The organism is Bacillus inaquosorum, assembly GCF_023238325.1.
In the GTDB taxonomy this organism is placed as follows: domain Bacteria; phylum Bacillota; class Bacilli; order Bacillales; family Bacillaceae; genus Bacillus; species Bacillus inaquosorum.
Window position 1 is genome coordinate 4,194,723 of the sequence record NZ_CP096592.1, and the last position, 47,408, is coordinate 4,242,130.

Sequence of the window (47,408 nt, forward strand, 5' to 3'; positions counted from 1 at the left end):
GAAGTTCCGAAACAAAAAGACCTTCACCAAATCAGATTTGGCAAAGGTCTCGCTAACAATTAGATTGCCAGCAAAGCCGAGGACGTCTTGTCCCGTAATGACGACTTTACTGTGAAAGCTACTCCCCTTTGGAGTGTTCATTTTTATTACTTTCATTCTAAAGCACAGGGCTTTTCCAGTCAAATTCCTGCTGTCCGTTTACGCAAAAGCACGCTGTGGTATTTAAAATTTGAATGGTATTTCCATCAGGAGATCATGCTATGACAGAGGAGGTTTTCATCATGAGTCAAGAGCGCGTGAAACGGCCTGGACATACCAGATGGTACATATCTTCGTTACTCAGCGGCATTATTATTCTTAATTATTTTGACCGAGTGGCCATCTCTGTAGCGGCCCCTGCGATACAAGATTCGTTTCACCTTACAGCAACCGAACTCGGCATCGTGTTTTCCATTTACACTTATTCCTATACACTGATGCAGCTGCCTGTCGGAAGCTTGCTGGACCGGTTTGGCGTGGCGTGGGTCACGAGGATTGGGATGACAATATGGAGCTTTTTAACGATTCTTCTTGCTTTTTTGCAAGGAAAATTGCTGTTGTATCTGTTCCGGTTTCTCATAGGGCTGACAAGCGCCTCTGCTTTCCCTGCCGCCTCTAAGGCAACCGCTCTATGGTTTCCTCCAAGTGAGCGGGGATTGGCAAACTCTCTGTTCGACTCGGCCGCCAAATTTTCAAACGTGATCGGCGCGCCATTGGTCGCCTTTCTTGTCACCACATTTGACTGGCGTGTCGCCTTTTTGACGATTGGATGCATCAATGTGCTGTTTACGATCTTTTTCTGGCAGTATTATGAGCAGCCTGAACGGCACAAACGCATTTCCAAAAGCGAATTAAACTATATTCAAAAACACAATACGATCACAACAGAGCAAATTCCTTACAAAACGGGTCCGCTTTTAAAAAAGCTTTTCGCCAACCGTAAAGTATGGGGCTTAATGATCGGATTTACAGGGTACGGCTATACATTTAACCTGCTGCTCACCTGGCTTCCGACTTTCTTTAAGCATACATACGGAATGGATCTCATGTCGTCCGGTTTATTTACAGCCGTGCCGTGGCTGATCTCAACCATCTCAGGAATCGTGGTCGGCGGATGGCTCGTCGATTACTTTATTAAGAAAGGCTATTCTAACACCAAGGTGTACCGAACCGTGATCATTGTCGGAATGAGCTTCGGCTTTTTCTTTTTAGGCTCGATTCTGACGAACAATATCACCATCGCAATTGTCTGTATTTCAATCGGCCTTGCCGGTATTTCTGCAACCGCTCCAGTCGGCTGGTCCATTTCCGCGGAACTGGCGCCGATCGGTTCCGTATCCATGCTGAGCTCCATGGTGAACCTGGCAAACAACCTGTTCGGAGGCATTATTGCTGCTTCACTAACGGGATATTTATTTGATGTGACAGGCTCCTTTACGCTCAGCTTTCTGGTGGCCGGATTTGTGCTGTTGCTGGGATTGGTTTTTTATGTGTTTGTATTAGGGGATGTTAAACGAATTAAGCTGGAATAAAGAGTGCTTGCTGAAAGCACTCTTTTTCTGCATCGAAAGAATACTTACGATAAGTCACTCCCAAAAATCGAAACAGTCTGGCGGTCAAATATAAACCTCTGCCCGTTCCATTTCAACACGGTTTGGACATATCCCAGCGAGTCAGCGTTATACCTCCCCGCGATCCGCTGATACGCCAGCAGTTCGTATGTGCCGTCTCTGTCAAAATCAACCGGATACAAGCCAGACAAGGGATTCACCCAGCCTTCTATCGGCATTTTTAACACACCCTGAGCAGTATAAATCTCATTCAAATATTCCCTGCCCTTGTAAGTAAGATCAAGGGTATACGTTTCGTTCTGATGGTGGCTGATGACATTTGCTTTATATTGATTTTGATAGCTCACACTGTATTTAAATTCATCATGAAACACATCCGAATTGAAAACTTGCCGGAACTGCCGGTTTAGATAGGCAAAAATATACGCATATATAGCGCCGCCGCTTCCCCCAGTATCCACCACCACTGCCACATCATCAATCTTGTCGCCTGTCATATCCCCAAGAAAAAGAGACGGATTGTATCCCATGTTGTTTTGGAGCTGGATTCGCTGTTCCTGATGGGTTCTGCCGTCACGGATCACCAATGTGATATTTCGCCATAAAGGGCTGCCGGGCATTTGGGTGCCAGTAAGAAAGACTTCGTCAATAACGCCGTCTCCCGTTACATCCCCGCGGGCTGATGTAATGATTGCGCGAGAGGAAACCGGCTGCCGAAATAAGTATGGATGTTGAACAAGTCCTCCGTGCCTGCCTGCATAAAACCAATAAGGAGCCATACTAAAGTCATACAGATTCAATGGAGTCACCTTCCCTAATCAGCTGAATGAATCATTATATGCAGGAATGGCACATCGAAGACATATCTGAACGCTAAACACCAATTAAAGCCGTACCATATGAATTATCAATTGCACAAAGCCACTCGCCTTGTGCATTCTTCTTAAACACATAGGTTGCCCTTCTTTCCATCGCATACTCGGAATCCTTTTTATCCGAATCAAGCAGTGTCTGAGAAAGGACCAGTGCAGTGTCTCCTGCTTCCAAAATGATCATTTCCCCTTGTGTCGGGACAATATGATGATTGAAATAGTCCGCGATTGCCATAAACGCTTTTTTGATTTCTTCTTTACCTCGCGCGATCATGCCGGGCTTCACAACTAAAACGGCATCTTCCGTGTAATAATTCATCAGTGTATCAAAATCTTCATTTTGGATTGCCAAATCACATGCAGATATGATGTCTTTTATTTGCTGTTCCAAGAGGATTCCCTCCCAATCATCATGATTGGATATATTATACATCGTTTGACCCGCCGAAGCCGTAAAAACAAAATGAAAAGTATCAATATTTCCTATATAATCAAATAGCATATATTTAACAAAGTTCCCAAGTGAAGGGGTGAACGATATTGTCTGCGGAATTATCGTTACATGACAATATACATCATGATTTAAGCGCGGATTGCCAGCATTGTTTTGGTCTGTGCTGTGTCGCCTTGCCTTATGCGAAATCAGCGGATTTTGCTTTTGATAAAGACGGGGGCACGCCTTGCCGCAACTTACAATCAAACTATCAATGTTCTATACATAAAGACCTCAGAGAAAAAGGGTTTCGAGGCTGTTCTGCTTATGAATGCTTTGGCGCCGGCCAGAAGGTATCTCAAATTACTTATGAGGGAAAGGATTGGCAAAACAACCCCGAAACAGCAAGCGAGATGTTTGACGTTTTTCCTATTATGCAGCAGCTGCACGAAATGCTCTGGTATATACATGAAGCTCTTTCTATAGAGACAGCCAAGCCGATTCATCGTGAGCTTCGGGCCTGTTTCGATAAGATAGACAAGCTCACCAGACTCAGCAAGGAAAACCTGCTGACACTGCAGGTGAACGAATATCGAGCCGAGGTTAATGAATGGCTGTTAAAAACGAGTGAGCTGGTGCGTGCCCAAGCCTGCAATCGAAAACTTCCGAAAAAAATCAGCCGGGGAAGTGTCCTGATCGGCGCAAAACTGAAAGGGCTTGATCTGCGAGGAGCAAACCTAAGAGGGGCGCTGCTCATAGCTGCCGACCTGAGAAATGCTGATTTGAGAATGACAGACTTTATCGGTGCAGATGTAAGAGACGCTGATCTCAGCGGCGCTGACCTAACCGGGAGCATCTTTCTGACGCAGGCACAGGTGAATGCCGCAAAAGGCGACTCGAACACAAAGCTGCCGCCGTCTCTACAAATCCCTGCCCATTGGAAATAAAAAAGAACCCGACTGCGGTCCTTTTTTTCTGCCATCAATCCAATCCTTTTTCGTTACTTTTATCCGACATTTTCACACTACTAGCCAAGTATCCCGACAGCCCCAACGCAACCAGCAGCATGAAGATGATCATGCCGACGACACCCAGCCAGTGAAAAGCAGACCAGAATAGCCCGCCGACCGTTCCGCAAATACTTGAACCGGCATAATAAAAGAACAAGTACAGCGATGAAGCCTGCGCTTTGTTGTGCAGGGCTCTCCTGCCTACCCAGCTGCTGGCGACTGAATGCCCGCCGAAGAAGCCGAATGTAAAGAGCGCAATCCCCAGAATTTTCACTGCTAACATACTGTTTATCGTTAATAAAGCACCTGCGATGACGATGAAGATATTCATCATCAGGATTTTCGGATAACCATATTGATCAACCATTCTTCCAATGAAAGATGAGCTGAAAATCCCTACAATCATCACAATAAAAATCCAGCTGACAAATGCTTTATTAAACGAATACGGCGGTTCCAACAGCACATACGCAATGTAGTTGAACAATGCAACATTGCTCCCGAGCAGTAAAAAACCAATGAGAAACAAGCTTAATAGTTTCCGATCCTTCAAGTGGCTGATTAAAGATATTCCCAATTGCCCGAGCTCCAATTTTCTCGGCGTGAAGTGCCTGGATGGAGGCAAATTCATAAAAAATATAATACTTGCGATCAAACTAATTACACCAATTGCCCCCATCGCCATATGCCAATTAAAAAACTCGCTCAGGAGCCCTGAAACGATCCTTCCAAAAACGGCGCCTATCGCGTTTCCGCTGATATACAGCCCCATCGCCGACCCAAGGCTTCCGGGTTCTATTTCTTCTCCGAGATAAGCCATCGCAATCGACGGAAGCCCAGCGAGCGCAACCCCTTGAATGGTTCTCAATACAAGCAGCGTATGAAAGTTCGGGCTGAAGGACGACGCCAGACAGAGAACGGATGCGGCCAGCATGGATACAGCCATAATCGGCTTGCGCCCCCACACCTCTGACAACGAACCAAAGACAAGCATACTCACAGCTAACAGCATTGTGGTAACAGATAAAGAAAGACTTGCCGCCGTAGGCGTTACATGAAATTCTCGCGTGAATTCCTCCATGAGCGGCTGTACGCAATAAAGTATCGCAAATGTATTAAAACCCGCGGCAAAGAAAGCAAACGTAATTTTCCGAAAAACCGGTGTGCCTTTTTGAATGTATGTCATCGAGACTTTATCGGCCCCTCCGCATGTTGTTGAGCACTGCCATTCATAAACAACCATCCTTTATTTTTTACGAATTCAAACATCCTCGAGTCTGTTTATACATTTATCTTAGCACCGTTAATATATGTTGTATAATGCATATAAAATATGCTTTTCATGCTTATATGTAATATGGGAGGGATGATGATTGGAATGGGAACAACTTGAATATTTTCAAACACTGGCCCGGATGCAGCACGTGACGAAGGCGGCAAAAAGCCTCTCCATCACTCAGCCTGCGCTTTCACGCTCTATCGCCAGACTGGAAAACCATTTAGGCGTCCCGCTATTCGACAGGCAAGGACGATCCATTACCTTAAATAAATATGGGCACATCTTTTTACGGAGGGTAGAGGCGATGATGAAGGAGTACACCGAGGGAAAACAGGAAATCCAAGCCTTATTAAAGCCTGACCAAGGTGAAGTATCTCTCGGCTTTTTGCATACTTTAGGGACAACGCTCGTGCCCGATCTCATCGGCTCCTTCCAGCAAGAATACCCCAACATTGCCTTCCAGTTGAAGCAAAACCATTCTTATTGGCTGCTTGAACGATTAAAATCCGGAGATCTGGACCTCTGCCTCCTCGCTTCGATCAAGCCTGAAAAACCGATCCAATGGATCAAGCTGTGGAGTGAAGAACTTTTTGTATTTGTGCCAAACGATCACCCATTAGCCAATCGTGAAAGCATTACCCTGAGTGAGATTGCCGGGGAGCGTTTTATTTTATTGAAAAAAGGCTACGCACTTCGGATGACAGTCGATGAACTGTTTGAGAAAGCCGATATACAGCCGAACATTATGTTTGAAGGGGAAGAAGCCGCCACTGCGGCAGGTTTTGTCGCTGCAGGACTCGGCATATCCATTCTGCCCGACCTGAAAGGCTTAGACCAAAGCAAAATTACAAAAATCCGCGTCAGCTGGCCGGAATGTCAGCGTGTTATAGGAATCGCCTGGATAGAAGGCCGGTTTTTATCGCCGGTTGCTGAGACCTTTAAACAATACGTCATCAGCCATTTTTCTGAGTAAGGGAGGATCACATCATGAATGTGAAAAGAATAACATCAGAGCATGATTTACATACAGCATTTGAAATCAGAAAAACTGTATTTGTAGAAGAACAAGGCTGTCCCGTTTCCGATGAATTCGATGAGTTCGATACACTCCGTGAAGATTGCCGGCACATCCTCGTTTATCATGAGAAGGAACCCGTTGGCACTGCCCGTGTCCGTATCGTTGATCAAGTGGGGAAACTGGAAAGAATCTGCATTCTGAAGCCCTATCGCAAATTCGGGTTGGGCAAAGTAATCGTCGATGCGTTAGAACGCATTGTGAAAGAACAGGGCATTTCTGCATTCAAACTGCACGGCCAGACACAAGCGGCAGGCTTTTATGAAAAGCTCGGCTATCAGACAGCTTCAGAAGAATTTATACTGGACGGCATTCCGCATGTACTGATGACAAAAAAAGATGATTCTTGCCTATGAATTGTTCACAAATTTGTCACTTATGAGCATGAGTGGTTCATTGGTATACTAATCACCGATTATGGAGAGAAGGATTGATTGTATGCCAACAAATAAAAAAGAAGGTCTTATATTTGGCGTGATGATGTGCTTTGGAATGGTCTGCGTCATGTCGATTTACAATGCTATCATCAACGGAGCCATACAGGATTTTTCACTGGTGACGGTTTCTGAAATGGTCATCGGTTTTATGCTCGCACTGCTGTTAGATTTACTATTAGTGGGCCCCCTTGCCAAAAAGATTGCGTTCAGTTTGCCGTTCGACAAGTCTAAGAAATTATATGTCATCCTCGCCATGTCGACGTGTATGGTGATCGGCATGGTGCTTTGTATGTCTGTGTTCGGTTTAGTGACACCGCTTTATCAAATGGAATTAACGGGAACAGCCTCTTCAGCGCTTACCTGATGATTGTATTGAAAAATTTCATCTTAGCTTATCCCTTGCAATTACTGATTATGGGTCCATTAGTCAGAGGGATTTTTATGAAATTTGTAAAACCAAAGCTCACAGCTGCCGTTTAAATAGAAAAGGAGTGAGCGTTACACCCACTCCTTTTCCCACTGATTTTCAGCACACCGCCTCACGAATCGAATGTAAAACAAGCTCCGCAAAAGCCTCTGCGGCAGGCATCTGCCATTTTTTCTTTTTGATTAACATATGAGAGTAAAGCGGATCAAAGGTTTCAGCATGATGAAGGATTTTTAGCCTACCTGCCTCCACTTCTTCTTGCACTGTGATATAAGGCAAAACAGAAAATCCAAGCCCGCTCATGACCGTTTGTTTGATCGCTTCGATACTCCACAGCTCCATTGTTTGAAAGCTGCGGATGTCATTCTTCACAAGATATGTTTCAAACATGGTCCGATAACTGCAGCCCTCTTCATTTGTAATAAAGAAATGGCTGCTGTTTTCTTGTTTATAGTCATCAAAATAATCCGGCCCATCCATACTGCCCACAAGGACAATCTCCTCCTCGGTTAATGTATAATGAATGCATTTTTCAATATTGATTTCCGGATAGACCATTAACGCGACATCGACTCGTCCGCTTAATAAATCCACCTGATTCTGCCCGCATGTGCCGTTGCTTAAAATGATTTTGACATGAGGATATTTCAGCGAAAATTCCCTTATGATCGGCCCAAGTCTGGAAATGGTTAACGACTCAGGTGCCGCTACTTTCAACACACCCTTAACTTCGTGAACGTTTTGCATATTCTTGATCTGTTCATGGGTTGATAGTAAATCCTCAGCTAAAGGGATCAATTCTCTTCCTAAAGCCGTCAGTCTTAAACTCCTTTTCTCGTACGTGAATAACGCCCCGCCGATCTCCTGCTCCAGCGCTTGGACATGAGTGGTGATCGTGGATTGCGTATAACCTAGCTTCGCCGCGGCGCCTGTATAACTCCCCTGCTCTACGATGGTTTGAAACGTGATAAGATGTCTGATCTCCATACGATTTCTCCTTTTATGATCTATCGAAAAAAATGATAATGCTTTTTTATATTTCAATTTTATTTATAGATATCATTATCATACAATAAAAACTGCCCCGTACGACATTAGTAAATGAAGGTGATTTTATGAGTATAATAGCTTTTCTTTCGTATGTGATGTTGACATCCATTACGCCTGGCCCGAGCAACATCTTAATGATGAATGAAGCGCGGCGGTTTGGCTTTATAGGGTCATGGCGTTTCAATAGCGGCATTTTGGCAGGCTTTGCAGTCCTTGGGATTCTCAGCGGTGTATTTACGATAGGACTATACAAATGGATTCCGGTTGCAGAACCATACTTCAAAATAGCAGGTGCAGTCTATCTGCTTTATTTGGCATGGCAGGTCGGCATGTCCAAAAAAGCAAAGAAGGATTCTGAAGATGTGCATTCTTCTTTTCTATCAGGTTTTATTTTTCAAATGATCAATTTCAAAAGCATTCTGTTCTTCTTAACATTGATGAGTGCATTTATCCTGCCGTTCCAGCATTCAATGACATCGATCATTCTTTATCTCACATTAGCCATCATTCTCGGCTGGCTGGCGCTGCTGTTATGGTCAGGATTCGGCTCTGTGTTCAAAAAACTCTTTGACAAATACGATAAAGTATTTCGCATCATTATGTGTTTGCTGCTAGTTTACTCTGCCGTCAGTATTTATCTGTGAACGTTCAAAAAGGAATAGAGGTACACCAAAAATGATGGCAGACATTAGTGGGATAGAGATTGGATTGATCAAACATTGCGCAATAAAGGCTGTGACATGTTAGATTCATAGATTTCTCAAGCAAGAACTAACGAATGACAGATAAAAATACAAAGGAGACGGTGAGGATCCATGGAATCGAGGGTAGCAGCCCATGCAAAGGGAAAAGTGTATGTTGATAAATTATTTGGTACAGGAATGGCTGCTAAACAAGCCATCATTCAATATGGAAAAGAAAACGTGATCGATGCTTCAATGGGAACCATTGCAGATGACGACGGAAACATCGTCTGTCTGCCTTCTGTGGAAGAATTATTTCGCAGCATACCCATTCAAGACATGATCAGCTACAGCCCGGTAGCCGGATTGCCCAGCTTTTTGGAAGCAGCCGTGACACATACTTTCGGAGAGTCCAGACCTGACGCCTATATACGGGCGGTTGCAAGCGCAGGCGGCGCCGGTGCCATTTCTAATGTGATTTGGAACTATTCAAATTTTGGCGATACCATATTAACTCACGATTGGTACTGGACACCCTATGAAACCATCTGCAAAGACACTGGGCGCCATTTGATGACCTTCTCTTTATTAGACGCTGATATGACGTTTAATCTGACATCATTCTCACATATGGTCAGCCATCTGCTCGTCAAACAGGACCATGTCGTGATCATCTTAAATTCGCCGAATCACAACCCAACGGGATACAGTATGTCAGATCATGAATGGGATGAGATCATTAAACATGTGATATTAGAATCCGCTAAAAAAAGCAGCAAAACAATCACATTGCTCATTGATATTGCCTATATCGACTTTACAAAGGACCCCGTAAACGCACGCTCATTCATGAAAAAGTTTAGCAATCTCCCTTCCAACATCGTTGTCACCTTTGCCTTCAGCATGTCGAAAGGCTTTACAGTATACGGCCAGCGGACTGGAGCTTTAATTGGAGTATCCTCCAGCAAGAGCGTGGCTGAAGAATTTGAAAACGCTGTATTGGTCACCAGCCGCTCCAGGTGGTCAAATGTCAATCGAGGCTGTATGACTTTGCTTTCTGCGATTTATAACGATAAAATGCTGCTAAACAAGGTGAACACTGAACGTGAAGCATATCAAACATTAATTGCGAAACGGGCTGAAGTGTTCATCAATGAAGCCCATCAAATTGGACTAAGCATATTGCCTTACCATTCTGGCTTTTTCATTACAATCCCTTGCAGCCATCCTGATGAAGCCAGCGAGATGTTAGCTGCCCAGAACATCTTTGCACCCCCGCTTTCAAAGGGCATACGAATCGCGGCATGTTCTGTTCCGCTCGCCCAAATGCACGGCCTTGCAGCTAAAATCAAACACGCTATCACAATATCAGATGCTGTAAAGTAAAATTTCCGCAGGAGGGAATGCTCATGATCAAACGAATTGACCATTTGGTATTAACGGTACAAAACCTTCAAGAGACAATCGACTTTTATACATCTGTTTTGGGAATGGAAGAAGAAACATTTGGCGCAGGCAGAAAAGCTTTGCGTTTTGGCAATCAAAAAATAAACTTGCATGAGGCCGGTCATGAATTCGAACCTAAAGCCAAGCACCCGCTCCCGGGATCTGCCGACTTATGTTTGATCTCTGATGAGCCTATTAGTAAAGTACTGGAGCACCTCAAGAAAACGAACGTCAATGTCGAAGAAGGGCCAGTAAAAAGAACCGGTGCACTCGGCCCGATTCTATCAGTTTATATAAGAGACCCCGATCAGAACCTCATTGAGATATCGGAGTATATTTAAATTCCCCTCTAAACATACCAATTCATTTGGTATGTTTTTTCTTATTTCTTTTAGTCCCTATACCTTAACACATAGTTTTTATACAACTCTTCGTTATAAAAAATTTCTTCACCATGTGAAGAGCAAATGAGCGTTGGTTTGATTTCATCTATTATCGCGCCGCTGTCGATGTTTTCATTCATATCAACACTGAATCTTCTGATAGGCGGATGTAAATCCTCCTTACTTGTGATAAAAAGGTCTCCTGTTAATAGGGTATGATCGATTTCATGATGGTACACAACATGCCCCGGGGAATGACCGGGTGTTAAATAGTATTGCAAAGGCAGGTGAGCCAGCGTTTGCTCTGTCAGTGGCTGGACAATATGGGCTACCCCTGTGTTCTCCACTTCATTTTTGTTCGGATAAGGCGCTTCTCCATTGATATACACTAGTTCTTTTTGATGCGCGAAAATCGGAATAACAAATCTCTCCAACCACTTTGATGCCCCCTGAATATGATCGCTATGGCCATGTGTAAGCAAAATGGCTTTTGGATTGCCGATCGCTAATGCTGCCCTAATTTGAGCATCAGCAAAACGTTCTATTCCCGTATCAATAATATAAACATCATCACCATCTTTCATAAACCAAGTATGAACCGGGATACGAAGAGGCACATCAAGCTCAAATTCACATTGAAAGACATGTTCTGATAATTGTCTCAAGTTCATGCAAGCCACTCCTTTTGGAAATTTTTGATATCATTACTGTAATACATCTGAGCTAGATATGTAATTACGCACATTTTTGCAACTTACATTGTGAGGTGACGAGTATGGGTAACCGGTTCAATGGATTTGGCGCTTGCAGTGCAGAAGTAAAAAAGGCTTGTCCCGTGGAAATGACGCTGCATATTATCGGAGGGAAATGGAAAGGAATCATCATCGACATCCTGTCTCACAAATCAGTCCGGTTTAATGAGCTGAAACGATTAATTCCAGGTATTACACAAAGAATCCTGACGCTGCAGCTGAGAGAACTGGAAGCAGATGGCGTTGTGAAAAGAAAAGTAGAGAATACTGTCCCAAAGAAGGTGGAGTATTCTCTAACCGAACTCGGTGAAAAACTTTCTCCTATTATTGCATCCATGAGGATGTGGAGAAATGAGTATATAAGTAAAAATGGATGAAAATGGCTTTAAAGATTTTACAGAAAAGAGAAGGGTTCCTTTTAAGTGAACGGAACATTTTCAAGGCAGATTATCTTGAAAATGCCCCCGCACTCCAGCAGACTGGTATTTTTGAGGAGAAGCCGATTCTCGCCAGTATCAGCTCGACCTGTTACTTTGTACATTAATAGTCCCTCTTGTTCCCCTTCTTCACATATTCCCAATCACGTTCTATATTCTTCCTGACTCTGTGAACAAGTTTAAAAATGGTTTCCTTTTCCTCAGGTGTAAAACCGGACAAGGCCACTTCCATGGAATGTTCTCCTTCTCTTCTTAACAATGGATAAACCTTTTTCCCTTTCTCGGTCGGGAACAGTTTTTTTATTTTTTTATTTTGCTCATCCGGCTGTTTTTGAATAAATCCCTGCATTTCCAATTTCTTAATGGCCCGCGCGGCTGTTGTTCGGTCCACTTTTATCATTTCCGCCAATTTTTCTTGAATAATTCCCGGATTTTCGTATATACGTACAAGATAGAGATACTGCCCTCTTGTTAAGTCCAAATCTTTAAATTCAATATTGCTTATGGAATCCAACGCTCTTGCAATCATGCCGATCTCACGCAAAATGTCATTCATTCCTAAAACCCCTCACGTATTTTTGTTGCAATTACAACAAAATTGTTTTAACCTTACTACTATAAGACCACATGCATGCTGTACAGTCCAGATTAATATCAGAAAAGGATTGATCAAATATGAATATAAAAAGAATAACAACTGAAAATGATTTACACGTTGCTTTAGATATTAGAAGAACGGTATTCATTGAGGAGCAACATGTAGCTGAATCCGATGAGTTCGATGAATTTGATACGCTCCAAGAACAATGCCAGCATATCTTGGTATATCATGAGGATCAGCCAGTTGGCACAGGCCGTGTGCGCATCGTTGATCATACAGGTAAGCTGGAAAGAATCTGCATCCTAAAACCTTACCGTAAGTATGGATTGGGCCAAGTCATCATAAGCGGGTTAGAAAACATCATGAAAGAAAAAGGAATGGCTACATTTAAGCTCCATGGGCAAACACAGGCAGCAGGCTTTTATAAAAAACTGGACTATCAGACTTCTTCACAGGAATTTATGGAAGACGGCATCCCGCACGTCTTGATGACAAAAGACATATCACGGAATATAAAATGAAATATATTTATTACGGCTTAGGTATCCTCATATTAAGTTTAGGCATTTCCTTAACCATACAATCAGGACTGGGTACATCTCCCTTTGATGCCGTTTTGGTTGGTCTTTCCGAAGGAGTCGGGCTTACCGTGGGAAGCTGGGAGGTTCTTATTTCCGTGATCCTCTTAATCTGTAACTCTATCTTAACGAGAAAAAAACCTATGTTGCTGGGCTTGATTACAGCATTTATTACTGGGATAGGCATTGACCTATGGTTGTTTATAGTAAAAACCACTATTTCTCCAAACATGTGGGTAAGCAAACTGATTTGTTTCGGTATCGGTTTGGTGCTCATCGGTCTTGGAACAGCCATCTATCTTCAGACAAAATTTGCATCTACTCCTATCGATCATTTAACACTCATTATCCGAGATATCTCCAAAAGAACGATCTTATTTTCAAGAACATTGGTATATGCTCTTTTCTTAGTATTAGCTATTATATTTAAAGGCCCTATCGGCATCGGAACCCTTTTAACGGTCTGTTTAGGAGGAATGATCCTTCACTTTTTTATGCCTTTTGTTGAACGGCGCTTCTTATCCTCGAAAATGTAAATTAATTGGTGAATACCAGTGTCTTATAAAAAAAGAAAAGAAGAGGTTAAAAAAACCTCTTCTTTCTCGAAAACGCGAGAACAAGCCGCTGCATTAGCGGTTTATATTAAATGCACTCAACAACCTCATCCAATGACAAAATAAACAGCTGACTTTTAAAAATAGCCGAGCCTTTTAAGGTCGACTATTTTTTAGGTTTGTTATTCATTCTATGATCTCTATCCCCACTATCAATGTCACCTGAAACGGCATCAATAAAATGATCAATGGTCTTGCCGATTTTTCTTGTCTTTCCATTCCCATTACTCATATTTTCGTTCGTGTTTTTCTGATTTGGATTGTAGTATTTAATAAACCCTCCACATAAAGCACCTACAAATACAATCCAATATGGAATCTCTTCTAACCCTCTTGGCTCCAGGTACAACCAATTGATTCCAAATACCACAAAACTAATGAGTATAAGCGTCGTTCCAATAATATTTTTAATCATTCTTAAGTACCTACCTCCTGAAATACAGATATATACGTTACGTTTTGGTTATTCAAATGTTTCATTTATTTATTCAACATGCTCATATCCCTTTAAATTAGTTCCCTTGGGGAGAAGAAGCCTTCGAGAAAGCAAAACGCGAAATCAAGCTGGTTCTTGTCAGCATCGGCTATTCCACATGTCATTGGTGTTAAGTTCGTATAAAATCTTAGAACAACAAGAGTCAGTTTAAAACAAAAAAAGCCCTTCTCAGCATTGAGAAAATGGACTTTTAATATTGGAAATTCCTCAATTTCAATTTCTGACACTTGCCATCAACATATAGGGAAGACAGACCAATCATTATAGTTATCCCTATCATGAACAAGGTAAATTGCGTACACTTTGAATTTGATTATGATATTCCGAAAGGGGGAGGCATTTACATTTTCCATTGTTATTATTTAACTAACATATTTCTGGAAGGTCAAAAGAGCTTCGCCGTCTTCCTGTACTTCCTAAGAAACCCGCCAAGTACTCTAAATTTGCAATTAGTTCATGGTCTCCATGGGTAGGTGTTTGACCATGATCATCATGTAGATGCAGGATACTTGTATCACCAATCCATGTTCCCTTCCATTTATAGTCCTCTTTTTGATTTATTCTCATCCAATCATTGATTCGATCGTCAACCCAACCATGCAATTTCCAGAAAATCGGATGCACATGAGCAGAGTATTCATCACCCAGCCAGTTATACTCAGGTTGATTCCAAATATCATCTATAGGATCTCCTAATTTAGGCTCAGTCATATATCCAACTTTCGATTCTTCTGACCATCGTATGTGCATACTGTTGTGAATTGTAAATTCAATATCAGAACCAAGCTGGCCAAGAGTTACACTACTTAAGTAGTCTGGATCAGTAAATTTCTTTTCAAGCCCTGAAAAATAACTCCAATATCTATCGACAGATTTTTCTAACTCAAGTCTTTCCCTTGGAATACGATGACTATCATAAGCTGGTAAAATCGGATAACTTTGATCAGAAGGTTTTGGAAGGTACCTCCACCCTTGAACCCATGGATAGTTAATATCACCTTCATCTGCTAAAATTTTATTGACGATCATAATCATCGTTCTATGCATGAAAAGGAAGTCCTCACCAGAATCATTATCCCGTTTAGGCTTTCCATCGGCATCGAGTGCTGGGCGTGGCGGCACCCAATTTGGATGAGTCTTACATAACTTTTCGCGATCTTTACAATCAAGTCCCTCCCAAGAGTTTCGAAATCCATGCCAAAGATAATGCCATAAACGATGCTTTTTTGACGCCATAGCTACAATAACTGAGCTTGGTAATCGTGATTGTCCCAATCGTTTAAACCTCCTCCAAGTTAAATTTCATGTTTAATCTTTTTCTTCTTTTTTAACAGCAAGAAAGGATGAAACTTTTCCGGCTGCTCCTTCACCATGGCGTACTGCACGTTTTACACTACCAACAATTGCAGGAATTTCATTTATACCAGATGGCCAGTTAGATAATACTAATATTGCTTTTCATACACCCATCCTGCAGTGTCGGTATTGTCACGTCCAACTCCAGTTCATTTAGTAGCAGACCATTCTTTTAAGTCCTGTGATACACAGGTTAATAAACCCTCACCGAATATTAAAGCAAGCGCCTTTTGCGGATCATTATTTACTGCATCAGTAATGAAAGCTCCTGTAAACCCCCTTTAATCCCAATATATTCCATCTGACATAAACATATTCATTCCAAATGAGTAGCTATATACTATATACTGAGTACTATTCACTTTTTTTAATTACATTCGCTATCCTTAGATAACAACAGACGGGTTTGGGGATTACGTCAGCGATTGTAGAAGGTGTAGATCGGTTATTCAACATGCAGTTGGTGCCATGTCTATTAAAGTAACCAAAATAGACAACCAAGGATCATTGAGTACAAATCCCTGTGATTTTTTCAAAGATGGAATTAGAGAGAAGAAATTAACCGTAAGTAGTTGGAGGGATGATTGAAGTATGTTAACAAGAGAAGATATCTTTAAACACGTCAAAGAAAAATACGGTACATCGCCTGATTACCCGTGGAAGAAATACCCACACTATGCTGCTTTGAGACATGAGTCAAACAAAAAATGGTACGGTCTTATAATGAATGTTCTCCCGGAAAAATTGGGATTTGATAGAAGTGATGAAATAGATATTCTGAATCTAAAATGTCCTCCTGAAATAAGTGATAGTTTAAGAAATGGGGAAAATATCCTTCCTGGATATCATATGGATAAGGAACATTGGATTTCACTTATTTTGGAACGTACAGATCCAGAAGGAGAAATTTATTACTTAATCGAGCAGAGCTTTAATTTAACCAAATCAAGCTAGATTAGTGGGCACTTTCATTTTAGGACATTGTTCTTCTCTCTATGCCACCAACGCTATTTAAAACTATCTGGGTGTTAGTTGAAGAAGAAAGTACTGTTAACCGACCATCATATATTATGAGTACTGATTTTCTCAAGTAAAACATTTCAAGAAAACCTGAATTTTTTTTGTGAAGCAACGTCATGACAACATGTCGAACGTAACTAAATTCGGCTATTCGACATGTCATTGGTGCCATGTTCGTTAGAATAACCAAACTAGTTATCTGTAGTCCGCACTTCATGAAATATCCCTATTAGTTTAAAAATTATTTATTATTTATTGATCCTCTCCTCACGTCATCTTTTAAACTAATATTTAAGTTTAGAAAGAAAGGTGATTTTTATGAAGAAACCCACAAAAAAAGAAATTTTATTAGTGCAGATGATGTTAGGAATTTCTTTAGCTCTAGGTGTATTACCTCCACTCGTTATGTTTTTTTCGCAACGAAAGAAGAACATATTTTATCGTGAAGCAAGCAGAAAAGCACTAAACTTCCATTTAACTTTAATTCCCCTCTTTATAAGCAGCAGTTTTTTACCACCTTGGGTCAAGTACGTTATATTAGCAATTGAAACAATTATTATTTTATTTGCTATGATTTGCATAGCTATGCAAAAACCTTACCAGTATCCTGCAATTCAATATATCAAAAACAAAAAGATTGCAGCAAAAGGAGCATAATATGTCGAATAACTTTTTAACAATTGGGCAATTAGCCAAGCGAACTGGTGTAACGATTCGTACTCTTAGATACTATGACAAAATCGGATTACTTCAACCGAGTGATTATAATGAAGGTGGACATCGATTATATAGTTTTAAAGATCTCAAAAGGCTGCAACAAATTCAGTCATTAAAATTTATAGGTTTTTCCCTAAAGGACATTTTAGACTTTTTGGTCGCCGAACAAATTGAAAAACGAGATATCACGCATACAATCATGTTTAAAAAAAAGCAGCTCCTCGCAGAACAAGAGAAAATACAACAGACAATTGATCAACTTAACCATATGTTTGCTATATTAGAAAACCAACAAAAAGTCTATACTAGTATCTTTTGTTTTATTATTCATTCTATCCTTTGGGAAGAAGAAAACTTAGATGAACTGAATCAAATCGAAAACTCAATTTACAACTTTAGAAGCAATGAAAGATTAGACTTAGACAAAGAATATTTTTCAGTATTTACAAAGTTGAAAAGCCTTGTGATTGAAAATGTAAGCCCCCAATCGAATGAAGCACAACTTTTTATAAAAGATTTTGTAGCACTTAATAGAAAAACGCTTTTAAAAATTAAAAACTCAAAAGATAATGTGATTAATTTTAATAAGAAAGATCAAATCAATATTCTTGATCCGTTAACTGAAAAAGAAAAACTCTTTATTAAAGAAGCATTTGCTTTGATATCAAATTAAATGAAGGGCAAGGTTTCCTTGCCTATTTCTGTACTTTCAGATTGGTTATTCAACTAATAATTGGTGGCAGGTCTGCTAAAGTAACCAAAAAATACATTCAGAGATCCAACTTGTTTACAATCACAAACAAATTTGATCCATTACAGAGAGATTTTTTTGGAATATTATGATAGTATTATTATTAAAAATAATAATAGGCGGTGCAAAAGTTGGGTTTATCTCTCTTAGGTTTTATGAGTATTATGTGTGCTTTACTTGTTAAGACTAATAAAGATAAATACATGTGGTTAGTTTCTAAGGCTGGATTTAAAAATAATTCAAAAATTGCTATTTCTTATTATTCAATTCTAGGAATATCTTTAATAATTGGTGATTTTGTTGATACCCCTTATGTTACATACTTCATATTACCTTTATTTGTTTTATTTCTCTCCTTACTAACAATTCTCGGGCTTAACTTAAAGAAGAATAATGAGGCTTTCTAAGACAAAAAAAGGACAACAGATCGTTGTCTTTTTTCATTACAAATTTCTTTTATAATATGAGCGCTATTGATTCCAATATCTATACTGACCAGCCTCGGTTATCCTACTCGTCATTGATGCCATGTCTATTAGAATATCCATAATATAGTATGCTTACTTGCATTGGTTATCATACTCGTCACTAGTGGCATAATAGTTAAAGTAGAAAAAATACATTCAGATTTCCACTGCAATGCACTTACAACCATTAAACAACTAGACTTATATATACTGATTCTTTAAATAATTGAAGGTTATAATATCTTGCTTTATTGTTAATCTATAAAAATATCCCCTACTCTAAAAATAGGGGATACTTATACTAAAAAAAATCATCTAGTAGCAGATTCATTTCTTGATGCTCATGTTCTAATTTCTCTAATACACTCAGACCTATTTTTATCCTAAGTTCAACAAATTTTAATATACTGAGAATTTCTTGTTTCGCTTCGTAACAGCCATTCTGCATTAATATGTTTATATTTAGTGTAATTGGTCGTCGAGCATTTTTTTGATTTTGGTCTTTACTATGTTCAAAAAATTCAATTATACCTTTAATTTGTTTATCGATTCGTTCGTCGTAATTTAATATTTGAAGAAAGGAATTAATTTCATCCAAACTTTGAACTTCTTTAATCCACATCATATTTCTATATTGGTTATGCAGTTCTTTAAACACTTGATAATATTCAGGAAATATAGAATATTTATTTCTTAAAAATTGTAACAAAGGAAATGTTACAGATTCCCCCATGGGATAAACAGGTGCTAAATAAAATGTTCCATCAGACTTTTTTGAAATGTCTAGCATTACATGTTTAAGACTTCCAACAATATAATCACTCATTCCTACGGCGAATACTTGCTCCTGCATCTCTTTAAGTACTGGAATAAATAATTGTCTTTCGACCATTGTTCTGTTTAAATCAAATAATATCTTTAGAACTTGGTCGCTGTTTATGGAACGACTTTTAAAATTAAGTAATCCATATAATAATTTTTTCTGTTGCTCTCCAGGTTGTCTGTTTATATAAGTGGCAGTAAAGTATTCTTGAAATGAGCGATGCTGATAAGAATATTTCAAACCATCAATTATTAATATACACACAACTTCAATCAAGTCATCAATATAATATTGAGAATTAAATTCTAATCTTTCTAATACTTTTGCTTTATTTATATAACTAGTTAGTTCTTGAGTTGAAAATGATAATTTATTTTCAAAATAGCTTAAAGCAGAAATTGTCTCGAGTATCTTAGAAAAACCATCAGATCCTAAATTAAAAACGTCTGTTTTTTTCTTTCTTTTAAAACCAGGCTTAGTGGCGTCATGCTTTCGGTCTAGAACATCGTATGCTTGACCATAAAAAACATGCATTCTATCAGGAATTTCTGCAAACTCTTCAAATGTCAGTAACATTAAGGTTAATAACAAAGGGTTAGAGCAAAAATCTTTTTGCTTTTTGTATAGCGATTTATCTAATGTTTTTAAAAACCTTGACTTAACCTCTTCATCATAGTAGGGAAGTTTTTCAATTAATTTAATAGACTTTTCTTTACTAAGAGGTAGCATTTTAAACTCAATAAAACCATCCCATCCCACTGATAAACTATCTGATTCTCTTGATGACACCAAAAAACTATTTTGATGGTACTTATCCATTAATACTTCAATCTCTTTAATTAGTTTCTGTTGTTTGCTGTCTTCTACTTCATCAAATCCATCGAATAAGAATATATATATACCTGTATCAAGAGATTCCAAAAAATATTTTTTTTCTAAGGTGAAGCCTAAACTATTAATTGTCTCGTACATACAATCAATTAGAGATTGCTCGGAATCATTTACATTCCTAAGAGGTAGGAAAATGGGTATTTTATCAGAAGTATATAAAGCGCTTATAAATAAATGTTTAAAAAGTGTTGATTTTCCGGTTCCACCAGTTCCTAAGACCATACTAGAATTACTAACTTGTAAAATCCCATTTATATTTTCAGTAGAAATAATACTGTCTTCACACTTTAAATCTGTATGGACATAAAAATCATATAAATTAATGGGAATACTTTTGTGAATAAGTGTCTTTACCTTTCCATATTTGTCAACTGCTCTGTTTAAGTATCCTTGGTAAGCATTTTGTGTTTTAATTTGATAATCTGCAACTTTATCTTTACTGAAGCCAAAAACCTTTTTGCAGATAGTCTCTAAGTTTTTTTGAACAACATCTACTATAATCGCACTTGGATCTATTGGTGTTTTCTCCATAATTCTGCCCCTTTATATTTTACAACTTCTTAATAAAAAAGAAATCTTAACCTATAATATAATTATATTACATTTGAAGGTGATATAGTATGGAACTAAAGGAAAGGATTAAACGAGTCGCCATTTATCTCAGAAAATCACGCAATAACGAAGGTGAAGAGACTGAAGAAACGCTAGCAAAACACAGAAAACGTTTGTTAGATATTGCAGAAAAAAACAACTGGGAAATTAAGTTGTTCCAAGAAGTTGGCAGTTCAATGGATGAAAATCGACCGGAGTATCAAAAAATGATATGCGAAATTAAAGAAAACCTTTTTGATGCTGTTTTATCTGTTAACCTTACACGTGTTACTAGAGACGATGCTGAAACACCTAAATTTATGAGTTTATTAAGACAAGAAGATGTCCTCTTTGTTACCGATAGTGAGCGTATATATGACTTAGAAATCCAAGAAGATTTGCAAGCGTTAAAGTTCACTGGGTTCGTAAATAACTGGGAGTATGAAAATATAAAGGCGCAGCTAAGGAAAGGAAAAAAGGATAGTGCAAAGTTAGGCAGGTGGTCAAACGGAACCCCGCCATTTGGCTATATTTATAACCCTTTAGAAAAAAGAGTGGTAATTGATAAAGAACGGGCAAAGGGTGTCAAGTTGGCTTTTCAGTTGGTTTTAGATGGAATGGGTGTCGATAATATTGCTATAAATCTAAACCAGTTAGGTTATCGAACTAAAAGAGGGAATTTATTTAGTGGAAAAGTGATTTATACGATGTATCAACGGATTATCTATTAGGACGTAAACCAAAGAATATGTCCAAGCTGGATGAAACATTAAATGAAGCTATTGAAGAATTAAAAAATGAAGAAACTCTCCTTTTTATGAAGGACGGGGATATTGATGAGGAAACTGCTCGCTTAATCAAACAGGCATTAATCAATGGAATGAAATTCGTTGACGCAATGAAAAAGAAAGAGTGATTCTTATCTATACTTCAAAAAATATCAAAAATAAAGCAGAAAGAGTTATTCAGGAACACGGAACAAACGATGTCTACGAAATATGCGGCAACCTCAACATTTCAATCTTAAAAAGTAATTTAGGTCGCATCAAAGGCTTTCTTCAATATTACAAAAAACATCATCATTATTTAATACAGGTAAATCAAAAATACCAAAACACCAAAATCATAATCGCTCATGAACTAGGGCATTATTTTCTCCATAAAAACTTAAACACATTCAAAATGGAAAACTGCTCTCTAGTTCTAGGTGAGAAGTTAGAACATCAGGCGAACATCTTTGCAACTGAATTACTTTTACCTGATTATGTTCTGACTAATGAAGCGTCACAATTACAAAACTGGACACTAAATCAAATAGCCTCTTTTTTTCAACTCCCTGTACCCATTGTGGAACATAAAGTAAGACATATGAATCTTCTTTCACCAAATATAGCAATAAACCAAAACAGATTAACAATTATAAATTCATAAAATCAGAAATGGGGTACTACAGTATGAATTGGCTTGTTGGGCTTGATTGGGGTATTCAATGGGGAACCGTTTTTACAGTTGCCGGCACACTCACCGCCGCTTTTTTAGGACAAGTTTTTTCTCATCGTTACTCTCAAAAAAGGGAAGACCTTAAACAGAAAAAAGAAAGTTTTCAAAACCTGTATTCTCCTACAATTCATCATGTAACAAACTATCTTTACAAAGAAATCGATAAACAAACTGATATCATTTTCAACTATAAGGATGAAGAAGATTTCGCAGACGAAGATGATTATTTTAATCCCGAAAAATTATTCTTAGAAGCATTTTCTTTAATAGGTGATAACCTCAAATATGCGAATCTAGAGTTAATAATGCAATACCAGGATATCAAATCAACTAACAAATTAGGCAAGCAGTTTCTCTCGATAGATAAAACTATAAAATTGTGTGACATATTCATAACAGACTACATTAAGATAAGTAAAGAAATAGGTGTTTACTCACCGAATATAAAAAAGAAAATCGAAGGCATTTTATTATTTACTAAACTGTATTTCTTACTTTTAAAAATGGAAGGGTTAAATTTTGCATACACGACTTTAAGCTATGCTGACCTATTAGATAAAGTAGGAACAAAAAACACCAAATACATCAAAAACGCTATACAGTTACAACAAAAATACGAAAAATATGCTGAAAAAAATGCATTAAATGGTACTCATACAAAACGTCTTAAAAAGTTAGAGTCAGAAACATATAAACTGTTATGCGATATCGGAAAACAGTTTGAACCAATGGGGCATGAAATATCGGATAGTTGGGCAGATCATATAAATAAGCTCAAACGTTAAAAGAATTAAAATTCAAAAAAAGTGTTATATTAACGAATGTATTTAATCTACATATATCAAATGAAAGAAGGTGATCCAATGCCCACTAACAATAAGCCCAATAGATTAATCACAGAGAAATCCCCTTATTTGCTTCAACACGCTTATAATCCAGTAGACTGGTATCCCTGGGGAGAAGAAGCCTTCGAAAAAGCAAAACGCGAAAACAAGCCGGTTCTTGTCAGCATCGGCTATTCGACATGTCATTGGTGCCACGTCATGGCCCACGAAAGCTTCGAGGACGAAGAAATCGCACGCCTTCTCAATGAACGGTTTGTGACGATTAAAGTCGATAGGGAAGAGCGGCCTGATGTGGATTCTGTTTATATGAGAATCTGCCAGCTGATGACCGGGCAGGGCGGCTGGCCGCTGAATGTGTTTATTACGCCTGACCAGAAGCCGTTTTACGCGGGTACATATTTTCCAAAGACAAGTAAATTCAATCGTCCCGGTTTCGTTGATGTGCTTGAGCATCTGTCTGAGACGTTTGCGAATGATCGCGAGCATGTCGAGGATATTGCGGAAAATGCCGCTAAACATTTGCAGACCAAAACAGCTGCAAAATCAGGCGAAGGCCTTAGCGAGTCAGCAACTCACCGGACATTCCAGCAGCTTGCCAACGGGTTTGATACGATCTACGGCGGCTTCGGACAGGCTCCAAAATTTCCGATGCCCCATATGCTGATGTATTTGCTTCGTTATCATCACAATACGGGGCAGGAGAATGCTTTATACAACGTGACGAAAACGCTGGACAGCATGGCGAATGGCGGCATTTACGATCATATTGGCTATGGATTCGCCCGTTACTCGACCGATGACGAGTGGCTCGTTCCCCACTTTGAAAAAATGCTGTACGACAATGCACTGCTGCTGACCGCTTATACAGAAGCCTATCAGGTCACGCAAAACAGCCGGTATAAAGAGATTTGCGAGCAGATCATCACGTTCATTCAGCGGGAAATGACCCATGAGGATGGAAGCTTTTTCTCCGCTTTAGACGCGGACACAGAAGGAGAAGAAGGAAAATACTACGTGTGGTCAAAGGATGAAATCTTGAAAACGCTCGGAGACGATCTTGGAACGCTGTATTGCCAAGTGTATGACATCACTGAAAAAGGGAATTTTGAAGGCAAAAATATTCCGAATCTGATTCACACAAAGTGGGAACAACTCAAAGCTGATGCCGGTTTAACTGAGGAAGAGCTCAACCTCAAGCTCGAGGACGCAAGACAACAGCTCTTGAAGATACGCGAAGAAAGAACCTATCCGCATGTCGATGATAAGGTGCTGACGTCATGGAACGCGCTGATGATCGCAGGGCTCGCCAAAGCGGCAAAGGTATACCAGGAACCGAAATATCTCAGCTTAGCGAAAGACGCCATCACATTTATTGAAAACAAGTTAATCATCGACGGCCGTGTAATGGTCAGGTATCGAGACGGCGAAGTGAAAAACAAAGGTTTCATCGACGATTACGCTTTTCTCTTATGGGCTTATCTGGATCTCTATGAAGCTTCGTTTGATCTTTCTTATTTACGAAAAGCGAAGAAACTGACAGACGATATGATCGGCTTATTTTGGGATGAGGAGCATGGCGGATTCTATTTCACCGGACACGATGCAGAAGCCTTAATCGTCCGGGAAAAAGAAGTATACGACGGCGCCGTGCCTTCCGGAAACAGCGTGGCAGCCGTGCAGCTTCTCCGCCTTGGACAGGTTACAGGCGACTTATCACTGATTGAAAAAGCGGAAACGATGTTCTCCGTATTCAAGCCGGACATCGACGCGTATCCAAGTGGCCATGCTTTCTTTATGCAAAGCGTGTTAAAGCATCTGATGCCTAAAAAAGAAATCGTTATTTTTGGCAGCGCAGACGATCCAGCCAGAAAACAAATCATAACTGCACTTCAAAAGGCCTTTAAGCCCAACGACTCTATTCTGGTGGCAGAGCATCCTGATGAATGCAAAGACATTGCGCCATTCGCGGCAGACTACCGCATCATAGACGGCAAAACAACCGTGTATATTTGCGAAAACTTCGCCTGCCAGCAGCCGACAACAAATATCGAAGAAGCCATCCAAACACTAATAAGCAGCAGGGATTAAGACCCTTGCTGCTTATTTTGTGATTTCTTATGGTACCACAACGCGATTCCCGCAAAAACAAGGTTGACCGCTATCGTAAATAAAGCCTCCCACATCGGGTTCCCCCGCGTAACCGTAAATAAAGAGGGAATTCCTCCATACACACTGTTTTTTTCTGTGATAAACATACACAAAAACATATTATTCGCGGCATGGGCGCCAAGTGATATTTCAATACTGCCTGTTTTAATCGTGTAATAGGTCCACACAAAACCAAACGTTAAATACTCAATTCCTGCCCAGACAGCGCCATTGTTCATCTCTGGATTCGCAAAATGCAATACGCCAAACAAGCCACCGACAACCAATGTCAAAATAAGAGGATTTTTCGTCATTCTCCCGAAAGCTTGAAGCAAAAATCCTCTGAAAAACAGTTCCTCAGCTGAGGTTTGAAACGGAACCAAAATGAGGGCCGCCGCTAGCAGCCAGATAAACCGTGAAGCATCGAAGTCCTGCATTGAATAGCTGCCAGGATGAATCGCAAAATCAATCAATTGCACGGCGATCATCAGCAAGAAATAAGCAATAAAGCCAAAGAAAATTCTCCGCCAATTGACCTTTGCATTCGGTGTAATCACAGTTCGGAAAGGCAGTTTCAGAATAAAGCGAACAGCCAGCCATACTCCTGGAATCGCAAACAAATAAATAACATGAGACAAATAAAGATCAACCAGAGGATCACTCAGCACAGCTTCATCCAAATCAAACGTGATATCGGGATTCACAATAACCGTAAACAGTATCGCGAAAAGGTAAGCAATATTCCCGAATACATATAACCCTACCATCACCAAAAAGGCGAAAAAATATCTCCACAACGTATTGTTTCCTTCTATAGGACGGATAAATGAATTCATTCCTTCTATGTCTCTTCCTTTCAATGAGAATATTACTATATATTTGCATAATTTGGTCTATGAATCTACTGTTTTGGAAATCTTTTTAGCAAAATGAACATAAAAAGTGCGAATTTAGTTCTTCCATCTAGTGATTTGAACTCTGTCGCCAATGAATCAAGATACTTATAATATTCCCAAGAGGGGAATTTTCAGTCTTTTCTTACTACTCAAAAGGGGGTTTTTTATGAATACGATCTTCAAACAGAAGAACACACATCCTTTCTCAAACGCAGCGAATCGTTTAGACCGCCTTCCGATTTCTCGCGTTCACTTCCAAGTATTAACCGCTCTCGGCATTGTTTATTTCTTCGATCTTGCAGATTTATTTACCCTCAGCAATGTAGCGCCGGCACTGATCGAGCATTGGGGCATCCCGCTTTCAACCATTGCCAATGTAACGGCGGCTTCGTTTTTAGGCATGTTTTTAGGCGCATCACTGGGAGGAAGGCTGTCTGATCGAATTGGCCGAAAAAAGGCCTTAAATCTTTTTGTGTTCGTTTTCTCAATCGCATCGCTATGCAATGCAGCAGCATGGGACATCCCGTCTTTAATGACTTTCCGTTTTCTCACCGGGTTTGGTGTCGCAGCTGCCATGGTCATTACCAATAGCTATTTGGCGGAATTTTTCCCTTCCAGTGTCCGCGGAAAATATATTTCTTTCTGTGCCATGATTGGATTGATCGGCGTTCCGATCACCAATATTGTGTCTGCCTTTGTCATTCCGCTCGGTTCATGGGGATGGAGGCTTGTATTTGTATGGGGTGCCGTCGGCCTTATTTATTTTTTCTTTATCCGCCGTCTGGAAGAGTCACCCCGCTGGCACGAAAATCGCGGTGAATATGCGAAAGCCGATGCGATCCTCAATCGAATTGAGGAGCAGGTTGAACAGGAGAAAGGCCCGCTTCCGGCACCAGCTCAGCCTAAAGTAAGCGAAACTGTTCAGAAACATGCGGGTTACGCAGGATTATTGAAAGGAAGAAACCTCAAAATCACCATCGTTTTATCTGCTGTATGGATTTTTGAAACGTTTGGATTTTACGGATTTGCCTCATGGGTTCCCAGCCTGCTAAAAAGCAATGGCGTCACAATGGAAAATACATTGTGGTATAACGTACTGCACTCCGTCGGCGCTCCTCTTGGCGCATTGCTTGGTTCGATGATTTCTGAAAAATTTCAAAGAAAATGGATTTTAGCCGCCAGCGCGTTTTTAACGGCCATCGCCGGTCTCTTATATGGCATGACTTTTATTCCGATCATGATCATTGTGTTTGGTTTTATCGTCAATATCACGGAACGGGTTTTCACCTCGAACTTATATGCTTATACGTCAGAACCTTATCCGACTGAATACCGCTCGTCTGGCAGCGGTTTAGCCTATGGCCTCGGCCGCTTTTCAAACATCTTCGGCTCATTGCTCGTCGGGTTTATCGCCGTTCAGCTCGGCTATATCAGCGTCTTTTTATTTATCGGCGGCTGCTGGCTCGCATGCTCCGTGCTGTTAATCTGCTTCGGCCCTAACACGAATGCGAAACAAATTTAAAAAAGTCAGTGCGGTTCTGCCGCACTGATCTTACTACAATTCCTTCAACATCCTCTCAGGGTTTCCGCGATGTCAAATTGTAATCTCAACCAAATTTCCTTCATCATCTTCAATCACACTTTCATAGTAGCCGTCTCCTGTTGTCCTCGGGCCGTTTACTACTGCGAAACCATCCTTCTTCAATCGATCAGTCAGTTCATCAACCTTCTCTCGGCTTCCAACAGAAAAGGCAATGTGAGCCCAGCCTGTCATCGTTTGTGAAGGCGGATCAGTCACATTTCCTTTTTTCATAATTTCCAGCCTTGCTCCGGAATCAAACGTAATAAAATAAGACTTAAAATCTTTTTTCTCATTATGATACAAATCGTTCGCTTTGCCATTAAAATACGTTTCATAAAAAGCCTTCATTCGCTCTAAATCTTTGACCCAGATCGCTGTATGTTCAATCCGCATTTCTTCCTCCTCCTTCACCTTCAATGAAGTTATAAGGTATGAAATGCATTTCAGTTCAAGCTTTTTTCTCGAATTGATGCTGAATTTTTATATCAATGGGTTCATCCTGCAAAAATAGAGAGAATGCTGCGATGCCGAGCTGCTCAAGATTCAAATCAAGCGACGGAAAACCAAGAACACGGCTGATAGAAGAATTCCCCTCGCCAATGATTTCAACATCCCATTTATTCTTTTGGGCAAATACATGAATTCCAGCTGCCACTTCATCACTATTTGCATAGATAGCCGTTGGAACCCTTCCGCTCGTATAAAAGTGCTCAGCTGCCCGCTCACCGTCATTCATATCGTTGCAACCGGACAGCATATGACGGTCTTCCAAGCTCCCGCAGACGGCTTTATAGGCCGCAGCTTTGTCAGCCGTGCTCGGACTCCTGTCGGCTTCTCTGACACACGTAAAAGCGATATTCTCATGTCCGCGGCTCTTTAAATAGCGCAAGCTTTCTGCATAAGCAGCTCTTCTGTCGTTGTACGCACATGGGACACCAATGTCTCCGGTATCCTCACAAGCGATGATCGGCCCATACTCCTGATATGCTAAAATGCTGTCCCAGTCATTGGCGCGGGATGTAATAATGAGACCGTCTATTTTCTTTGTTCTTAACAGCTCTAAATATTTGATTTCAATAGCGGGGTTATAATTGGTGGGGAGGAGGGTCGTTGCATACTCTTGCTGAAAAGCCGCCTTAGTGATTCCGTTTACGATTTTATCAAAGCAGGGATGATCGCTATAAGGCAGAATCACACCGACCGTATGGGTTTTCCCGCGAATGAGATCGATTGCGGTTCGATTTGGTATGTAATCTAATTCCTTCATGACTTGATGAACAAGTTTTCTCTTTTCTTCAGACACATACGGATGATGATTCAATACACGCGAAACAGTCGAAACAGATACATTTGCCAGTCTTGCAATCTCTTTTATGTTTGCCATCTCTTTCTCCTTTTTCATATAAAAAAGCAGTAAGCGTAAATTCCTTACTGCTATCTCATCATATATTGATCATAAGTTCAACAGGACAATGGTCGGAACCCATGACATCCGCTGATATGCTGGCATCCTCAATCTGATCCTTAAGCCTTTCGGACACAACAAAATAATCGATGCGCCATCCGATATTTCTGTCCCGGGCGCCGGCACGATACGACCACCAGGAATAAGCACCTTCAAGATCAGGATAGACGTGACGGAAGGAGTCAATAAAGCCAGCTTCTAAGAAACGAGTGAATGCTTCTCTTTCTTGATCAGAAAATCCAGCGTTATTCCGGTTTGCCTTTGGATTTTTCAAATCGATCTCCTGATGAGCTACATTCAAATCGCCGCATAAAATGACCGGTTTTTTCTGATCCAATTCAAGAATATAAGATAATAAAGCCTCTTCCCATTGCATGCGGTAATCGATCCGCTCCAAACCTCTTTTCGCATTCGGCGTGTAAACGGTCATCACAAACATGTTTTCAAATTCCAGCGTAATCACTCTGCCTTCTTGGTCATGCTCTTCTATTCCGATACCATACATGACACGCAGCGGCTCTTGTTTTGAAAAAACAGCCGTGCCGGAATATCCTTTTTTCACTGCATAATTCCAATACACATGATAGCCTTCAGGCTGGAGATCAACCTGGCCGTCCTGTATCTTTGTTTCCTGTAGACATATAATATCTGCATCCTCTTCCTTCAGATAAGAGAGGAAATCCATCTTTCTCATGACAGCCCGCAGGCCGTTTACATTCCAAGAAATCAGCTTCATGTTTCATCCCCCTATAAAAAAGAGCAAGAACCCGAAGGTCCTTGCTCTTTACGTATAAGCTTACTCACCGCTTACGTACGGAAGTAAAGCCATTTGACGAGCGCGTTTGATCGCTGCAGTCAATTTACGTTGGTATTTAGCGTTTGTTCCAGTTACACGACGTGGTAAAATTTTACCGCGCTCAGAAACAAACTTTTTAAGAAGATCTACATCTTTGTAGTCGATGTGCGTAATACCGTTAGAAGTGAAATAACACACTTTACGGCGTTTCGCACGACCGCCTCTGCGTCCTCCTGCCATTGTCATTTCCCTCCTTTCTTTTTCAATTTAGGTGATAATCTCATTAGAATGGAAGATCGTCATCCGAGATGTCAATCGGTTTGCCGTCGTTGGCAAATGGGTCATCATTAAAGCTGTTCCCCTGATTGCGTCTCTGGTTGTTTTGATTTCCCCCGAATGGATTATCATTTTGGCCTCCGCCAAAGTACTGGCCTCCGCCGCTATTTCCTTCGTTGTATCCACCTGAACCAGAACCGCCTCCGTTTTTCGGCTCAAGAAATTGAACACTTTCAGCTTGGACCTCGGTCACGAAGACACGCTGTCCTTGCTGGTTTTCATAGTTTCTTGTTTGTAAACGGCCATCTACGCCTGCAAGGCTTCCTTTTTTCAGGAAGTTTGCAACGTTTTCGGCTTGTCTTCTCCAAGTGACACAATTAATGAAATCGGCCTCACGTTCTCCGGACTGGTTCGTAAATGTACGATTCACAGCAAGAGTAAACGTAGCAACAGCCGCACCGTTTGGCGTATAACGAAGCTCTGGGTCTTTTGTCAGTCTTCCGACTAATACAACTCGGTTAAGCATAAGAAAGACCACCTTTTACCATTATATATTTCAAAATTGCTTATTCTTCTTCTTTAACAACAATGTGGCGAATGATATCGTCACTGATCTTAGCTAGACGGTCAAATTCTTGAACTGCCGCAGCGTCAGATTGAACGTTTACGATTTGGTAGAAACCGTCGCGGAAATCGTTGATTTCGTAAGCAAGACGACGTTTACCCCAATCCTTTGTTCCAGTGATCTCCGCACCGTTAGAAGTCAGAACGTTGTTGAAACGCTCGATAACTGCTTTTTTAGACTCATCGTCAATGTTTGGGCGGATAATGTACATAACTTCGTACTTTCTCATCTGTTTGCACCTCCTTTTGGACTAAGCGGCCCATAATGGGCAAGGAGCAATAATTCTATTACTCACAATTTTATATTATACCAAAGCTCTTGTCCCTTTACAACTGCATCCTATACATTAAATCGGAAATGAATAACATCTCCGTCTTTAACCACATACTCTTTTCCTTCAAGACGGACTTTTCCTGCTTCTTTGGCTCCTGCCATGCCGCCGCCCGCAAGAAGATCCTCATAAGCAACAGTTTCAGCACGAATGAAGCCGCGCTCAAAGTCACTATGAATAATTCCTGCACATTCAGGGGCTTTCATGCCTTTTTTGAATGTCCAAGCTCTGACTTCCTGTTCTCCGGCTGTGAAATATGTTGCAAGGCCAAGAAGGGAGTAAGACGCTTTGATCAGCTGATCAAGACCTGATTCTTCAATGCCCAGCTCTTCCAGGAACATTTGCTTTTCTTCGCCTTCAAGCTCAGCGATTTCCGATTCGATTTTCGCACACACAACGATAACTTCCGCGTTTTCGCCGGCAGCGTACTCGCGAATTTTCGCTACATTTTCATTGCCAGACGGATCAGCCACTTCATCTTCACTTACGTTCGCCACGTACAAAATAGGTTTCGAAGTCAGTAAATGAAGCTGCTTTACAAGCTTTTGCTGCTCTTCAGTAAACTCAACAGAACGTGCAGGCTTTTCATTCTCAAACGCTTCTTTCAGTTTAGACAGAATCTCAAACTCAAATACAGCGTCTTTATCTTTTTGCTTCGCAAGTTTGCTGACGCGTGTAATCCGCTTTTCAACCGTTTCCATATCAGCGAGGATCAGCTCAAGGTTGATCGTTTCAATATCATCAATCGGATCAACTTTTCCGGAAACGTGTGTAATATTATCATCAGAAAAAGCGCGGACAACGTGGCAAATCGCGTCAACCTGGCGAATGTGAGAAAGGAATTTATTGCCGAGACCTTCTCCTTTAGATGCGCCTTTTACAATACCGGCAATATCAGTAAATTCAAAAGCAGTCGGCACAGTCTTCTTCGGTTTGACCAGCTCAGTCAGCTTTTGCAGACGTTCGTCCGGTACTTCTACAATCCCTACGTTCGGATCAATCGTACAGAACGGGTAGTTGGCTGATTCAGCACCGGCCTGTGTAATTGCGTTAAATAGTGTTGATTTCCCGACGTTTGGCAAACCAACAATTCCAGCTGTTAAAGCCATTCTTTCATCTCCTCTATATAAAACCGTCATTGTGTAAACGTATTTTGAACCTAGAGCAATTATAAGGAGGTTCACTGGAAAAGACAAGCTGACAAAACTGCATTTTCAGCCTGCCAAGTCCTTTGATTATGCTTTTTTCAAGCCTACTAAACAGTCAAAAAGCGTACTTCCCATTCCATTATCGGAATTTGTATCATTTGTCAGTGCATTGACTGAACCTCCAAAAGCCGCCCACATGCCTTCATCTATATTAATCGTCTTCGGGTGAGCCTGCCTCATCACTTTCACCTTGCCCGTCAAGCGCCCGCGGTCATTAAAGATGGCAACCTCGTCTCCGTCCTGAAGATCCTGCTCAGCCGCTATATCTGGAGAAATATCCACTTGAATATGTTGAAGCTTTTCAATAAACGGCACATGCTGAGAATGATTAGAACGCTGGGGATGAATGGACAAAAGCGTGTAAGGATACTTTCCAGCCAACTCCTCATTATGGAAAACAGATTCTTCGGGCACGTTTAATTGAAGCAAGCCGCTCAACCCTTTTTCCTCAGCTAACGACGAAGTAAATTCAAATTTTCCGCTCGGCGTCAAAAATTTATAATCATCCCACGGCACCTGCTTAACTGGAAGAGGGAGGTGGCCTTTTTCTTTCAATCGCTCTAGTGTCACTTCCTCTGCTTCCAATGAAGAAAGCCCCATCTCCAAAAATTCTTCAGTACTGTATTCAAACAGCTCGCCAAATCCAAGGCGTTTTGCAAGCTCTGACCAGATCCGGCTGTCCGACTTCGCTTCACCCTGCGGCTCCACAAGCTTCTTCCCGTACTGAACGTAATGATGATACATGCTGGAATAGTAGATATCCTCTTCTTCAAAAACAGTGGCAGTCGGCAGCACATAATCACACAGTTTTGCCGTATCTGTCATGATAGAATCAATCGCTACCGTCATCGGCACGTTTTCAAACGCTTGTCTTACTTTATTGGTATTCGGCACCTGAGTCAGCGGATTTCCGCACGTCACGATAATCATCTCAATCGCTGGATCAGCAGCAGTCAACACCTCTTCAGCCTGTGTCATCATTGAAAATGAGCGTGATGCTGTTTTTAATTCCGGCAGCGTAAGCTTCGCTTTTGCAAAGCTCTCACCGATCTGAACGTTACCGAAATTCGCGCCGCCGCCTTTAATTCCAACATTTCCGCTTGCCGCAACAAGTGCATCAATCCAGCGAATCGTTTCGCCGCCGTTTTTATATCGCTGCATGCCAAGCCCCATAAAAGTAGACACCGGGCCGTCAGCATACAAACCGGCCAGATACTCCAGCTCCTCCATAGAAGCTTCTGTTTTCACAATAAACTCTTCTAAGGAAACGGTGTTCAAAAGCTCTTTTACATCATCGAAACCGACAGAGTGCTCAGAAATAAACGTCTCATCCGTTCTTCCTGTCTCAATCAGAACCTTCAAAACAGCTGCCGCAAGCCAGCCGTCCATTCCCGGCTTTACTGAGATATAGCGGTCTGCAAGCTTGGCAGTCGGGTTGAAGATCGGATCAATCACTGTAAGCGTGGCACCCTTTTTCTTCACCTGCTGCAAATGATGGTATAAGTGCATATTCGTTCTGGATACATTTCTTCCCCACACAACAACATGTTTGCTGTTGTAAATATCAAGGGGGCCGTGCCCATACGAACGGCCGAAATCCCAGCTTTGCGCCTCGATACCGGAGCCCCAGCATATGCTTCCGACGATTTCAGTCACGCCGCCATATCCATTAAAAAAACGCTGATCTAGCGCTTTTAACAAACCGTTATTCGCATAATCATGGCTGTGCAAAACAGCAGTCGTTTCTGACGTTTCCTTGATCTCCCGAAGCTTATCGGCAATTTCATCAAGCGCCTGCTCCCAGGAAATCCGCACAAACTCGCCATTTTGCTTTTTCATCGGATAGCAAAGCCGCTCAGGCGAATTTGTTTTTGTCTCAAGCATTCTGCCGCGGCCGCAGATTTTGCCTTCCGTAATCGGATGGTTTGGATCTCCGTCCACTTTTGTTACCTTTCCGTCTTCAACAGTCACCAAAAAACCGCAGCTGTCCCAGCAATTCAGCGGACATGCTGACTGATGCACTTTGCTCATCGCCGTCTTCTCCTTACCTACTATATGAAAAAGCATGAGTGCAGGCCTTTTTACGAAGTAGGCTCCTCATGCTTGACTAGTACTTTTTTTAGTTTTCTTTCAAATTCTTTTCTCGGAATCATTACACTGTGAGAGCATCCCTCACACTTAATTCGAATATCCATTCCCATGCGTATAATTTTCCAGCTGTTCGCTCCGCATGGATGCGGTTTTTTCATTTCTACGATATCATTCAGGCCAAAGTCTTTATCCGCCAAGACCCTTCACCTCTTTTCATAAACTGCTGTATCTATTGTACAAAAAAACCGATCATAAGAGCAATCAAGATATCCGAAAAGAAAGATATCCTCTTATTTCCATTTACTTAAAATAGGATATAACAGCAGACAAACTAACAAATATAAATTCAGCATCCCGTATATCGGGTACAAGAACGCGATTAAATCAGAAAATCCGAAAGAAGTAAAAGGCACCATCAACGCTAACAGAATCAACACAATCATCCATCTCGGCATACGAACAAACGCCATCAGCCGGCTGGACAGCCCCAGCAAACCAGCCACCGTCGTCGTGTAAATCGCCAGGCACAGCACCGCCGTCATACATAAAAAAAGGAAATAAGGCGCCCCCTCCAAAACGGCAAACAACGGTATTTCAAACTGAGAAAGGGAGCCCGCCAGATCCACTAACGTTTCATTATAAACAAAAGAGATCACGCCAAAAATAAGTCCGCTTGCCACACTTGCGATTTTCGCTTCTCCGAGTCCTTTCATTTCTTTCCCAACGGAGGATAAAATCGCGACAACTGAAAGGATATTTAAAGAGGTAAACGTAATGCTCGCAGGCCAGTTATACTGCCGCGTCAAATCTATCGTCCATGTATGGTGATGGGTGCTCTGAAAGGAGATCAGCGCATACAGCAGCCCCGCTACTAAAACAGGTATCAAAAAGCCATTTACTGATAATATTCCTTTCACATCCCAGAAAAACAAACACACTGTCACGATGCAAATCAGCGCGATTCCCCACCAGAAAGGAAGCTTGTACATTTGCAGGGTCACACCGCCTCCGGCAATCATCACCATAGTCGTCGAAAACAAATAAAAAACGATGAGGACATCATAAATTTTCGCCAGCCATGGTCCCATCAAATGTTCCAGAACCGGCAGAAAATGAGTGGATTGAACCTTAAAACCGATTTTCATCACAATATAAGACGAAAAAATGAACATGATTGTAAACAGCACAATAGCAAGTCCGCTTTCCGCCCCAAAAAACTGCCATATCTCCTGACCGCTCGCATATCCGGCCCCGATCAGGCTCCCTAATATGAGCAGCATCCACTTCATTCCGGCTCTCCACAACATCATCACCTCATAGCACAGAGTTCAGCTTGTTCCTGTTATTGCTACTATATAAATAACACAAAGCAAAAATGCCATATTTTCATAGACATTGACCACAAGGTGAAATTATCATACGAAATACACATAAAAAAAGACTGCCAATGCAGGCAGTCGAAAACCGATATTAATTTGTCCGCGGAAATAAGGAATGAACCTCATCCTTCACTTGTTCTAACATTCCTTTGTATGCATCTTCATCCAGATACCCGATGCCGCCGAAATCAATGTCCGGCAGACAACCATTAATACCCTCCATTTCAAAAAATATCCTATCCCATACACAAAGCATAAAAGACCGTACTGCTGGATATACTGTAAACAACCTTACATATCTACATACACACCATAGCTATTCTGTTACCTACTATAACAAGGAAGTGAAACCTATGAATCGAAAAGGCGGGCTTTTTTCTTCTCAGGAACGAGTAAAGCAATATGTTTCACATACAGATGCAGCTGCAGCAAAACAAATCCAAACCATCCTTTCATCATCCTTACGTAAAGCTGCCGGCAAACCAATTGTCGTGGTTTGTATCGGAACAGACCGTTCAACCGGTGATTCATTAGGCCCGCTCGTAGGAATGAAACTCAAACAGATGCAGCTCACCAGATTTCATGTCTATGGTACCTTATCTGACCCAGTCCATGCTGTGAATATGAAAGATAAAATCAATGACATTCAAAAATTACATAAAAATCCATTTATTATAGCAGTCGATGCATGCTTAGGACGCGTCAAAAGTGTAGGATCGTTTCAAATCGGAGACGGGCCATTAAAGCCCGGAGCCGGAGTGCAAAAAGACCTGCCTGAAGTGGGAGATCTTCATATTAATGGAATTGTGAATGTGAGTGGTTTTATGGAATACTTTGTTTTACAAAATACAAGGCTGAACTTGGTCATGAATATGGCAAATGTTCTTGCTGAAGGATTGAGTTTAACAGATCGAACAGAGTGGAGGCAGGAACGCCTTAGCCCGCTGCAACGGCTCACTGGGCGAATATAAAAAAAGAAACCATCTTCGCTGGAAAGATGGTTTCTTTTTTTACGATTCACGTTCAGACAATAGCTCTAAAATCCGATCAAGATCTTCATTAGAGAAAAATTCAATTTCGATTTTGCCTTTTTTCTTTTGTCTTTTAATATTAACTGTTGTTCCAAAATAATTTTGGAGATAGGATTCCCGTTCTTTTAGAACTGCGTCTTTAACGGGTTCTTTTTTCTTTGTTTCACGTGGAACATTCTGATTTAACTGCTGAATCAGCTGCTCAAGCTGACGAACATTGAGCTGCTCTGCAATGACCTTTTGTACAAGCGGTTCAAGCTTATTTTTGTTTTTCAGGCCAAGAAGCGTGCGGCCATGCCCCATAGAAAGCGTACCTTCGGCAATAAGCTGCTGAATGTTTTCTGGCAATGTCAGCAATCTTAAATGATTCGCAATATGCGGTCTGCTTTTGCCAAGACGTTTGGCAAGCTGTTCTTGTGTGAGATCTAAGTGCTTCAGCAAAGAGTCATAGGCCTGAGCCTCTTCAAGCGGCGATAAATCTTCACGCTGAAGGTTTTCCAGTAAAGCAATTTCTCTCATTAATGCCTCTGATAATTCACGGACAATCGCCGGAACCGTGTCTAAACCCGCCAGCTTTGCCGCACGAAAACGCCGCTCACCTGCAACAATATCATAGCCTTTTAAAGATTTTCTGACGATAAGCGGCTGGAGAATGCCATGCTGCAGCACGGATTCTTTTAGTTCAGCTAATGCCTCGTCATCAAAGTGTTTTCTTGGCTGATAAGGATTAGGGCGTAAATCGGCAACTTTAATTTCTTCAACAGTCTCTTCAGACAAATCGACCTGATTAAACAACGCATTAATCCCTTTTCCAAGGCCTTTAGCCATTCGCAGCCACTTCCTTTGCTAAATCTAAATATACTTCCGCACCTCTTGACCGCGGATCGTATAAAATGATGGGTTTTCCGTGGCTCGGTGCCTCGCTCAGACGGACATTACGTGGAATAACCGTCTTATATACTTTATCTCTAAAATATTTTTTAACCTCTTCAATCACTTGAATGCCGAGATTGGTCCGGGCATCAAGCATTGTCAGCAATACTCCTTCAATCATTAAATCAGTATTCAAATGCTTTTGCACAAGGCGTACTGTATTTAATAACTGGCTGAGCCCCTCTAAGGCGTAATATTCGCACTGTACAGGAATCACAACGGAATCTGAGGCAGTAAGCGCGTTAATCGTCAGCAGTCCCAATGACGGCGGACAATCAATGATAATATAATCATAATTCTGCTTTACTGCTTCAAGCGCCCTCTTCAGTCTCACTTCTCTTGAAATCGTCGGAACCAGCTCGATTTCAGCTCCAGCAAGCTGAATCGTCGCAGGAATCACGTCCAAGTTTTCTACTGTCGTTGCTTTAATAATATCTATTACATCTGCATCATCTACTAAAATATCGTACACACACTGCTCTACATCGGCTTTTTCAATCCCTAATCCGCTTGTCGCATTTCCCTGCGGATCAATATCTACCAGCAGAACCCTTTTCCCTATGTAAGCCAAACATGCCCCAAGGTTGACAGACGTCGTTGTTTTGCCGACTCCGCCTTTTTGGTTCGTAATTGCTATGATTTTTCCCACGATGTCACCTACTTTCACATGAACATGTACTATCTTGCTTCTATTCTATCAAAAAAAGATTAAAGCGTTTCATTTTTTTCATCATTTTGTTCCAATTCAGAAAGGAAATAATTGAAAATTCAAGCACGCTATATGCTTTCTCTTATAAATTCTGTAATTTCTATGTTTTTTTGACTTAAAAAAGGAATTTCTTAAAGAAAAAAAGAAGAAGTTACAGTGCAGAATGTACAGGACGGTGAGAATATGGTTTATAAAACAAAGAGAGATATACCCGTTACGCTGATGATCGTGTTTCTCATATTACTGCTACAAGCGGATGCCATTGTTCCTTTTGTGCTGGGAAATGTAAGGGTTTCAGGCTGGATCATTTTTGCTCTGCTGACTCTTTTAAATGTGCTCATCATTTGGAGCTTTATTGACCTGAAATATGTATTGAAGGAGCACCACCTGATCATTAAAGCCGGACTGATCAAACATCAAATTCCTTACGAAAAAATCGAAAAAGTGGTTCAAAAAAAGAAGCTGTGGTCAGGTTTTCGTCTGATCGGCTCTCGTCATGCCATCACGATATATTATCAGGGGGGATGGGGACATGCTGTGATTTCACCGCAAAATACTGAAGAATTTATCCACAAGCTCAAAGAAAAGAATTCTAATATAATAATATTCAGTAAAAGTAATTAATTTCCTTTTACCACAAACACAAAAAGCTCCCCTGCTTATCAGGAGAGCTTTTATTTTGGTATGCGAATCGTTAATTGAATATATTCTTCAAATTCTTCTTCTTCCGTATTCAATTTTACACCGCTGTCTTCAACCATTGATAGTGACTGGCGAATCGTGTTCATTGCAATTCTTGTATCTCTGCTGAACGCTTTGCGTCTCGGCTTTGGTTTTCTCTGGCCTTGCTCCAGCATTTTCACCACGCGGTCTTCCGTCTGCTTTACATTTAAGCTTTTCTCAATAATCTCTGTGAGCAGTGTGACTTGGAGCTCAGGCTGTTTCAGCGGAATCAGCGCTCTGGCATGACGCTCAGTGATTTTCTTCTCCATAATCGCGTCTTGGACCGGCTGAGGCAGCTTTAATAACCGCAGCTTATTCGCAATTGTGGATTGCCCTTTTCCTAAACGCTGTGCGAGTGCTTCCTGTGTTAAGTCATGCAGCTCAAGAAGCCGAGCATAGGCATGCGCTTCCTCAATAGAAGACAGTTCTTCCCGCTGCAAGTTTTCAATTAACGCCACAGAAGCGGTTTCCGTGTCGGAAAAATCCTTAATAATAGCCGGAATCTTTTCCCACTCGAGCGATTGCACCGCTCTCCAGCGTCTTTCACCTGCAATGAGTTCGTATTGGCCTTCTTCTTCTGTATGCCTGACAACAATCGGCTGAATAATGCCGTGTGTATGAATGGTCATTGCTAACTCTTTGATTTTTTCATCTGAGAAAATGGTGCGTGGCTGAAAACGGTTGGGAACGATAGCATTTACCGGTATTTCCAGAATCTCTTCTTTGTTTGTTTCATGTTCAGCAATCTCCGGTTCCTGTTCCTTCTCACCAAGCCCGAAGAAACGAGAGAATGAATGCTTCATGTACCTACACCACCTTTAAAAACTGCCATTTTTATAATTCTATTTTCTCATGGTTTTTCCTGCTGTACATCCATCAATTTTGATGAAAATATGATGGTATTGTCATATCAGGCTGTCTAAATTACCCTTCAATTGGCGATTTATTAGGAGTTCCCGGTTTTCTTGGATACTTCTTAGGTGTATTTTTTGTCTTGCGTATCACCATAATATTACGATCGCTTTCTTCAATAGGCAGCTTAAAGGAATGGATATTCTCAAGTTCTCCCCCAAGCGTTGTGATCGCTTTTTTACCTGCATTCAGTTCTTCTTCAGCTGATGCGGCTTTTAAAGCAACAAATAAACCGTTTTTCTTTACCAGAGGCAGGCAAAGTTCACTTAAAACAGATAGTCTTGCAACTGCTCGCGCCGTCACAATATCATAGCTTTCCCGTACGTCTTTCCGCTGTCCGAATGTTTCAGCTCTGTCATGGCAGAATGTCGTATTCTCCAATTGCAAAGCTTCAGACAACTTTTCTAAAAACGTAATCCGTTTGTTTAGTGAATCCACGATTGTGACATGGAGGTGCGGAAAGCATATTTTAATCGGAAGACTCGGAAAACCCGCTCCCGCTCCGACATCACAAATCGTGTTCACTTGATTGAAGTCGACATAAAAAGCGGCTGTGATGGAATCATAAAAATGCTTAAGATACACTTCTTTTTTCTCTGTAATTGAAGTCAGATTGATTTTTTCATTCCATTCAACCAGCATGTCGTAATACAGCTCAAATTGTTCCAGCTGACGGGGAGAAAGGGAGATCCCTTTTTCCGCCAAACTAGAAGTGAATTCTTCAATATTCATGCCGTCATCCTTTCTATTCGGCTATCTTCGCAATGCGTCCCTGCTCTAAATACACCAATAGAATTGAAATGTCCGCCGGGTTTACACCGGAAATGCGGGAAGCTTGGGCAACAGACAAAGGACGCACATTTTTCAGCTTTTGACGCGCCTCAGTCGCTATCCCTTTAATTGCGTCATAATCAATTCGATCCGGAATTTTTTTGTTTTCCATCTTCTTCAGTTTTTCCACTTGTTGAAGAGATTTTTCAATATATCCTTCATATTTCACTTGGATTTCTACTTGTTCTGCCACGTCTTGCGGAACCGGCACTTCTGGCGGCGCCAGTTTAGTGACTGTTTCATAGTTCATTTCAGGACGTTTCATCAAGTCTGTGCCGCGAACGCCATCTTTCAATTCGCTTCCGCCAAGAGAACGGATATACTCTTGATTTTCCGGAGACGGCTTGATAATCACAGAATGCAGACGTTTTTTCTCCGCTTCAATTGCCGCTTTTTTCTTCTCAAAAGCTGCATAGCGCTCATCAGAAATCAATCCAATGCTGTGTCCGATTTCTGTCAGACGCAAATCAGCATTGTCATGACGAAGAAGCAGTCTGTATTCAGCACGAGATGTCAATAGACGGTATGGTTCATTGGTTCCTTTTGTCACAAGGTCATCAATCAGAACACCAATATAGGCGTCAGAACGGCTCAGAATCACTTCTTCTTTTCCAAGCGCTTTTCGACCTGCATTGATTCCTGCCATAATTCCTTGTCCTGCGGCTTCTTCATAACCGGATGTTCCGTTAATTTGGCCTGCAGTAAACAGGTTTGTGATTTTTTTCGTTTCAAGTGTCGGCCATAGCTGTGTCGGTACAATCGCATCGTACTCGATCGCATAGCCAGCTCTCATCATTTGCACGTTTTCAAGACCCGGAATCGTTGCAAGCATTCTTTGCTGCACATCTTCTGGAAGACTTGTAGATAAACCTTGGACATAGACTTCCTGCGTATTTCTGCCTTCCGGCTCAAGGAAGATTTGGTGACGCGGTTTATCATTAAAACGGACAACTTTATCTTCAATGGACGGGCAGTATCTTGGGCCCGTACCTTTGATCATACCGGAATACATCGGTGAACGGTGCAGGTTGCTGTCAATAATCTCATGTGTCTCAGGGCTTGTATATGTCAGCCAGCAAGGAAGCTGATCTGTAATATATTCCACTGTTTCATATGAGAAAGCGCGAGGCACATCGTCACCAGGCTGGATTTCCGTTTTGCTGTAATCAATCGTGTCGCTTTTGACGCGAGGCGGCGTACCTGTTTTAAAACGAACAAGGTCAAAGCCCAGTTCTTCCAAATGCTCAGAAAGCTTAATAGAAGGCTGCTGGTTGTTCGGACCGCTTGAATAAGACAGATCACCAAGAATGATTCGCCCTCTTAAATATGTCCCAGTCGTCATGACAACGGCTTTCGCACGATAATGCGCGCCGGTTTGTGTAATCACACCGCGGCATTCGCCGTCTTCAACGATCAGCCGCTCCACAATTCCTTGCAGCAATGTTAAGTTTGGTTCTTTTTCAAGCGTATTTTTCATTTCGTGCTGATATTGGAATTTGTCTGCTTGGGCACGCAATGCACGGACCGCAGGACCTTTTCCAGTATTCAGCATTCTCATTTGAATATGCGTTTTATCGATGTTTCTGCCCATTTCTCCGCCGAGCGCGTCAATTTCGCGGACGACAATCCCTTTTGCGGGGCCGCCGACAGACGGATTACATGGCATAAATGCAACCATATCTAAGTTGATGGTCAAGACAAGCGTTTTGGCGCCTTGGCGTGCAGATGCGAGGGCAGCCTCAACACCGGCATGCCCGGCGCCAATCACAATCACATCGTATTGGCCTGCTTCATACCCCATGATTCTAGTTCCTCCTTTTATTATTTTCCTAAACAGAATTGCGAAAAGAGCTGGTCAATTAAGCTTTCGTGGACAGAATCTCCGATAATTTCGCCCAAAAGCTCCCAGCATCTTGTAAGGTCGATTTGCACCATGTCGATCGGGACATCCTGTTCGATGCCGCTAAGCGCATCTTCAATGGCACGTTTGGCCTGCTGTAAAATAGAGATATGACGTGTGTTGCTGACATAAGTCAGATCCCCGCTTTCAATGGCACCCGTGTAGAACAGCGATTGAATCGCTTCTTCCAAATCATTGATGCCTTCCTCTTTTAGTAGAGATGTCGTAACAACAGGACGTCCATTGGCAAGCTCACGGACACGTTCACTGTCAATCTTCGCCTCAAGGTCAGTCTTATTCATAATCACGATAACGTCCATGCCCTCAACGGCTTCAAAAAGCTTCACGTCTTCTTCAGAAAGCTCTTCACTATAATTAAGCACAAGTAAAATCAGGTCCGCTTCCTTTAGAACCTGGCGAGAACGTTCAACACCGATTCGTTCTACAATATCCTCTGTTTCACGAATACCTGCTGTATCAACCAGACGGAGCGGAACGCCCCTTACATTAACGTATTCCTCAATCACATCCCGAGTCGTTCCGGGAATATCGGTCACAATGGCTTTCGCCTCATGAACAAGACTGTTCAGAAGAGATGATTTTCCCACATTCGGCCGGCCGATAATGACAGTAGAAAGACCTTCACGCAAGATTTTCCCTTGCTCAGAAGTCCTCAGCAGCGCCTCAATTTCTTTTTTCACGGCGGTTGCCTTTTCAACCAAAAGCTGATGCGTCATTTCCTCTACATCATCGTACTCCGGATAATCTATATTCACCTCAACATGAGCGAGCGTTTCTAAAATCTCACTGCGCAAACGGCGCACCAAAGCAGAAAGACGCCCTTCCATTTGGTTCATAGCGACGTTCATTGCCCGGTCCGTTTTCGCTCTGATTAAGTCCATAACCGCTTCCGCCTGTGAAAGATCGATTCGGCCGTTTAAAAATGCGCGTTTTGTAAATTCACCCGGCTCTGCAAGTCTCGCTCCCTCTCTCAATGCGAGCTGAAGCACTTGGTTCACAGTCACAATTCCCCCGTGACAGTTAATTTCGATGACATCTTCACGTGTAAAAGTTCTCGGTGCTTTTAACACTGATACCATTACTTCCTCAACGACACGATCCGAAGGTCTGTCTACGATATGACCATAATGAATCGTATGTGATTCGACCGAGCTGAGTGTTTTTCCCTTCGGTCCTTTATAAATTTTATCTGCGATTTGAATTGCTTCTGGTCCGCTCAACCGTACAATCGCAATCGCGCCTTCACCCATCGGTGTGGAAATTGCTGCAATTGTATCCATGCTGTTCACCTCTCTTTACTTATACTTTCATCTATATAAAAAAATTTTTATTATGCCAAAACTAAAAGATAACATAGTTTGGTTCGAAGTGGAAGATGTGTTATCCACAGAATTAGGAATTCGCCTCCTATTACTTTAACTTATCCACATGTGAATAACAATTAATTTTATTTCCTGAACTTCCTTTTTATCAACAGGATACACCTAAAAAGAAAAAACTTAAACGGCAAAAGCTTGATATTACTAGGAAAAATAGACTTTTCTCATACAAAAAAACCGAAATCCGATTTTTACCGGACTTCGGTTTTATGCTATCTTTTATGGGAAATAACGAGATGGCGATTTTCACCTTCACCCATTGAATACGTTTTGATCTGGTGATCTGCATATCCAGAAAGAGTATCATGAATGATTTTTCTTTCACTGGACGGCATAGGTTCCAGATGTACTGCTTTTTTCGTTTTCAAAACCTGGTCTGCAAGCCTGATGGCCAGCTGGCTCAGTGTATCTTTTCTTTTTAAACGATAGTTTTCTGCATCTACCGTCACATTTTTATATTGGCCTGGATTACGGTTAAGGACAAGCTGCGTCAAAGTTTCAAGGGCATTTAAGGTTTGTCCTCTTTTCCCAATCAACAATGCCGCTTTTTCACCTGTTATATGGAAACGTACTGTCTTTTTGCTTTCTTGAACAGTCACATCAGACTTCCCTGCAATGGCTTCGGCAATCGTCTGAAGATAAGACTTCGCTTGCTGAATCGGATCAATCCTTTCAACCAGCTTTACGACCGCCGGCTTTTTACCGAAAATACCGAGAAACCCTTTGTTTCCCTCTTCAATAACGGTAATTTCAACCTTATCCTTCGTTAATTCCAGCTCTCGCAACCCGGATTGTACTGCTTCATCGACATTTCGCCCTGCAGCAGTCACATTCCTCACTTTTTCTTTCCTCCAGCTTTTTGCGGTTCAGGATCTTTTTTAATATCAGGTCCTTTAATGAGGAAAGTTTGCGCAATCATAAACAAGTTACCGACTACCCAATAAAGAGAAAGTGCCGCCGGGAAGTTGATCGCAAATACGATAATCATAATCGGCATAATCCAAAGCATCATCGCCATTTGCGGATTTTGCTGCGCATTGCCCGCCATCATCAGCTTTTGCTGAACAAATGTAGCGACACCGGCAACGATAGGAAGAATATAGAAAGGATCTTTTTCTCCTAAGTCAAACCACAAGAAACTATGCTCTGAAATCGCCTGCGTTCTCATGATCGCATGATAGAATCCAATTAAAATCGGCATCTGGATTAAAATCGGGAAACATCCCGCCAACGGATTGACCCCATGCTTTTGGAATAAAGCCATTGTTTCCTGCTGAAGCTTTTGCTGTGTTTTTTGATCCTTTGAGCTGTACTTTTCTTTAAGCTTTTGCATTTCCGGCTGTAAAGCCTGCATCGCTTTCGAACTTCTCAGCTGCTTAATCATCAGCGGTAAAATTAATAAACGAATTAAAATGGTAACAAGAATAATTGAAAGTCCATAGTTATCTCCCGTCAATTTCGCTACATACGTAATGAGCTCAGACAATGGATATACTACGTACTTGTCCCAAAAATGCGGACTATCTGCAGTGATCGGCTCTTTCACACTCGAGCATCCAGCCAAAAGCATGAATACGCCAACCATACTTAATAGCAACCCTATTCTCCTTTTCAACAACATTTCCTCCTATAATTAATCTCTACACTCTTTTATTGCAAAGCATACTTGTATGTATTTTAGCATCTTTCAGTTTTAAATGGTGTCTTTTTCTGATCAACCAGAAAGGAAGCGCTTTTAAAAGTTGTAAGAAAGCAGTGGCAATGCCTACTTTGACGAGGATTTCTTATATAAAGAAGACTTCCTGAATAGATGCTGCAGACTTTTTTTCGTTTCCTCATATGTCAGCTGGCTCGCCGGTTTTCTGGCAATAATGATGTAATCCTTTTCCTTCAGTCTCTCTTTCTCTTCAAGAAAGGCCTGCCGAATCAAACGTTTGATCCGATTTCGCATCACAGCGTTGCCAATTTTTTTGCTGACGGAAAGCCCGACACGCAGCTCATCGTTTTCAGGCTGATCTAGCGTATATAAGACAAACTGGCGGTTCGCTACGGATGTCCCCTGCTTAAACACTTTTTGAAAGTCTTCATTTTTCTTTAAACGATTTCGCTTCTTCAATTGACTCACTCCGATACTGGCTGGCAGAAACTTTTAAAAATTTATGATGACAATGAGATGCATCAGAACCAGGAAGCATGCCCCGGTTCCTTACGCATCACATCTATCTTTTCCCATAACGTGAAAAAAGACCACTGACATTATTCAGTGGCCTAAGCTGATAATACTTTTCTGCCTTTGCGGCGACGGCGTGCTAAAACTAGACGACCGTTTTTTGAACTCATACGGCTTCTGAAGCCATGAACTTTACTGCGTTTACGGTTATTCGGTTGGAATGTTCTTTTCATTTATGACACCTCCCTCGAGGAATAGCTGTTAAAGACAGTCTTACTTATTATATTTGCGTTACCTATTCATTGTCAACTTCACTAGTGCTTTTATTTCTTGCAACCATAATAGGATACCATACCTTTTCAACTTTCGAAACCTTATTTTTTAGATTCCTTAATTTAACGAAAAAAAGTCGAATCCAAACAATTTCCCCCTAAAATCATGAATGTGGATATCTTTTTCGCCTTTTTTTAATATCCACAGAGGTTATCGACAACATTTTCACATTACCAACCCCTGTGGACAAGATTTTTTCAACAGGTTGTCCGCTTTGTGGATAAGATTGTGACAACCATTGCAAGCTCTCGTTTATTCTGGTATTATATTTGTGTTTTAACTCTTGATTACTAATCTCACCTTTCCTCTTTATCCACAAATTGTGGATAAGTTGTGGATTGTTTTCACACAGCTTGTGTAGAAGGTTGTCCACAAGTTGTGAAATTTGTCGAAAAGCTATTTATCTACTATATTATATGTTTTCAACATTTAATGTGTACGAATGGCAAGCGCCATTTGCTCTTTTTTTGTGTTCTATAACAGAGAAAGACACCATTTTCTATGAAAAGGAGGGACGTGCCGGAA

The 47,408-nt window shown here is 41.1% G+C and carries 52 protein-coding genes and 2 pseudogenes; 23 read left to right on the top strand and 31 right to left on the bottom strand.

The window, feature by feature from the left end; genetic code table 11:
- Nucleotides 1-260 precede the first annotated feature (260 nt).
- Entirely contained in the window at nt 261-1,571 is a 1,311-nt protein-coding gene (locus M1M80_RS21255) for an MFS transporter (RefSeq protein ID WP_003236566.1), read from the top strand.
- A 44-nt stretch (nt 1,572-1,615) separates the two neighbouring features.
- Here M1M80_RS21255 and M1M80_RS21260 read toward each other — a convergent pair whose 3' ends face one another.
- Together M1M80_RS21260 and M1M80_RS21265 are read right to left on the bottom strand one after the other, a co-directional pair.
- Nucleotides 1,616-2,410, bottom strand: coding sequence for a hypothetical protein (locus M1M80_RS21260; protein ID WP_003236567.1), 795 nt, complete (start codon nt 2,408-2,410; stop codon nt 1,616-1,618).
- Nucleotides 2,411-2,483: 73 nt separating this feature from the next.
- Nucleotides 2,484-2,873 (bottom strand): YybH family protein, encoded by a 390-nt coding sequence (locus tag M1M80_RS21265; protein WP_003236570.1) that lies wholly within the window; start codon nt 2,871-2,873, stop codon nt 2,484-2,486.
- 149 nt (nt 2,874-3,022) lie between these two features.
- Here M1M80_RS21265 and M1M80_RS21270 point away from each other — a divergent pair, with 149 nt between their 5' ends.
- The gene (locus M1M80_RS21270; RefSeq protein ID WP_060399948.1) at nt 3,023-3,862 is read left to right on the top strand and encodes a pentapeptide repeat-containing protein; all 840 of its coding nucleotides are present in this window, start codon (nt 3,023-3,025) and stop codon (nt 3,860-3,862) included.
- Nucleotides 3,863-3,896: 34 nt separating this feature from the next.
- Here the strand turns inward: M1M80_RS21270 and M1M80_RS21275 are convergent, their stop codons facing one another.
- Nucleotides 3,897-5,111: an MFS transporter gene (locus M1M80_RS21275; RefSeq protein ID WP_060400079.1), complete on the bottom strand. Its 1,215-nt coding sequence runs from the start codon at nt 5,109-5,111 to the stop codon at nt 3,897-3,899.
- Between the two features lie 187 nt (nt 5,112-5,298).
- Here M1M80_RS21275 and M1M80_RS21280 point away from each other — a divergent pair, with 187 nt between their 5' ends.
- From M1M80_RS21280 to M1M80_RS21290, 3 genes and pseudogenes are all read left to right on the top strand, one after another.
- On the top strand, nt 5,299-6,177 hold the full coding sequence (locus M1M80_RS21280; RefSeq protein WP_060399949.1) for a LysR family transcriptional regulator: 879 nt from the start codon (nt 5,299-5,301) through the stop codon (nt 6,175-6,177).
- 14 nt (nt 6,178-6,191) lie between these two features.
- Nucleotides 6,192-6,635, top strand: coding sequence for a GNAT family N-acetyltransferase (locus tag M1M80_RS21285; RefSeq protein WP_060399950.1), 444 nt, complete (start codon nt 6,192-6,194; stop codon nt 6,633-6,635).
- An 82-nt stretch (nt 6,636-6,717) separates the two neighbouring features.
- A pseudogene (locus M1M80_RS21290) lies at nt 6,718-7,196 on the top strand (DUF2798 domain-containing protein).
- A 46-nt stretch (nt 7,197-7,242) separates the two neighbouring features.
- On the opposite strand, the gene M1M80_RS21295 reads toward M1M80_RS21290, so the two are convergent.
- Nucleotides 7,243-8,130 (bottom strand): LysR family transcriptional regulator, encoded by an 888-nt coding sequence (locus M1M80_RS21295; protein WP_060399951.1) that lies wholly within the window; start codon nt 8,128-8,130, stop codon nt 7,243-7,245.
- Between the two features lie 128 nt (nt 8,131-8,258).
- Between M1M80_RS21295 and M1M80_RS21300 the strand changes: the two genes are divergently transcribed.
- The 3 genes from M1M80_RS21300 to M1M80_RS21310 all read left to right on the top strand — a co-directional run bounded on the left by M1M80_RS21300 (nt 8,259) and on the right by M1M80_RS21310 (nt 10,663).
- A complete protein-coding gene (locus M1M80_RS21300) occupies nt 8,259-8,837 on the top strand; it encodes a LysE family translocator (RefSeq protein ID WP_060399952.1) in 579 nt (192 codons plus the stop codon).
- A gap of 171 nt (nt 8,838-9,008) precedes the next feature.
- Nucleotides 9,009-10,262, top strand: coding sequence for a pyridoxal phosphate-dependent aminotransferase (locus M1M80_RS21305; RefSeq protein ID WP_060399953.1), 1,254 nt, complete (start codon nt 9,009-9,011; stop codon nt 10,260-10,262).
- A gap of 23 nt (nt 10,263-10,285) precedes the next feature.
- The gene (locus tag M1M80_RS21310; RefSeq protein ID WP_003236582.1) at nt 10,286-10,663 is read left to right on the top strand and encodes a VOC family protein; all 378 of its coding nucleotides are present in this window, start codon (nt 10,286-10,288) and stop codon (nt 10,661-10,663) included.
- 50 nt (nt 10,664-10,713) lie between these two features.
- On the opposite strand, the gene M1M80_RS21315 is transcribed toward M1M80_RS21310, so the two are convergent.
- Nucleotides 10,714-11,376 (bottom strand): MBL fold metallo-hydrolase, encoded by a 663-nt coding sequence (locus M1M80_RS21315; protein ID WP_060399954.1) that lies wholly within the window; start codon nt 11,374-11,376, stop codon nt 10,714-10,716.
- 104 nt (nt 11,377-11,480) lie between these two features.
- On the opposite strand from M1M80_RS21315, the gene M1M80_RS21320 reads away from it, so the two are divergent.
- On the top strand, nt 11,481-11,834 hold the full coding sequence (locus M1M80_RS21320) for a winged helix-turn-helix transcriptional regulator (RefSeq protein ID WP_060399955.1): 354 nt from the start codon (nt 11,481-11,483) through the stop codon (nt 11,832-11,834).
- A 163-nt stretch (nt 11,835-11,997) separates the two neighbouring features.
- Here the strand turns inward: M1M80_RS21320 and M1M80_RS21325 are convergent, their stop codons facing one another.
- Entirely contained in the window at nt 11,998-12,450 is a 453-nt protein-coding gene (locus M1M80_RS21325; RefSeq protein WP_003236585.1) for a MarR family transcriptional regulator, read from the bottom strand.
- Nucleotides 12,451-12,569: 119 nt separating this feature from the next.
- On the opposite strand from M1M80_RS21325, the gene M1M80_RS21330 reads away from it, so the two are divergent.
- Together M1M80_RS21330 and M1M80_RS21335 are read left to right on the top strand one after the other, a co-directional pair.
- Entirely contained in the window at nt 12,570-13,016 is a 447-nt protein-coding gene (locus tag M1M80_RS21330) for a GNAT family N-acetyltransferase (protein ID WP_060399956.1), read from the top strand.
- On the top strand, nt 13,013-13,609 hold the full coding sequence (locus M1M80_RS21335) for a YczE/YyaS/YitT family protein (RefSeq protein WP_060399957.1): 597 nt from the start codon (nt 13,013-13,015) through the stop codon (nt 13,607-13,609). Before M1M80_RS21330 ends, M1M80_RS21335 begins: the two co-directional genes overlap by 4 nt.
- Nucleotides 13,610-13,793: 184 nt before the next feature.
- Here M1M80_RS21335 and M1M80_RS21340 read toward each other — a convergent pair whose 3' ends face one another.
- Nucleotides 13,794-14,102 (bottom strand): hypothetical protein, encoded by a 309-nt coding sequence (locus M1M80_RS21340; protein WP_060399958.1) that lies wholly within the window; start codon nt 14,100-14,102, stop codon nt 13,794-13,796.
- A 56-nt stretch (nt 14,103-14,158) separates the two neighbouring features.
- On the opposite strand from M1M80_RS21340, the pseudogene M1M80_RS21770 reads away from it, so the two are divergent.
- Nucleotides 14,159-14,293, top strand: a pseudogene (locus M1M80_RS21770) (DUF255 domain-containing protein); the annotation flags it as partial.
- A 256-nt stretch (nt 14,294-14,549) separates the two neighbouring features.
- Here M1M80_RS21770 and M1M80_RS21350 read toward each other — a convergent pair.
- A complete protein-coding gene (locus M1M80_RS21350) occupies nt 14,550-15,458 on the bottom strand; it encodes a hypothetical protein (RefSeq protein WP_060399959.1) in 909 nt (302 codons plus the stop codon).
- Nucleotides 15,459-16,130: 672 nt separating this feature from the next.
- On the opposite strand from M1M80_RS21350, the gene M1M80_RS21355 reads away from it, so the two are divergent.
- The 3 genes from M1M80_RS21355 (at nt 16,131) to M1M80_RS21365 (ending at nt 17,949) form a co-directional block, all read left to right on the top strand.
- Nucleotides 16,131-16,493: an MmcQ/YjbR family DNA-binding protein gene (locus M1M80_RS21355; RefSeq protein WP_003236602.1), complete on the top strand. Its 363-nt coding sequence runs from the start codon at nt 16,131-16,133 to the stop codon at nt 16,491-16,493.
- A gap of 384 nt (nt 16,494-16,877) precedes the next feature.
- Nucleotides 16,878-17,216, top strand: coding sequence for a magnetosome magnetite crystal formation protein family (locus M1M80_RS21360; protein WP_060399960.1), 339 nt, complete (start codon nt 16,878-16,880; stop codon nt 17,214-17,216).
- Between the two features lies 1 nt (nt 17,217).
- Entirely contained in the window at nt 17,218-17,949 is a 732-nt protein-coding gene (locus M1M80_RS21365; protein WP_060399961.1) for a MerR family transcriptional regulator, read from the top strand.
- A gap of 846 nt (nt 17,950-18,795) precedes the next feature.
- Here M1M80_RS21365 and M1M80_RS21370 read toward each other — a convergent pair.
- A complete protein-coding gene (locus M1M80_RS21370) occupies nt 18,796-20,739 on the bottom strand; it encodes an NACHT domain-containing protein (protein ID WP_060399963.1) in 1,944 nt (647 codons plus the stop codon).
- An 89-nt stretch (nt 20,740-20,828) separates the two neighbouring features.
- Here M1M80_RS21370 and M1M80_RS21375 point away from each other — a divergent pair, with 89 nt between their 5' ends.
- The 5 genes from M1M80_RS21375 to M1M80_RS21395 all read left to right on the top strand — a co-directional run bounded on the left by M1M80_RS21375 (nt 20,829) and on the right by M1M80_RS21395 (nt 25,232).
- A complete protein-coding gene (locus M1M80_RS21375) occupies nt 20,829-21,530 on the top strand; it encodes a recombinase family protein (RefSeq protein WP_248596958.1) in 702 nt (233 codons plus the stop codon).
- 17 nt (nt 21,531-21,547) lie between these two features.
- Nucleotides 21,548-21,715: a hypothetical protein gene (locus M1M80_RS21380; RefSeq protein WP_178938637.1), complete on the top strand. Its 168-nt coding sequence runs from the start codon at nt 21,548-21,550 to the stop codon at nt 21,713-21,715.
- Nucleotides 21,712-22,230: an ImmA/IrrE family metallo-endopeptidase gene (locus tag M1M80_RS21385; RefSeq protein WP_060399964.1), complete on the top strand. Its 519-nt coding sequence runs from the start codon at nt 21,712-21,714 to the stop codon at nt 22,228-22,230. The genes M1M80_RS21380 and M1M80_RS21385 overlap by 4 nt, the downstream gene beginning before the upstream one ends.
- A gap of 23 nt (nt 22,231-22,253) precedes the next feature.
- Nucleotides 22,254-23,084, top strand: a complete 831-nt coding sequence (locus M1M80_RS21390; RefSeq protein ID WP_060399965.1) for a hypothetical protein — start codon at nt 22,254-22,256, stop codon at nt 23,082-23,084.
- A gap of 78 nt (nt 23,085-23,162) precedes the next feature.
- The gene (locus M1M80_RS21395; RefSeq protein ID WP_060399966.1) at nt 23,163-25,232 is read left to right on the top strand and encodes a thioredoxin domain-containing protein; all 2,070 of its coding nucleotides are present in this window, start codon (nt 23,163-23,165) and stop codon (nt 25,230-25,232) included.
- Here the strand turns inward: M1M80_RS21395 and M1M80_RS21400 are convergent.
- The gene (locus M1M80_RS21400; RefSeq protein WP_060399967.1) at nt 25,229-26,128 is read right to left on the bottom strand and encodes a CPBP family intramembrane glutamic endopeptidase; all 900 of its coding nucleotides are present in this window, start codon (nt 26,126-26,128) and stop codon (nt 25,229-25,231) included. The two genes, M1M80_RS21395 and M1M80_RS21400, sit on opposite strands and share 4 nt — an antisense overlap.
- 226 nt (nt 26,129-26,354) lie before the next feature.
- On the opposite strand from M1M80_RS21400, the gene M1M80_RS21405 reads away from it, so the two are divergent.
- A complete protein-coding gene (locus M1M80_RS21405) occupies nt 26,355-27,710 on the top strand; it encodes an MFS transporter (protein ID WP_060399968.1) in 1,356 nt (451 codons plus the stop codon).
- A gap of 72 nt (nt 27,711-27,782) precedes the next feature.
- Here the strand turns inward: M1M80_RS21405 and M1M80_RS21410 are convergent, their stop codons facing one another.
- The 11 genes from M1M80_RS21410 to M1M80_RS21590 all read right to left on the bottom strand — a co-directional run bounded on the left by M1M80_RS21410 (nt 27,783) and on the right by M1M80_RS21590 (nt 36,164).
- A complete protein-coding gene (locus M1M80_RS21410; RefSeq protein WP_060399969.1) occupies nt 27,783-28,163 on the bottom strand; it encodes a VOC family protein in 381 nt (126 codons plus the stop codon).
- 55 nt (nt 28,164-28,218) lie between these two features.
- Nucleotides 28,219-29,154, bottom strand: coding sequence for a LacI family DNA-binding transcriptional regulator (locus M1M80_RS21415; protein ID WP_060399970.1), 936 nt, complete (start codon nt 29,152-29,154; stop codon nt 28,219-28,221).
- Nucleotides 29,155-29,212: 58 nt separating this feature from the next.
- On the bottom strand, nt 29,213-29,971 hold the full coding sequence (gene xth / locus M1M80_RS21420) for an exodeoxyribonuclease III (protein WP_060399971.1): 759 nt from the start codon (nt 29,969-29,971) through the stop codon (nt 29,213-29,215).
- 60 nt (nt 29,972-30,031) lie between these two features.
- Complete coding sequence (gene rpsR, locus M1M80_RS21425; RefSeq protein WP_003219224.1) at nt 30,032-30,271, bottom strand: 30S ribosomal protein S18; 240 nt, start codon at nt 30,269-30,271, stop codon at nt 30,032-30,034.
- 43 nt (nt 30,272-30,314) lie between these two features.
- Nucleotides 30,315-30,833, bottom strand: coding sequence for a single-stranded DNA-binding protein SsbA (ssbA, locus tag M1M80_RS21430; protein ID WP_003219228.1), 519 nt, complete (start codon nt 30,831-30,833; stop codon nt 30,315-30,317).
- Between the two features lie 40 nt (nt 30,834-30,873).
- Nucleotides 30,874-31,161, bottom strand: coding sequence for a 30S ribosomal protein S6 (rpsF, locus tag M1M80_RS21435; RefSeq protein ID WP_003236622.1), 288 nt, complete (start codon nt 31,159-31,161; stop codon nt 30,874-30,876).
- Nucleotides 31,162-31,271: 110 nt separating this feature from the next.
- A complete protein-coding gene (gene ychF / locus M1M80_RS21440; RefSeq protein ID WP_003236624.1) occupies nt 31,272-32,372 on the bottom strand; it encodes a redox-regulated ATPase YchF in 1,101 nt (366 codons plus the stop codon).
- Nucleotides 32,373-32,498: 126 nt separating this feature from the next.
- The gene (locus M1M80_RS21445; RefSeq protein WP_060399972.1) at nt 32,499-34,502 is read right to left on the bottom strand and encodes a molybdopterin-dependent oxidoreductase; all 2,004 of its coding nucleotides are present in this window, start codon (nt 34,500-34,502) and stop codon (nt 32,499-32,501) included.
- 50 nt (nt 34,503-34,552) lie between these two features.
- The gene (locus tag M1M80_RS21450) at nt 34,553-34,759 is read right to left on the bottom strand and encodes a DUF951 domain-containing protein (protein ID WP_003219236.1); all 207 of its coding nucleotides are present in this window, start codon (nt 34,757-34,759) and stop codon (nt 34,553-34,555) included.
- A gap of 93 nt (nt 34,760-34,852) precedes the next feature.
- Nucleotides 34,853-35,869 (bottom strand): YkvI family membrane protein, encoded by a 1,017-nt coding sequence (locus tag M1M80_RS21455; RefSeq protein WP_060399973.1) that lies wholly within the window; start codon nt 35,867-35,869, stop codon nt 34,853-34,855.
- 163 nt (nt 35,870-36,032) lie between these two features.
- Nucleotides 36,033-36,164, bottom strand: a complete 132-nt coding sequence (locus M1M80_RS21590; RefSeq protein ID WP_266131954.1) for a hypothetical protein — start codon at nt 36,162-36,164, stop codon at nt 36,033-36,035.
- A 130-nt stretch (nt 36,165-36,294) separates the two neighbouring features.
- On the opposite strand from M1M80_RS21590, the gene yyaC reads away from it, so the two are divergent.
- Nucleotides 36,295-36,912 (top strand): spore protease YyaC, encoded by a 618-nt coding sequence (gene yyaC / locus M1M80_RS21460; RefSeq protein ID WP_060399974.1) that lies wholly within the window; start codon nt 36,295-36,297, stop codon nt 36,910-36,912.
- A 39-nt stretch (nt 36,913-36,951) separates the two neighbouring features.
- On the opposite strand, the gene spo0J is transcribed toward yyaC, so the two are convergent.
- Both spo0J and soj read right to left on the bottom strand, forming a co-directional pair.
- Nucleotides 36,952-37,800 (bottom strand): stage 0 sporulation protein Spo0J, encoded by an 849-nt coding sequence (spo0J, locus tag M1M80_RS21465; protein WP_003236635.1) that lies wholly within the window; start codon nt 37,798-37,800, stop codon nt 36,952-36,954.
- The gene (soj, locus tag M1M80_RS21470; RefSeq protein ID WP_003219244.1) at nt 37,793-38,554 is read right to left on the bottom strand and encodes a sporulation initiation inhibitor protein Soj; all 762 of its coding nucleotides are present in this window, start codon (nt 38,552-38,554) and stop codon (nt 37,793-37,795) included. Before soj ends, spo0J begins: the two co-directional genes overlap by 8 nt.
- 243 nt (nt 38,555-38,797) lie before the next feature.
- Between soj and M1M80_RS21475 the strand changes: the two genes are divergently transcribed.
- On the top strand, nt 38,798-39,238 hold the full coding sequence (locus M1M80_RS21475; RefSeq protein WP_060400080.1) for a PH domain-containing protein: 441 nt from the start codon (nt 38,798-38,800) through the stop codon (nt 39,236-39,238).
- A gap of 50 nt (nt 39,239-39,288) precedes the next feature.
- On the opposite strand, the gene noc is transcribed toward M1M80_RS21475, so the two are convergent.
- The 8 genes from noc to rpmH all read right to left on the bottom strand — a co-directional run bounded on the left by noc (nt 39,289) and on the right by rpmH (nt 46,783).
- The gene (noc, locus tag M1M80_RS21480) at nt 39,289-40,140 is read right to left on the bottom strand and encodes a nucleoid occlusion protein (RefSeq protein ID WP_003219249.1); all 852 of its coding nucleotides are present in this window, start codon (nt 40,138-40,140) and stop codon (nt 39,289-39,291) included.
- A 121-nt stretch (nt 40,141-40,261) separates the two neighbouring features.
- A complete protein-coding gene (gene rsmG, locus M1M80_RS21485) occupies nt 40,262-40,981 on the bottom strand; it encodes a 16S rRNA (guanine(527)-N(7))-methyltransferase RsmG (protein WP_003236640.1) in 720 nt (239 codons plus the stop codon).
- A gap of 13 nt (nt 40,982-40,994) precedes the next feature.
- Nucleotides 40,995-42,881, bottom strand: a complete 1,887-nt coding sequence (mnmG, locus tag M1M80_RS21490) for a tRNA uridine-5-carboxymethylaminomethyl(34) synthesis enzyme MnmG (protein ID WP_060399975.1) — start codon at nt 42,879-42,881, stop codon at nt 40,995-40,997.
- A gap of 20 nt (nt 42,882-42,901) precedes the next feature.
- Entirely contained in the window at nt 42,902-44,281 is a 1,380-nt protein-coding gene (gene mnmE, locus M1M80_RS21495) for a tRNA uridine-5-carboxymethylaminomethyl(34) synthesis GTPase MnmE (protein ID WP_003219255.1), read from the bottom strand.
- Between the two features lie 311 nt (nt 44,282-44,592).
- Nucleotides 44,593-45,219, bottom strand: a complete 627-nt coding sequence (jag, locus tag M1M80_RS21500; RefSeq protein ID WP_060399976.1) for an RNA-binding cell elongation regulator Jag/EloR — start codon at nt 45,217-45,219, stop codon at nt 44,593-44,595.
- On the bottom strand, nt 45,216-46,001 hold the full coding sequence (gene spoIIIJ, locus M1M80_RS21505) for a YidC family membrane integrase SpoIIIJ (protein ID WP_080010902.1): 786 nt from the start codon (nt 45,999-46,001) through the stop codon (nt 45,216-45,218). The genes jag and spoIIIJ overlap by 4 nt, the downstream gene beginning before the upstream one ends.
- A 144-nt stretch (nt 46,002-46,145) precedes the next feature.
- Nucleotides 46,146-46,496 carry a ribonuclease P protein component gene (gene rnpA / locus M1M80_RS21510; RefSeq protein WP_003236647.1) on the bottom strand — a complete coding sequence of 117 codons (351 nt, stop codon included), beginning with the start codon at nt 46,494-46,496 and terminating at the stop codon, nt 46,146-46,148.
- A gap of 152 nt (nt 46,497-46,648) precedes the next feature.
- Nucleotides 46,649-46,783, bottom strand: a complete 135-nt coding sequence (gene rpmH, locus M1M80_RS21515; protein WP_003178075.1) for a 50S ribosomal protein L34 — start codon at nt 46,781-46,783, stop codon at nt 46,649-46,651.
- Nucleotides 46,784-47,408: the final 625 nt, after the last annotated feature.

Excerpts from the sequence above, each read along its gene's own strand:
- M1M80_RS21255 (WP_003236566.1), top strand. The coding sequence starts at position 261 with ATGACAGAGGAGGTTTTCATCATGAGTCAAGAGCGCGTGAAACGGCCT.
- M1M80_RS21275 (WP_060400079.1), bottom strand. The coding sequence starts at position 5,111 with ATGACATACATTCAAAAAGGCACACCGGTTTTTCGGAAAATTACGTTT.
- M1M80_RS21285 (WP_060399950.1), top strand. The coding sequence starts at position 6,192 with ATGAATGTGAAAAGAATAACATCAGAGCATGATTTACATACAGCATTT.
- M1M80_RS21295 (WP_060399951.1), bottom strand. The coding sequence starts at position 8,130 with ATGGAGATCAGACATCTTATCACGTTTCAAACCATCGTAGAGCAGGGG.
- M1M80_RS21300 (WP_060399952.1), top strand. The coding sequence starts at position 8,259 with ATGAGTATAATAGCTTTTCTTTCGTATGTGATGTTGACATCCATTACG.
- M1M80_RS21305 (WP_060399953.1), top strand. The coding sequence starts at position 9,009 with ATGGAATCGAGGGTAGCAGCCCATGCAAAGGGAAAAGTGTATGTTGAT.
- M1M80_RS21310 (WP_003236582.1), top strand. The coding sequence starts at position 10,286 with ATGATCAAACGAATTGACCATTTGGTATTAACGGTACAAAACCTTCAA.
- M1M80_RS21315 (WP_060399954.1), bottom strand. The coding sequence starts at position 11,376 with ATGAACTTGAGACAATTATCAGAACATGTCTTTCAATGTGAATTTGAG.
- M1M80_RS21320 (WP_060399955.1), top strand. The coding sequence starts at position 11,481 with ATGGGTAACCGGTTCAATGGATTTGGCGCTTGCAGTGCAGAAGTAAAA.
- M1M80_RS21325 (WP_003236585.1), bottom strand. The coding sequence starts at position 12,450 with ATGAATGACATTTTGCGTGAGATCGGCATGATTGCAAGAGCGTTGGAT.
- M1M80_RS21330 (WP_060399956.1), top strand. The coding sequence starts at position 12,570 with ATGAATATAAAAAGAATAACAACTGAAAATGATTTACACGTTGCTTTA.
- M1M80_RS21335 (WP_060399957.1), top strand. The coding sequence starts at position 13,013 with ATGAAATATATTTATTACGGCTTAGGTATCCTCATATTAAGTTTAGGC.
- M1M80_RS21340 (WP_060399958.1), bottom strand. The coding sequence starts at position 14,102 with ATGATTAAAAATATTATTGGAACGACGCTTATACTCATTAGTTTTGTG.
- M1M80_RS21355 (WP_003236602.1), top strand. The coding sequence starts at position 16,131 with ATGTTAACAAGAGAAGATATCTTTAAACACGTCAAAGAAAAATACGGT.
- M1M80_RS21360 (WP_060399960.1), top strand. The coding sequence starts at position 16,878 with ATGAAGAAACCCACAAAAAAAGAAATTTTATTAGTGCAGATGATGTTA.
- M1M80_RS21365 (WP_060399961.1), top strand. The coding sequence starts at position 17,218 with ATGTCGAATAACTTTTTAACAATTGGGCAATTAGCCAAGCGAACTGGT.
- M1M80_RS21370 (WP_060399963.1), bottom strand. The coding sequence starts at position 20,739 with ATGGAGAAAACACCAATAGATCCAAGTGCGATTATAGTAGATGTTGTT.
- M1M80_RS21375 (WP_248596958.1), top strand. The coding sequence starts at position 20,829 with ATGGAACTAAAGGAAAGGATTAAACGAGTCGCCATTTATCTCAGAAAA.
- M1M80_RS21380 (WP_178938637.1), top strand. The coding sequence starts at position 21,548 with ATGTCCAAGCTGGATGAAACATTAAATGAAGCTATTGAAGAATTAAAA.
- M1M80_RS21390 (WP_060399965.1), top strand. The coding sequence starts at position 22,254 with ATGAATTGGCTTGTTGGGCTTGATTGGGGTATTCAATGGGGAACCGTT.
- M1M80_RS21395 (WP_060399966.1), top strand. The coding sequence starts at position 23,163 with ATGCCCACTAACAATAAGCCCAATAGATTAATCACAGAGAAATCCCCT.
- M1M80_RS21400 (WP_060399967.1), bottom strand. The coding sequence starts at position 26,128 with ATGAATTCATTTATCCGTCCTATAGAAGGAAACAATACGTTGTGGAGA.
- M1M80_RS21405 (WP_060399968.1), top strand. The coding sequence starts at position 26,355 with ATGAATACGATCTTCAAACAGAAGAACACACATCCTTTCTCAAACGCA.
- M1M80_RS21410 (WP_060399969.1), bottom strand. The coding sequence starts at position 28,163 with ATGCGGATTGAACATACAGCGATCTGGGTCAAAGATTTAGAGCGAATG.
- M1M80_RS21415 (WP_060399970.1), bottom strand. The coding sequence starts at position 29,154 with ATGGCAAACATAAAAGAGATTGCAAGACTGGCAAATGTATCTGTTTCG.
- xth (WP_060399971.1), bottom strand. The coding sequence starts at position 29,971 with ATGAAGCTGATTTCTTGGAATGTAAACGGCCTGCGGGCTGTCATGAGA.
- rpsR (WP_003219224.1), bottom strand. The coding sequence starts at position 30,271 with ATGGCAGGAGGACGCAGAGGCGGTCGTGCGAAACGCCGTAAAGTGTGT.
- ssbA (WP_003219228.1), bottom strand. The coding sequence starts at position 30,833 with ATGCTTAACCGAGTTGTATTAGTCGGAAGACTGACAAAAGACCCAGAG.
- rpsF (WP_003236622.1), bottom strand. The coding sequence starts at position 31,161 with ATGAGAAAGTACGAAGTTATGTACATTATCCGCCCAAACATTGACGAT.
- ychF (WP_003236624.1), bottom strand. The coding sequence starts at position 32,372 with ATGGCTTTAACAGCTGGAATTGTTGGTTTGCCAAACGTCGGGAAATCA.
- M1M80_RS21445 (WP_060399972.1), bottom strand. The coding sequence starts at position 34,502 with ATGAGCAAAGTGCATCAGTCAGCATGTCCGCTGAATTGCTGGGACAGC.
- M1M80_RS21455 (WP_060399973.1), bottom strand. The coding sequence starts at position 35,869 with ATGTTGTGGAGAGCCGGAATGAAGTGGATGCTGCTCATATTAGGGAGC.
- M1M80_RS21590 (WP_266131954.1), bottom strand. The coding sequence starts at position 36,164 with ATGGAGGGTATTAATGGTTGTCTGCCGGACATTGATTTCGGCGGCATC.
- yyaC (WP_060399974.1), top strand. The coding sequence starts at position 36,295 with ATGAATCGAAAAGGCGGGCTTTTTTCTTCTCAGGAACGAGTAAAGCAA.
- spo0J (WP_003236635.1), bottom strand. The coding sequence starts at position 37,800 with ATGGCTAAAGGCCTTGGAAAAGGGATTAATGCGTTGTTTAATCAGGTC.
- M1M80_RS21475 (WP_060400080.1), top strand. The coding sequence starts at position 38,798 with ATGGTTTATAAAACAAAGAGAGATATACCCGTTACGCTGATGATCGTG.
- noc (WP_003219249.1), bottom strand. The coding sequence starts at position 40,140 with ATGAAGCATTCATTCTCTCGTTTCTTCGGGCTTGGTGAGAAGGAACAG.
- rsmG (WP_003236640.1), bottom strand. The coding sequence starts at position 40,981 with ATGAATATTGAAGAATTCACTTCTAGTTTGGCGGAAAAAGGGATCTCC.
- mnmG (WP_060399975.1), bottom strand. The coding sequence starts at position 42,881 with ATGGGGTATGAAGCAGGCCAATACGATGTGATTGTGATTGGCGCCGGG.
- mnmE (WP_003219255.1), bottom strand. The coding sequence starts at position 44,281 with ATGGATACAATTGCAGCAATTTCCACACCGATGGGTGAAGGCGCGATT.
- spoIIIJ (WP_080010902.1), bottom strand. The coding sequence starts at position 46,001 with ATGTTGTTGAAAAGGAGAATAGGGTTGCTATTAAGTATGGTTGGCGTA.
- rpmH (WP_003178075.1), bottom strand. The coding sequence starts at position 46,783 with ATGAAAAGAACATTCCAACCGAATAACCGTAAACGCAGTAAAGTTCAT.